This window comes from Halomonas cerina (assembly GCF_014192215.1).
In the GTDB taxonomy this organism is placed as follows: domain Bacteria; phylum Pseudomonadota; class Gammaproteobacteria; order Pseudomonadales; family Halomonadaceae; genus Halomonas; species Halomonas cerina.
Map to the genome: position 1 here is coordinate 57,672 of NZ_JACHXP010000004.1, position 55,495 is coordinate 113,166.

Consider the following 55,495-nt stretch of genomic DNA (forward strand, 5'->3'; position numbering starts at 1 on the left):
AGATCGCCGAGCGCGTGGCCCGCATCAAGGCCGGCGACCCGCTGGACCCGGCGGTCAACTTCGGTCCGCTGGTCAGCTTCGAGCACCAGGAGAAGGTGCTGTCCTACATCGCCATCGGCAAGCAGGAAGGCGCACGGGTGCTGGCCGGCGGCGAGGCCTGGGATCAGGACGACGATTCAGGGATTGACTGGGCCCGCGGCGCCTGGGCTGCCCCCACGGTATTCACCGACTGCGTTGATTCGATGCGCATCGTGCGCGAGGAGATCTTCGGCCCGGTGATGGCGATACTGGCCTTCGACGACGAGGAGGAGGTGATCCGCCGCGCCAACGACACCGTCTACGGCCTCGCCGCCGGCGTCTTCACCGAGGGGCTCAACCGCGCCCACCGGGTCATCCAGCGTTTGGAAGCCGGCATCTGCTGGGTCAACACCTGGGGCGAGTCCCCCGCCGAGATGCCGGTGGGCGGGTACAAGCAGTCCGGGGTGGGCCGCGAGAACGGCCTCGAGACCCTGGCCCACTACACCCAGACCAAGTCGGTGCAGGTCGAGATGGGCCCCTTCGAGTCGGTGTTTTAAGGAGATCCCATGTCCCAGATCCGTGAATTCGATTACGTCATCATCGGCGCGGGGTCGGCCGGCAATGTCCTGGCCACTCGCCTCACCGAGGACCCGGACGTCAGCGTGCTGCTGCTCGAGGCCGGCGGTCCGGACCACCGCTTCGACTTTCGCACCCAGATGCCCGCCGCCCTGGCCTATCCGCTGCAGGGCAAGCGCTACAACTGGGCCTTCGAGACCGATCCCGAGCCGCACATGAACAACCGGCGCATGGAGTGCGGCCGCGGTAAGGGCTTGGGCGGCTCCTCGCTGATCAACGGCATGTGTTACATCCGCGGCAATGCCCTCGACTACGACGGCTGGGCCAAGCGAGCCGGTCTCGAGGACTGGACCTACGCCGACTGCCTGCCCTACTTCAAGAAGGCCGAGACCCGTGATATCGGCCCCGACGCCTATCACGGCGGCGATGGGCCGGTTAGCGTGACCACGCCGAAAGAGGGGAACAATCCTCTTTATCACGCCTTTATCGAGGCGGGACAGCAGGCCGGCTATCCGGCTACCGAGGACGTCAATGGCTACCAGCAGGAAGGCTTCGGCCCCATGGACCGCTTCGTCACCCCGAACGGGCGGCGTGCCTCCACGGCGCGGGGCTACCTGGACCAGGCCAAGGGGCGATCGAACCTGACCATCGAGACCCGGGCGACGACCGATGTCATCACCTTCGCAGGCAAGCGGGCTACCGGCGTGCGCTATGCGCGTCGCGGCCAGCCCCGGCAGGTCCACGCCCGCCGCGAGGTGCTGCTGTGTGCCGGCGCCATCGCCTCGCCGCAGATCCTGCAACGCTCCGGCGTGGGCCCGAAGGACGTGCTCGAGGAACTGGGCATCACCCCGGTGCAGGTCAACGAGAACGTCGGCGCCCACCTCCAGGATCACCTGGAGATGTACATCCAGTACGAATGCACCCAGCCGATATCGCTCTATCCGGCGCTGAAATGGTACAACCAGCCGAAGATCGGCGCCGAGTGGCTCTTCCTCGGCACCGGCGTGGGGGCCAGCAACCAGTTCGAGGCGGCGGGCTTCATCCGCTCTCGCGACGAGGAAGAATGGCCCAATCTCCAGTACCATTTTTTGCCCATCGCCATCAGCTACAACGGCAAGAGCGCGGTGCAAGCCCACGGCTTCCAGGCCCATGTCGGCTCCATGCGCTCCGAGAGCCGCGGCCGGGTGCGCCTGACGTCCCGGGATCCCGAGGCCGCGCCCTCGATCCTGTTCAATTACATGTCCACCGACAAGGACTGGCAGGAGTTTCGCGACGCCATCCGCCTGACCCGGGAGATCATCAATCAGCCGGCCTTCGATGCCTATCGCGGCCGGGAGATCTCGCCGGGAGCGGATGTGCAGAGCGATGAGCAACTGGACGCCTTCGTCCGCGAACATGCCGAGACCGCCTATCATCCCTGCGGCAGCTGCCGCATGGGCGAGGGCGAGGATGCCGTGGTCGACGGTGCCGGCCAGGCGCATGGCCTGGAGGGCCTGAGGGTGGTCGATGCCTCGCTGTTCCCGGTGATCCCCACCGGCAATCTCAACGCCCCGACGATCATGTTAGCGGAAAAGATCGCCGACAAGATCCGCGGCCGCGAGCCCCTGCCGAGAAGCGACGCCCCCTACTACGTGGCCGGCGACGCCCCAGCGCGCCAGATACCGCGACGTCCCGCCGCCTGAGTTGTATCACCACTTGACCGCAGTCCCCCGTCCTGGGCAACCAGGGCGGGGCGTTGTGCATCGGGCCCTCCCGGATATGGCCGATCGGCGAGAAATGGACTAGCCTGCAGGCATTAAAACAACTGTTCGAATGCTGCCACCATCCTCCGAGGGACGACCCCATGCTGACCCTGATCCTCTTCGTGCTGGCCGTGGCCGGGCTGCTCATCGTGATGCGTCGGGAGGCAGGTGCCCGGCCCGCGCTGGCCGTGACCGCGGGGCTCGGCCTCGTCGGTCTGGTCGCCGGCGCGGCAATCATCGGCACACTGCTGCTGATCGCCGCCGCGGCCATCGCCGCCTGTGGCCTACCCGTCCTGCGGCGCCGCTGGCTGAGTCCACGCCTTTTCCAACGCTTCAAGCGCGTTGCCCCCAAGGTCTCGGCCACCGAGCGTACCGCGCTGGAGGCCGGCAGCGTGGCCTGGGAAGGCGAACTCTTCAGCGGTCGCCCCGACTGGCAACGCCTGCTGGCCTTTCGCGACGAGGGCCTGAGCGAGCAGGAGCGGGCCTTTCTCGACCACCAGTGCCGTGTGGCCGCCGGCATGTGCAACACCTGGGACATCGCCCGGGAACGGGCCGACCTGCCCCAAGAGCTCTGGGACTACCTCAAGCACGAGCGCTTCTTCGGCATGATTATCCCCCGGGAATACGGCGGCCTGGGGTTTTCGGCCAAGGCCCAGTCGCGGGTACTGCAGAAACTCTCCATCAACGAGATGCTGATGGTCACCGTGGGCGTGCCCAACTCGCTGGGACCCGGCGAACTGCTGCTCAAGTACGGCACCCAGGCCCAGCAGGAGCACTACCTGCCGCGCCTGGCCGATGGTCGCGAGATCCCCTGCTTCGGTCTCACCGGTCCCCGGGCGGGGTCCGACGCCACGGCCCTGCCCGACACCGGCGTGGTGTGCAAGCGAGTGATCGATGGCGAGGAGGTCCTGGGGCTTACGCTCAATTTCGAGAAGCGCTGGATCACCCTGGCCCCCATCGCCACCGTCGTCGGTCTGGCCTTCCGCCTGTTCGACCCGGACCACCTGCTCGGCGACGAGGCCGACCGCGGCATCACCCTGGCGCTGCTTCCCCGCGATACCGAAGGCATGGAGCTCGGCCGCCGCCATCACCCCATCGGCAGTCCCTTCCTCAACGGCCCGATCCGGGGCAAGGACGTCTTCGTGCCGCTGTCCACCATCATCGGCGGCGAGGAGATGATCGGTCAGGGCTGGCGGATGCTGGTGGAGTGCCTATCGGTGGGCCGCTGCGTCACCCTGCCCTCCGGCGCCGCCGGTACCGCCGCCTACGCCCTGGGCTGGAGCGGCGGCTTCGCCCGGATCCGCCGACAGTTCAACGTGCCGGTGGCCGAGATGGAGGGCATCCAGGAACCCCTGGCCCGCATGACGGCCCTGACCTACATCGCCCAGGCCGCGGTCTACCAGACCGCCAACACCATCGACCATGGCGAGAAGCCGGCGATCCCCTCGGCGATCCTCAAGAGCCAGCTCACCGAGTTCCAGCGGTGGGTACTGGCCGACGCCATGGACATCCATGGCGGCAAGGCGGTGACCCTCGGACCGCGCAACTACCTCGGCATCGCCTACAGCGCCAACCCGGTGGCCATTACCGTCGAGGGCGCCAACATCATGACCCGCAACCTGATGATCTTCGGGCAGGGGGCGATCCGCTGCCACCCCTATGTGCTCGAGGAGCTGGCCGCCAAGGAGGCCGATGATCTCGAGGCCTTCGACGCCTCCGTCTTCCACCATGTCGCCCTGGTGCTGGGCAATGCCACCCGGGCACTGACCCAGGGACTCGGCCTCGGCCGACCCGATGTGCCCTTCGACGAGGTCGCGACCCCCTACGCCCGCGAGGTGGCCCGGCTGTCCGCCGGGTTCGGCCTCGCCACCGATGCCGCCATGGCGAGCCTCGGCTCGCGGCTCAAGCAGCGCGAGATGCTCTCGGCGCGCCTGGGTGACGTCCTCGCCAACCTCTACCTGGTCAGCATGGTGCTCAAGAGCTGGCATGAGGGCGACAAGGTCGAGGGCGAGGCGCCCCTGCTTCACTATGCCTGCCGCCTGCTGCTGGGTCGCGCCGAGCAGGCCTTCGACGAGCTGTTCGACAACCTGCCGCAGCGTCGCCTGGGACGGCTGCTGCGGGGGATCGTGATGCCCGCCGGCCGGCGCTGGAAACGTCCCCACGACGACCTGACCCGCGAGATCGCCCAGGCCGTGTCCCGGCAGACCCCGCTGCGTCGCAAGCTCATGGCCAACATCTGGACCACCGACGATGGTCCCCAGGACAACCCGCTGGCCCGCTATGAGGCCCTGCTGACCACCCAGGAACGCGCCGAGGCGCTCTATCGCACCATCGACAAGGCGCATGCCAAGGGCGAGTTGCCCGCCGAGGCACTGCATCCCGAGCAGCGAATAGAGGCCGCGCGCAAGGCCGGCATCCTCTCGGAAGACGATGCCACCTTCATGCGTGAACGGGAGGCCGAGGTGCTCGACATGCTGAGCGTCGACGACTTCGCCTACGACGCCTTCGTGCCCGACAAGAGCAAGGTGCTGCGCCACCATCCGGCCTGACCGGTGTCACCCACGCCAGCGCCCCGGCTTGGCCGGGGCGCTGCGGCGTGCCACGCCGTGGCAGCTACAACGGCCACACCAGCAGCACCATGGGAATCGCCACCACCATCACCACCAGCGAGAGCGGCAGCCCGAGCCTCCAGTAGTCGGCGAAGCGATAGCCACCGGGCCCCATCACCAGGGTATTGGACTGGTGGCCGATGGGCGTGAGAAAGGCACTGGAGGCGCTGATCGCCACCACCATCAGGAAGGGGTCGAGCGAGGCGTCGAAGCCCTCGGCGAGACTCGCCGCGATGGGCGCCATCAGCAGCGCCGCCGCGGCATTGTTGACCACATTGGAGAGCAGCAGACAGATCAAGAACAACCCCACCAGGGTAATCACCACCGGCCAGGCGTGGCCCAGCGTCAGCAGCCCCTCCGCAATCACCCCTGCCCCGCCGCTGGTTTCCAGGGCCTCACCCACCGGGATCATCGCCCCGAGCAGCACGATCACCGGTCCATCGATCGCCTGGTAGGCCTCTCGTAGCGGCAACACCCCGACCAGCAGCGAGACCAAGGCTGCACTGCTGAGGGCCACCGCCGCGGAGGCCAGGTCCATGACCATGGCCAGGATCGCCACGGCGAAGATCGCCACGGAGAGCAGCATCCGCCTCGGTTGGCCCAGGGTCAGGTTGCGGCTGGCCAGCGGCAGGCAACCCAAGGTGGTCAGGCTATCGCCGATTTCCCCCTCACCGCCCTGAAGCAGCAAGATGTCGCCGGCGCGAAAGCGGATGTCGCGTAGCCGCTGGTTAAGGCGTCCCCCGTCCCGGGCTACCGCCACCAGGTGCAGACCGAACTGGTTGTGCAGGCGCAATTGGGTCACGGTGCGGTTGATCATCATGGAATCGTTGCGCACCACCGCCTCCACCAGATGGAGGCCTTCGGTGTCCACCGAGGGACGCTTACTCTTGTCCTTGCCCTTGCCCTTGTCCCTGCTCTGCTCATCGTCGACGCCCGGTGCCTCGGCCGACTCGTCGCCCTCGAGGTCCTCCTCAGGCGGTGGTTCGGGGCCCACCACCAGCCCGGCCTTGTCCTCGAGCAGCTTCATCTCCTCGGGACCGGCTTCCACCATGAGGACGTCATCCTCCTGCAGGGTGCCATGGAAGGCGTGACCGGCATGGCGCGTCTCGCCGCGGATCACGGCCAGCACCGGAATGGTCTCCTCGACGGCCTTGTGCAGATCGCGCAGCGACCAGCCCGTCGCCTTGCCATCCTCGGGGACGCGCAGCTCCACCAGGTAGTGGGCGGTGTCGAACATCTCCTCGGTGGAGGCATTGCCCACGCGCTGGGGCACGAGATGCCGCCCCAGCAGGATGATGAACACCAGGCCGGCCACCGCCACGGAGGCGCCGACCGGGAAGAACGAGAACATGCCGAAGCTCTCGCCGGTCACCGAGCCGCGGTAGCTGGAGATGATGATGTTGGGCGGAGTACCGATCAGGGTCGTCAGGCCGCCGAGCAGCGAGCCGAAGGCCAGGGGCATGAGCAGCAGCGATGGCGGGCTATCGTGCTCCCGGGCCATGCGGATGGCCACCGGCAGCATCAAGGCCAGGGCCCCGACGTTGTTCATCACCCCGGAGAGGATCAGCACCGTCCCGGTGAGCACCAGCATCTGCAGGATCAGTCGATCGCCGACCCTGAGGGCCTGCTCGGCGATTAGGTCGACCAGCCCCGAACGCTCGAACCCCTTGCTCAGCACCAGTACCGCGGCGACGGTGATCACCGCCGGGTGGCCGAAGCCGAGAAAGGCCTCCTCGGCCGGTACCAGATCCAGCAGCACGGAAGCGAGCAGGGCCGCCAAGGCCACCAGGTCGTAGCGAAAACGCCCCCAGGCGAACGCTACCAGCGTCAACCCGAGCACCATGAACACCAGCGTACTGCCATGCATGCCGCGCCATCTCCTTATGTGGTCATCGCTACCTTCGGCACAACAGCCGTGGCAAGGAAGTCCAGTTGCTTCCCGCCGACAGGCATGGCTACACGATGCGCTGCCAGGCCGTCGCCTCGGCCACCGTGTGCTGGAACTTGCGTCGCGTCTCGCGGATCACGAAGGGCATGTCGACCGGCTCCTGGATCAGGGCGAAGTGAGGAGCGAGGATCTCGCGCATCCCGTCGAGCACGGTCACCGGCTCCCCGTTGCGCCGATAGCCACCGATCCAGTTCTCTCGCGGCGTGAAGGCCTCCATGAGGGTATAGGGCGAGCTGATCACCAGCACGCCCTCGTCGTCAAGGTAACGGTGGAGGGAGGCCAGAAAGGCACGGGGATCTTCCAGCCTGTCGATCAGGTTACCGGCGAAGATCAGGTCGTACCCGCGATGTTCTGGCCCCAGACGGCAGGCATCGCCGAGGGTGAACGTCACCCTGTCGACGACATCAACCAGGCCGATATCGCGAAGCGAGGCCAGCACCGATGAACCGAGCTCTCCCTGGTCCCTGAGAAAGTAGCTCACCTCGCCCCTTTGCCGCATCAGCCTGGCGCTCTCGATGAATCGCCGGGAGAGATCCACGCCGGTGACATGATCGAAGTCCTTCGCCAGTTCGAAGGTGCTGCGCCCCACGGCACAACCCAGGTCCAGCGCTGTCCGTTTCGGGCGCTGCCCCATCAGCTCGCGGCACAGGGCGGCACAGCGAGCCGGATAGTTGCCGACGCCGAAATACGTATCACCATAGTGGAAGGCCAGGTACTGATCGAGCAGTTCGTCCGATTCGTAGTCGTTCATGCCTCGGCTCACGGGGCGCAGGTGCGAAAACCGGTATAGACGTCGTTACGCTGAGGCAGATATGCCTGGCGATAGGTACCGCGGATCAGCGCCGCGGACGTGGCACAGCTCCCCCCGCGGGTGACCTTGTGGTCACCGAACTGCAGCGTCGACATGAAGGGGTAGACATCGACGGAAAAACCGTCATAGGGCAGGAACTGGTCCCGAGTCCATTCCCATACCGTGCCTAGCATCTGCCGGCAGCCAAAGGGGCTCTCCCCCTCGGGCATGGCAGTAACCGGCTGCTGCGCCATCCCCGTGGCATTCATGTCGACCTCCAGCGGATCGGCCTCGTCTCCCCAGGGAAAACGACGGAACGTCTCACCAGGACGATTGCCCAGGGCGGCGACCTCCCACTCCCGTTCGCTCGGCAGTCGTCGCCCCGCCCACCGGCAGTAGGCCTCCGCCTCCCAGTAGCTGACATGGGTGACGGGACACTCGGGGGAAAGGGGCCGCCACTGATCGAAGAGACGTTCCTGCCACTGCCCCTGATGGTGGCGCCAGTAGAGGGGATGACGCGGGGTACGCAGCAGAGGCTCGGAATGGCCGTGCACCAGCGCCACATCCACCTCGGTATCGAGCCACTTGCGTCCGCCGAAGGACCACAGTTCGCGACGCTCATACCCCCCATCCTCGATGAAGGCGAGGAACTCGGCATTGGAGACGAGGGTGCGCGAGATGTCGAAGGCCTCCAGTGTGACCGTGTGCCGCGGCTTCTCGTTGTCGAAGGCGAAGTCGCGGCTAGCGAATTCCGGGGAATCGGCGGGCATGCCCACGACGTAGGTGCCGGCCGGCACCCGGGCGTCGCCGAGCGGCCTCTCCGTCGCCCCCCCTTCTTCCAGTTGGCCGCCAGTCGGGCGCAGCGTGGTGCTGGGAGGGGGAGAATAGCCGACACTCTGACGACACCATGTCATGGATTCGATATGCATGTGCTGGTGGAAGATCGCGTAGCGATGCAGATAGCACGCCCAGGCCGTGAGCGGTCGGGTACGCAAACGTTCCCCGACGCGGTCATAGATCAGGTTGAAATAGCGGCGCGTGCCCTCCCGGTCGGGGAAGAGCTCCGCGCGCCAGCGATCGCGATGCGCGACGTAGAAGGAGTCCCAGAGATCATCCATGGCCGGATCGACGTGGGAAGACCGATCGAGCTCCTCGAGCACGAAGACCTCAAAGAAGAAGGCGGCGTGCCCCATTTCCCACAAGGGCGGATTGATGCCCGGGTGATAGGGTACGCTCAGTTGCTCCTCCGGCAGGCTATCGACCAGCACCAGTGTCCGCTCGCGCGCCGCTTCAAGTGCCTGCAGCAAGCTCTCTCTGGCGTCCATGGGCCTCCTTTGTCACATCGCATGCGTCCCTGCAGTACAACAGGAAAGTCAATAATTTCCAAGACAGCCCGGCCTGTCCCGATGCCCGGGCGAGGCGACTCCCGGTGCTTGGCACCGACCGAGCGCTAAGGCTCGGCAAACGGCAGGGGTGCCGTGCCGCGGCGTACCTCGAAGACATTGAGGGTCATCGCCACCAGGGCATAGTAGCCCAGCACCCCGACCAGCTCGACCACAGCGGGCTCGCCGAAGGCCGCCACGGCCTCGGCGTAGAGTGGTGCATCGACCCGCCGGGTGGTGTAGAGCGCCTGGCCCAGGCGATAGACAAGCGCCTCGTCGTCGCGCGCGAAGGCCGGTTCTTGCCCCGCCCGCAACGCCTCGATCACCGCCTCGGTGACCCCGGCCTCCCGGGCGATGGGTTCGTGAATCTGCCACTCTGCCTGGGACTGCCACCAGCTCGCGGTGAACAGGATCGCCAATTCCGTCAGGCGCGTCTCCAGACGGGTGCCGTAGCGACAGAAGGCGCCCAGCCGCTGGGCGTGATCGGCCAGCGCCGGGCTATGGATCCAGGCCAGGAAGGGGCCATCCAGGTTGCCACGGGGCCCACTCAGGATGGCCTCCAGCACGCGGCGCTGCTCGGGGGCCATACGAGACTCGTCCAGCGGGGTGAGACGTGATTCGATCGCCATGGGTCCCCCTTTAGTGATCGCCCATCACACGGGCCAGGGCGGTGTCCAGCTTGTCGACGAGCTCATCCAGGTGCGACTCCTCGAGGATGAACGGCGGTGCCAGCAGGATATGATCGCCTCGCTGCCCGTCGATGGTGCCGCCCATCGGATAGCACATCAGCCCCGCCTCCATGGCCGCACGCTTGATCGCCGCGTTCAGCTTTCGTGATGGCGCAAACGGTGTCTTGTCGGCCCGGTCCGCCACCAACTCGAGGCCCTGGAAGAGGCCGCGGCCCCGGATATCGCCCACATGAGGGTGGTCGCCAAAGCGGTCGAGCAGGCGTTCGCGCAGTCCCTCGCCCAGCCACCGGACCCGTGACAGCAGATCGCGCTCCTCGATGGCCCGCTGAACCGCCAGGGCGGCGGCACAGGCCGTGGCATGGCCGATATAGGTATGGCCGTGCTGGAAGAAGCCCGAGCCCTCGGCGATGGCCCGGCGGATGCGCTCACTGACCAGGGTCGCCCCGATGGGCTGATAGCCGCCGCCCAGGCCCTTGGCGATGGTGATCAGGTCGGCGCTGACCCCTTCCTGCTCGGCGGCGAACAGGCTGCCGGTGCGCCCCATGCCGCACATTACCTCGTCGAGGATCAGCAGTACGCCATGGCGATCGCAGACCTCGCGGACCCGCCGGAAGTAGCCCGGTACCGCCGGCACCGCGCCCAGGGTCGCCCCCACTACCGGCTCGGCGACGAAGGCCATCACCGACTCCGGCCCCAGCCGCAGGATCTCGTTCTCGAGTTCATGGGCCAGGCGCTCGCCGTAGGCCTCCGGCGTCTCGCCTGCCGCCTGCCCGCGGTAGGCATAACACGGGCTGACATGGCTCACCTCGACCAGCAGCGGCTCGAACTGCTGGCGCCGCCAGGCGTTACCGCCGGTCGCCAGCGCCCCCAGGGTATTGCCGTGATAGCTCTGGCGGCGCGCGATCAGGTGACGACGCTGGGGCTGGCCGATCTCGATGAAGTACTGCCGCGCCAGCTTCAGCGCCGCCTCCACCGCCTCGGAGCCTCCCGACACGAAATAGACCGACGATAGCCCCTCGGGGGCGCGCTCGACCAGGAAGTCGGCCAGCGTTTCCATGGGCTCATTGGTGAAGAAGGAGGTATGGGCATAGGCGAGCCGGCCGACCTGGTCGCGGATCGCCTCGATCACCTCGCCGTCGCTGTGGCCCAGGCAGGACACCGCGGCGCCCCCGCTGGCGTCCAGATAACGTCGCCCCTCGGCATCGACCAGGTAGGGGCCGTCGCCCTTCACGGCCGTGGGGTAGCGCTGCTTGAGGTGACGATGGAAGACGTGGCTCATGGGTGGCCTCCGGGGCACAAAGCGGGCATAGCACAGTACGCCCCTCGCAATTTGCCGTAAAACAGTTCATTCGTGGATAAGCGCAAGCGCATCCACCATGACATCACCGGCGAAGCCTATGGAATCAGAATAGTGGAACCGGTGGTACGGCGATTGGCCAGGGCCTCCTGGGCCGCGGCGGCGTCCTTGAGCGGATAACGCTGGGCGATGTCGACTTGGACCTTGCCGCTTTCCAGCATGGCGAAGAGATCATCGGCCATGGCCTCGAAGCGCTCACGGGTGTCGGCGTAACCGGCGAGGCTCGGGCGGGTGACGTAGAGCGAGCCCTTCTGGTTGAGGATGCCCAGATTGACCCCCTCCACCGGCCCGGAGGCGTTGCCGAAGCTGACCATCAGGCCGCGCTTCTTCAGGCAGTCCAGGGACGTCTCCCAGGTATCCTTGCCCACCGAGTCATAGACCACATCGCACATCGCACCATTGGTCAGCTCGCGGACCCGTTCGGCCACGTCCTCCTGCGTATAGTCGATGGTCGCCCAGGCGCCATTCTTCTCAGCAAGCGCCGCCTTCTCGGGTGAGCTCACCGTGCCGATCAGTTTCACGCCCAGCGCCTTGGCCCACTGGCAGGCGATGGAGCCCACGCCCCCGGCGGCGGCATGCCACAGGATGGTCTCGCCGCCCTGAAGCGCGTAGGTCTGGCGCAGCAGGTACTGCACGGTAAGTCCCTTGAGCATCGCCGCCGCGGCGGTCTCGCAGTCGATGCCCTCGGGCAGGCGGACCACCTTCTCCGCCGACAGGGTGTGCAGTTCGGCGTAGGCGCCCAGCGGCCCCTGGGCATAGGCGACCCGGTCACCCACGGCAAGGGACGAGACGCTCTCGCCCACGGCGTCCACCACCCCGGCGCCCTCGGTCCCCAGCCCCGAGGGCAAGGAGGCCACGGGATAGAGCCCGGTACGGAAGTAGATATCGATGAAGTTGAGGCCCACCGCCTCATTGCGGACCCGCACCTCGCCGGGGCCCGGCGCGGCGGGAGTGACATCGACGTATTCGAGGACCTCAGGCCCACCGGTACGGGCGAACTGGATACGCTTGGCCATGGCCATCTTCCCTCTGCGGCTTATGGAATGGAGGCCTAGTCAAGCGCTCCGCTCCGCAAGGGTCAAGTCGCGTGGCTCACAGCGTCGCCGGGAAGGCTTCCAGGCCACGGACGAAGCGTGCCTTGTAGTCGTCGAACAGGGCCCGATCCTGCTTGAACGACTGGACCACCGACGCCTCGTCGAAGGTCAGCGCCCGGGGCAGGTCATCAAGACCGGTGGCGGGATGCCGGGGCCCCAGCCCGATACGCACGTTTCCATGTCCCGCGAACCAGCGGGTGATGCCCGCCTCGCGGAAGCGCTGCTCCTGCTCGGCGTTCACGGCATCGATACGCAGCGGCGCCTTCTGCGCCAGCTCACGAATCAGCCGCTCGGCCGGACGCACGACACTGTCGGTTTCCAGTGCGGCCAGCAGCAGCACGGTCATGCTGCTAGCGGCCTCGTCCAGGACCAACAGGGCCAGCGCCACCGGCCGCGCGTCGTCATCGACCAGCGCCAGCACCCGGGCGGCCTCCTGCTTGACCAGCACCCCCAGCACCCCGGCGAAGGTCACCAAGGGGGCGATGCCCGCCTGGTGCCCATAGGTCTCGGCGCACAAGCGGGCCAGACAGGCCTCGCGCTGTGCCTCGTTCTTGATGTTCACGACTCGCATCGACGGATCCCCTTTGTCGCCTGGCGCCCGGCCCACGGCCGGGAACGAAACCGCGCAGCCTAGCATATTCGCCGCCGCGTCTCCCGATCACTGCCCGGTGTTCGCCGGCGCACCGGGGCGCTAGGCTAGAGACGCTCTCGCCTGCCCGACGACAAGGACGCCCCATGCCCCATCCCGAGATCGCCCTGCCCCGCCTGATCGCCCACCGTGGCCTGTCCGCCCGAGCCCCGGAAAACACCCTGACGGCAGTGCGGGCCGCCCATGAGGCCGGCTGTCGCTGGGTCGAACTCGACGTCCAGTTGCTTGGCGACGGCACGCCGGTGATCTGGCACGACCGGGACGTGAAGCGCTGCTCGAACGGGCGCGGCAGGCTGGCGACCCTGTCGCTGGCCGGGGCGAAGCGGCTGGATGCAGGCGGCTGGTTCGCCTCGGCCTTCGCCGGCGAGCCGATGGCCACCCTGGAGGAGATGCTGGCGCTGCTGGTGGAGCGAGGCATGGGGGTCAATCTCGAGCTCAAGGTCAATCGCGGCCATGATCCGACCACCCTGGCCGAGGTGGTGGTGCCGACGGTGCTGGCCGCCCTGCCCCCCGAGCAACGCCTGCTCTCCTCCTTCGATGCCCAGGCCCTGGCCCGCAGCCGGGCCCTGGCCGGGCCGGAGCAGCTGGCGCTTGGCGTGCTGTTCAAGCGGATCCCCGATGACTGGGCCGAGCGCTGTCGGGCCGTCGCGGCCTATAGCGTGCATGCCGACTGGCGCTACCTGCGCGAGACGCGCGCCCGGTCCATGAAGGCCGCCGGTGTCGCGATGCTGTGCTATACGGTCAATGACATCGAAGTCTTTGAACGGCTCGGGCGCTGGGGCATCGACGGCGTCTTCAGCGACGACCCCGGCAGGCTCGTCGACCAGGGGGCATGAGCCGTCCCCTCAGCGCCGCTCGCCCGACCGCGCCTTGCCGTGCTCGGTGTCCAGGAGCTGCTTCAACTCGGCGAAGTCGGCGCTCTCCAGGGTCTCCCCGGCGATCTGCCGCTGCTCCTCGATGAGCTCCCGCAGTACCTGGTCGGTGGTCAGGGGATTGGCCAGCACGACCCGGAAGACCGTGATGGCCTGACCGCCATAGTGCGCCGGGGTCAGTCGGGTTCGCGACACGAAGGCATTGCCCCGCTCGCGTTGTGTCTTCTGAATGGACTGCGTCATGCGGTTCAGGGCATCGTTGATCCGCTGGCGCAGCGCGTTGTCGGCTTCGCCCAGCAACGCCTGAAGGCCGGTGGGCGCCCAGCGATAGGTGAGGATGTTGAGTTCCGGTTCGGTAATCAGCTCGAAGTCATCGAGCACCGCGATCCGGTCGGCGAAGCGTCGCGCCAGCTGAATGCCATTGTCGATCAGCATCGCATAGCCCTGACGACCAATGATCTTCAGCGCCGACTGCACCAGCATCGCCATGCCGGGACGAGAGCCTTCCAGGGTGGTGCTGCCCAGATCCTTGGATCCCTGCCGAATGATGTACTGGGCATGATGCTCGATGCTGCCGAGCGCGGACGGCTCGCGGAACAGCACCATGCCCGCCCCCATCGGTACATAGAGCTGCTTGTGTGCGTCGATGGTGACGGAGTCGGCCCGCTCGATGCCGGCGAGGCGCGGGCGATAGCGGTCGGAGAACAGCGTCGGGCCGCCCCAGGCGGCATCCACGTGGAAGTGAATCCCCTGCTCCGCGGCGATGTCGGCCAGGCTGTCCAGCGGATCGATGTTGCCGGTCTCGGTCGTGCCGGCGATACCGACCAGCGCGAAGGGGCGTATCCGCTGTCGTTTGAGCCGCTTCAGCGTGGCGATCAGGGCGTCGGGCCGGACTCGGTTGTAAGCGTCCGTCTCGACGGCGATCATCTGATCGCGTCCGATCCCCAGCACATCGGCCGCCTTGGCAAGCGAGTAGTGGCCGCGCTCCGAGACCAATACCGCGGCGCCGTCACAATCATAGTGACGCATGGCGCCGAAAACGCCGCTGCGGCCGATGCCCGGAAATTCGCCGTCGGGACCGAAGGTCCGGTTTCGGGCGGCCCAGAGCGCGGTAATGTTGGCGACGGTCCCCCCGGAGCAGAAGGCACCGAGGCGATTCTCGCTGTGATGCAGCCAATGGTCGTAAAAATCATCGGACTGCCCGTAGATCAGGCGATGCAGCATGCCCAGCACCTGACGCTCCAGCGGCGTGAAGGCCTTGGAGGTTTCGGTCTTCACCAGGTTCTGGTTCAGCGCGATCATGATCTTCGACAGCGGGATCATGAAGTAGGGCAGCGCCGACGTCATGTGGCCGACGAAGTTGGGCGAGGCGGTATGCACGGATTGCGCGACCACCTTGTCGAGCAGGAACCGGGTCTGTTCGGAAACGAATACGGGAGCTTCAGGGATCTCGGTATCGTGGAAGTCTCGCTCGATGATGGCCAGGTCGGTCTCTTCCGCGACGATGTGCTCCTGCAGGAAGCCAGCAAGATTCGCCGAAATATCCCGGTCCAGACGGTTCAGCGTCGACCCGGGTGCTTCCGGAACGGTGAAGATCCTCATCAGATTTTCCCAACTGCTTTCGGCGACCTTTGATTGCTTACCCATGGAACCCTGTTGCCTCTGGAGGACGAAAGCGCGGTGGACTATCGGCTCCATCGGCCACTACACCGCCGCGCCATGGAGGTGATCATGCATGAGGAGGAAGGACGCCACAATCCCATCGGCCTCTCCTCGCCCCCGCAACCTTCATGTCGCTCGACACATGATGCCATCAAGGCCCCAGCAGGCGTTGGATGGCGGCCATGTCGAGATGGGCCTCGATGGCGTCGGCCAGGCACTCCAGCTCGCGCTCGCGGTGGGCCGCGTAGTCCACGGCGGCGTCCTCGCCCTCCAGGCCGAGGCGCCGCAGCAGCGCCGCACAGGCCGGCGCCATGTCGAACAGGCCGTGCAGGTAGGTGCCCATCACCTGGCCATCCTCGCTGACCGCCCCGTCGGGTCGACCGTCGAGGTCCATCAACGGCCGGGCCAGGGCGGGGCCCTCGGTGACGCCATTATGGATCTCGTAACCGCTGACGGGGCTGCTCCCCGGCTGCAGGGTCCCGCGGACGTTGCGCAGCTGCTTGCCCGGCACCAGACGGGTGCGCATGGGCAGCAGGCCCAGCCCCGGCACGCTGCCGGCCGATCCCTCCAGGCCGTCCGGGTCGTCGATGGCCTCGCCGAGCATCTGAAAGCCGCCGCAGACGCCGAGCACCTTGCCGCCATAGCGCAGATGGCGGTGGATCGCCGCCTCCCAGCCCTGGTAGCGCAGCCACGCCAGGTCGCTGGCCGTCGCTTTGCTGCCGGGCAGCAGGATGATGTCGGCGGGCGGGATCGGTCGATCCGGCCCAACGATGGTGAGCGAGACGCCAGGATGCAGGCGCAGCGGGTCCAGGTCGGTGTGATTGCTGATCCTCGGCAGGGCCGGCACCACGATGCGCAATGTCGGCTCGCCGGTCTCGTGACCGACCAGTCCCACCCCGTCCTCGGCGTCGAGCAACAGGCCCTGCAGGTAGGGCAGCACCCCCAGCACCGGCTTGCCGGCATGGTCGGCGAGCCAGTCGAGCCCCGGCTCGAGCAGAGCGAGATCGCCGCGGAAGCGGTTGATGATAAAGCCCGGGATGCGCGCCCGCTCGCTGTCGGCGAGCAGCGCCAGGGTGCCCATCAGCTGAGCGAAAACGCCGCCGCGGTCGATGTCACCGACCAGCAGCACGGGGCAGTCGATGGCCTCGGCGAAGCCCATATTGGCAATGTCATTGTCGCGCAGGTTGATCTCGGCGGGGCTCCCCGCCCCCTCGGCGAGGATGACGTCGTAGCGCCGTGACAGCCGCTCCCAGGCCGCCAGCACGGCCTCGCGGGCCTGACGCTTGAAGGCGTGGTAGTCGATCGCTCCCATGTGCCCATGGACCCGGCCGTCGAGGATCACCTGGGCGCCCTGGTCGCTCTCGGGCTTGAGCAGCACCGGGTTCATGTCGGCATGGGGGGCGAGGCCACTGGCCGCCGCCTGAAGCGCCGTGGAGCGACCGATCTCGCCACCGTCGGCGGTCACGGCGCTGTTGAGCGCCATGTTCTGGGGCTTGAAGGGGGCCACCGAGACGCCGCGCCGGGCCAGCGCGCGACACAGGCCGGCCACCAGGGTGCTCTTGCCGGCATCCGAGGTGGTGCCCTGGATCATCAGTGTCGCCATGATAGTCGTCGTCCCATCACCGTCGTTGCATTGCCCTTGCCCCAATAGTGTCACTATAGTATCACTTACCACTTCCCAGACGGAGGCACCCATGAAAGTCGAGCTGGTGACCAATCTCAAACGCCAGGCCACCAAGATCCTGGCAGAACTGCACGACTCCAAGGAGCCGGTGCTGATCACCGAACACGGCAAGCCCTCCGCCTACCTCGTCGATGTGGAAGACTACGAGTTCATGCAGCGCCACCTGGCATTGCTGGAAGGCCTGTCTCGAGGGGAACGGGCGGCCCTGGAAGGACGGACCTACTCCCAGTCGGAGGCGAAAGAGAAGCTGGGCAAATGGCTGACGTGATCTGGACGGATCCCGCCCTCTCCGACCTGGAGGCCATTGCCGACTATATCGCCCTGGACAACCCCAACGCCGCCCGCAAGCTGGTGACAGCGGTATTTGCCGCCACCGAACGCCTCGAGACCCTCCCTGGATCAGGCCGCACGCCCCCGGAACTTCCCGATTCCGTTTACCGGGAAGTTGTCGTGCCACCTTGCCGGGTCTTCTACCGCCAGGACGCCGATAGCGTGCTGATACTTCATGTCATGCGCGAGGAAAGACAGCTCAGGACCTATCTCTTGGGCAGCTGAACTACCCGCTTTACAGCAGGCTACAATTCGATGCCCTTCTGGGCCTTCACCCCCTGTTCCTTGAAGGCGTGCTTGACCACCTTCATCTCGGTCACGGTGTCGGCCAGCTCGATCAGCGCCTCGGGGGCATGACGGCCGGTGACCACCACGTGCTGCATGGGCGGGCGCGCCTGGAGGTCGTCGAGCACCCGGTCCAGGTCCAGATAACCGTGGCGCAGGGCGATGTTGAGTTCGTCGAGCAGCACCAGCGCGTAGTTTGGATCGGCGAGCATGCGCCGGGCCTCTGCCCAGGCGGCCTCGGCAGCGCGGATGTCGCGCTCGCGGTCCTGGGTGTCCCAGGTATAGCCCTCGCCCATGACGCGGTAGTCCACCCCGGGCAACTGGCGGAAGAAGGCGTCCTCGCCGGTGCTGAAGGCGCCCTTGATGAACTGCACCACGCCCACTTTCATGCCGTGGCCCAGGGCCCGGGCCAGCATGCCGAAACCGGAGCTGCTCTTGCCCTTGCCGGGGCCGGTCAGCACCAGCAGCAGGCCCTGCTCCCTGTCGGCGGCCTCGATGCGCTGGCGCATGATCGTCTGCTTGTGCGCCATGCGACGGGCGTGTCGTTCGGGATCGATGTCGTGTCGGCTCATTGGGATCTCCTTGGTAGCCGGGAGCGTCAGCGCCGCGGGACGAAGACGGGTGCGCCGTCCACCTCGACACAGGTCAGGGGCTGGTCGTAGAGCCGCTCCAGGGCGGCGGGGGCCAGCATGGCCTCGGCGGGCCCCCAGCAGGCCTCGCCATCGGGATAGAGCAGCAGCACGTGGCTGCACCAGCGGGCCGCGAGATTCAGGTCGTGCAGGCACATGACCAGACCCCGTCCCTGGCTGGCCTGCTCGGCGAGCAGGTCCATGACCGCCACTTGGTGGTGCAGGTCGAGGTGGTTGGTGGGCTCGTCGGCGAGCCAAAAGCGCGGCGACTGGGTCAGTACCGTGGCCAGGCTGACCCGCTGGCGCTCGCCGCCGGAGAGGGTCGCCAGTTCACGCGCGGCGAGATGCGAGAGCTCCAGACGCGCCAGCGCCGCCTCGGCCCGGGCGAGATCCTCGGGTCCCTCCTGCTGCCAGGGCGCGAGGAAGGGGTGACGGCCGATCAGCGCCGTCTCGCGCACCGTGGCCGGGAAGTCGTCGTGGCGCTCCTGGAAGACCACCCCCAGACGCCGGGCCAGCTCGCGGCGGCGCAGGCGGGCCAGCGGCCGGCCGTCGAGGTGGATCTCCCCCGCCCGCGGCGGGCGCAGCCCGGCCAGGGTGTGCAGCAGGGTGGTCTTGCCCGCACCGTTGGGGCCCAGCACCCCCCAGCGCTGGCCGGGGGTGATGCCGAGATCCAGCGGCCGCCCGGCCGACCGGCCCGGCACGTCGATCACGAGCCCACGGGTTTCCAGCCCGGTCACCGGCGACTCCGGTGCAGCAGATAGAGGAAGGTCGGCACCCCGAGCAGCGCGGTAATCACTCCCACCGGCAACTGCTGGGGGGCGATCAGGGTGCGCGCCAGGGTATCGGCCAGCGTCAGCAGGGTCCCGCCGGCCAGCAGGCTGGCCGGCAGGATCAGTCGCTGGTCGTTGCCCAGGCGCAGCCGCAGCATGTGCGGCACCATCAGGCCGACGAAGCCGACGCTGCCGGCGGTGGTCACCGCCACGGCGGTGAGCAGGCTGGCCAGCAGGTAGAGGGTCCATTCCAGGGGCCGCACCGCCACGCCCAGGGCGGCGGCCTGGAGCCCGCCGCGCGCCAGGACGTTGAGCGTCCGGCCCAGCGGCAGCATGACCATCAGACTGGCCGCGGCCACCGCCAGCACCGGCCAGGGCGTGCTCGCATAGGCCAGATCGCCCATCAGCCAGTAGAGCATGCCGGGCAGCCGCTCCACCGGGCTCACCGCCAGCAGGAAGGTGATCAGCGCCCCCCAGCCGGCCGCCATCACCACCCCGGTCAGCAGCAGGCGCGTCGGCGTCCAACTGCCGCCGCCATGGGCCAGGCCGAAGACGATCAGCGTCGAGGCCAGCGCCCCGACGAAGGCCGCCCCCGAGACCAGGGCGGCGCCGAGGCCGGCGAGCATGGCGGCCAGCGCGGCCACCGAGGCCCCCCCGGAGAGTCCCAGGACGTAGGGGTCGGCCAGGGGGTTGCGCAGCAGGATCTGCATCAGGGCCCCGGCCAGGGCCAGCAGGGCCCCGGTGCCGAAGGCCGCCAGCGCCCGGGGCAGGCGCAACTCGAGCACCAGGGTACGATGCAGGGGTTCGCCGTCACCGGACAGCACCGCCAGCAGCTCGCCAGGCGCCAGGGACACGCTGCCGAGTGCCAGCGCCAGCCCCTGGGCCAGCAGCGCGGCCAGGGCCAGCCCGGCGAGCGGCCGCAGGCGTGGCGCCAGGACGATACGAGACGCCCTAGCGCCGGCCACGGGCCGTCTCCAGATGAGCGCAGAGCGCCCGGGTACCCTCCACCAGGCGCGGGGTGGCCCGCTGGACCAGGTCGGGGTCGACGAAGAAGAGGTTGTCGCGACGCACCGCGGTCATCTCCGGGAAGTCCCGCCAGGCCTCGAGCCAGGTGGAATCCGCCTTGCCCATGCCGCCGGTGATGATGACCTCCGGGTCCCGGGCCAGCACCGCCTCGACGGCGATACGCGGCACCAGCGGCGCCTCCTCGGCGAACAGGTTCTCGCCGCCGCACAGCGACAACGCCTGGCTGATCCAGTGCTCGCCGTTGACGGTCATCAGCGGCTGCTCCCAGACCTGGTAGAAGACCGGCACCGGGTCGGCCTCGGCATAGCGGCCACGCAGCGTGGCCACCTCGCTGCGCAGTTCCGCGGCCGCCGTCCCGGCGGCCTTGTCGGTACCGGCCAAGGCGCCGAAACGTTCCAGGCTCGTGGCGATGGCGGCGACATCGCCGACATCGGAGAAGAACACCGGCAAGCCGAGCCCCGGCAGGCGCTCGATCTGCTCGCGGGGATTGCCGCCGGCCCAGACCACCACCAGGTCGGGCTCCAGCGCCAGCAGGGCCTCCAGGTCGAGCCGATCGTAGCTGCCCACCCGGGGCAGTTCGGCGGCCGCGGGGGGATAGTCACTGAAGCTTACCGCCCCGACCACCCGGTCGCCGGCCCCGGCGGCGAAGAGCAACTCGGTGACCCCCGGCGAGAGCGCCACGATGCGCCGGGCCGACGCGGCCAGGCAGACCTCGCGGTCGGCGTCGTCGGTGACGCAGACCTCGGCGGTGGCCGTGGCCGGGACGAGGCCGGTCATCCCCAGCCATAGGGCCAGGGCCGCCAGCGGGGACAGCAGGCGTCGACCGGTGATCATTCGCCGAACCGCACGCTCAGGAAGGCCGCGCGGCCAGCGCCCTCGAAATCACGGCCACTGAAGTCGCGTGCCGTGACCACGTCGCGATCGAAGACGTTCTCGAGGGACAGCCGCGCCGCCCACCGGGGAGCGAACCGCCAGCCGGCGCGCAGGTTGACGATGCCGAAGCCCGGGAGACGCTCCTCGTTGGCCGTGTCGTTGTAGCGATGGTTCTGGGCGATCCACGAGCCGCCGAGGGTCCAGTCGCCCAGTTCGCGGTCGGCGTCGAGGCGCAGGCTCTGGCTGGCGCGGCGCACCAGGCGCTTGCCGGTCTCGTGATTCTCCGGGTCCGTGTAGGTCAGGGCCGCACGCAGCGTCCAGTCGTCGAGCTCGGCACCGGTCGCGACCTCCACGCCGCGGATGCGTGCCTCCTCGACGTTGAAGGGGGCGAACCGGCCTTCCTCGAGGGTGAAGGCGATCATGTCGTCGATCTCGGTCTGGTACACCGCCAGGTCCCAGAAGCCACGCTCGACCTGGCCGCGCAGGCCCAGCTCGAGGGTCTCGGAGCGCTCCGCCTCGAGGTCGGGGTTGCCGAAGCCGGGGAAGTAGAGCTCGTTGAAGGTCGGCGCGCGGAAGGCCGTGCCATAGCTGGCGCGCAGGGTATGGCGGTCATCGAAGGCATAACCCAGCGCCAGGCTACCGGTGACTTCCTCGCCGAAGGCCTCGTTGTCGTCGTGGCGCAGGCCGGCCTGAACGTCGAGTGGCGAGAAGTCCATCAAGGCCTGGGCGAAGACGGCGACGTTGCTGCGGCGGTCCTCGTCATAGTCGACCGTGCCGTCGACCTCGTCGCGGCTCGCCTCGGCACCGGCGATCAGCTCGTGGTCGCCCAGCGCGACGGTGTTCTGCCAGCGGGCGGTATGGGTCAGGGTGTCGATGACCGAGTCACCGAAGCTGTCCTCGTTGTCGCTCTCGTCCCGGGCCTCACTCAGCGTCAGGCGGCTGGTCCAGGTGTCGGTGATGGGCAGCTCGCCGTAGACACCGGCGACCTGCTGGACGTAATCGGTATCGCCGCCGACGAATTCGGTGTTGCCCCGGGCCCGCAGCCCCAGCACGCCCAGCTCGGCCCCGCTGTCGAAGGCATGAGACACGCGGACGAGGCCGGTGGTGTTGTCGTAGCCCTTGTCGCCCTCGCCCTCGACGACCTCGGTGCCGTCGGTGTCCAGGCGACTGGCGGCAACATGGTAGCGAGTGCCGCCCTCGCGCCCGGACAGCGAGGCACTGGCCCGCTGGGTATCGAAGGAGCCACCGCCCAGCGAAATACGTGGACTGGGACCACCTTCCCCCTCGGGGGTGAACAACTGGATGACGCCGCCCACGGCATCGGCGCCATAGAGGCTGCCGCGGGGTCCCCGCACGATCTCGATGCGCTGGAACATCCGCGGGTCGAGAAACTGCCAGGCGGGGCCGCCGGTGGTGGCGGAACGCAGGCGAATGCCGTCGATCATCAACAGGGTCGATTCACTGCCGGTACCGCGCATAAAGACGCTGGTGTTCTTGCCGAAGCTGCCGCTGGAGGATAGGTCGACGCCGGGCTGGGCGCGCAGGATATCGGCGAGGTCCTTGGGATCCTGACGGCGCAGGTCACCCTCGTCGATGACGGTGACCGAGGCGAGGCTCTCGTCGGCGGTGCGCGGCGCCAACGTCGCGGTCACCACCAGGGGGTTGAGGCGCAGTTCGGCCTCGTCGGCGCCGTCCTCGGTGTCGGGGTCGGCGGCGGTGGCCAGCGGGGCCACGCCCAGGCAGAGGGCGGCCAGCGCCCAGCGGCGGGAGAGAGGTGCTGTCATGATCGTTTTCCCAGGGCCGCACACACCCGTGCGGCAATGAACCCTTGAAAGGCCAAGCGCGGGAAGCGGGAGGGAACATCGGCGTGGCGCCCTGCCCTCGGATCGCCCGCCGCGTCCTGGCATGTGCTCACAGGCCGGTCTCCGGGCTGACGAGCGAGGCCAGTGCCTCGGGACCGCCGCCTTCCCGTGCCGTTTCGACACAGTGGCGTTGGGCGGTCCCTGACTCGATCACCGTTGCGGGGGCAGCGTCGGACTGGCCTGGCGGCGTCACCGACTTCCCGTTTCAACCGTCCTGTCTGCACAGGACTGGAGCCTGCCGGGTCCGACAGGCTCCTTGGTCACCTGAGAGTGCGCGTAAGCTAGCAACCGGTTGAGGGGGCGTCAACGCGAATGCTACGCCGAGTTGACCTGGTGCAGGCAGCGGGCCAGGCCGTGACGGACGTACCAGGTCTCCCGGGCGCGGGCCGCGGCGTCCTGGGCGAGCCAGCCGGCCAGGTCGCGCAGACGGCGATCTCGCGCCTCCAGGGGCACGATGCCCCGCCCCATCTCCGGCAGGATCAGCACCGCCTCGACGCCCTGGTCGCGCTCGGCCCGACACAGGGCGTCGAGCTCCTCGGTCAGCCGTCGTCGCAAACGGTCGTCGTCGGGCTCTTCGATCAGGGCCGTGGCCAGCCAGTCGGCCCAGCCGGTGATCACCGGGGTCGTGCTCCGGGCGAGGCACTTCCGCCAGCCACCCAGGCCCGCCTCGTCCACCGCGACCCAGGCCGCCTCGGGATAACGGCCGGCTACGAGGTCGCGCTTGCCGGCGCAGGCACCGCCGATGAACAGCTGCACCGCCAACCCTCCTCGCCATGGATGAAGATGAAGCGCCGCCCCTGGGCCTGACCGACGCTGCCCTCCCAGAAATCGATGGTCTCGAAGCGTCGACGCAGTTCACGGATCACGCCGCCGTGGGTGACCGTCAGCACTCGACGATGGCCTTCGGCCTCGGCGCACGCGAACATCGCCGCCAGCCACGCGTCGAGGCGAGCCCGCAGCGCCCCGGCGGACTCGCCACCGGGGGGCGCCTGCTCGCCGCGGCTGTCGATCCAGGCCCGATAGGCCGGCAGGTCCTTGAGCTCGTCATAGTAACGCCCCTCGTAGTCGCCGAAGTCCAGCTCCCGTAGGCGAGCATCCAGCCGCGCCTCGGGGGTTGCCAGGCCCTCGCGATCTTTTCCTTCCAGAACATGGGCCAGGGTCTGGCGGCAGCGGATCAGGTCGCTGCAGTGGATGGCGTCGAAGGTCTCCGCGGCCAGATGGTCACGCAGCCGCGCGAGGCCCGGACCGGCCTCGGGCATCCGCAGCGGGATATCGCGATGGCCCTGGTAGCGGCGCTCCTGGTTCCAGGCCGTCAGGCCATGGCGCACAATCACCAGCTCCAGCTGTGCCGGCTCCGTCATCGGCGTTCCTCCTTTCCATCGACCCAGGCCGTCAGGCCATGGCGAACGACCACCAGCTCCAGGCGATCAGCAGCAGCCATAGTTCTCCTCCTTCGATGGCGGCGCCGACGATGTCGCCGTTGATGCCGCCGAAGGCCCGGCGCACCGCCAGGCCGTAGACGATGATGAACGCGGCCAGGCCCAGCGCCAGCCAGGCCCCGCCGGGCACCCAGGCCGAGAGCGCCAGCGGGATCACGGCGGCCAGGACCAGGTCACGTCGGGTCAGGCTCTGCTGCCAGGCATGGGCCAGCCCTTCGCCACGGGCGGCGGGCACCGCCACCAACAGCCCCACCGCCCCGAGCCGGCCCAGGACGATCACCGGCACCAGCCACCAGGGACTCGCCCCCGCCGCCAGCAGGGCCCACAGCAAAGCACCCTTCCAGGCGAGGTGGAAGACGAGTGCCAGCACCGCGAAGCTGCCCACCTGGGCATCCTTCATGATCGCCCAGCGCCGCTCCAGCGGGGTGTTGCTGCCCAGGGCGTCGGCCAGGTCCATCAGGCCATCGAGGTGCAGGCCGCCGGTCAGCGCCACCCAGAGGCTGAGCAGAGCCAGCGCCAGCAGCGGTGGCGGCAGCAGGCCCTGGAGCAGGCTCCCCGCGATCGCCACCAGCGTCCCCACCAGCAACCCCACCAGCGGGTAGGCCCGGGCCGCCCAGCGGCGGGTGGCAGGCGTCCAGGGACAGGCCAGCGGTACCGGCAGACGGGTCAGGAACTGGATGGCCAGCAGGGCGCCGAACGCCGCGTCCTTCATGGGGTCGCTCCTTTCCAGTCGATGGCCAGGCCGGCCACCACCTCGATGACCCGGTCCGCCTCGGCGGCCAGGTCGCGGTGCAGACGCTGCAGGAAGGCCAGGTAGCGCCACACCAGGGGATCCCGGGGCGGCAAATCCTCGTTGATGTCGTTGGAGACCACCACCAGGGCGATATCGCGTCGGCGGGCCGTCTCGATGAGCCGCGCCAGCATCGCCCGCCCTACCGCCTCGTCCAGGCCCGCCTCGAACAGCGCCTGGCTGGCCCAGAGGGTCAGGCAATCCAGCAGCACTACATCGCCGTCCTCGACGTCCACCAGGGCACCCGGCAGGTCCAGGGGCGCCTCCAGGGTCGTCCAGTCGGCCCCCCGCTCGCGGCGATGACGGACGATCCGATGGGCCATCTCGTCATCGCTCTCCCGGGCGGTGGCGAGGTAGACGAGCCGTCCGGCGCGCGCCGCGCGGTACTCCCGCGCCAGGGCCTCGGCCACGCCACTCTTGCCCGAGCGCGCCCCGCCGGCGACGAAGGCGATCACGGACGCCTCCACTCGGCCAGGGCCTCGAGCAGGCGGGCATTGTCGTGGCCCTCGCGCAGGGCCAGGCGCAGCCAGGCGCCGTCGAGGCCCGGGAAGCCGTGGGTATGCCGGGCCAGCAGGCCGCGGTGCAGCAGGAAGGCGAACAGTGTCTCGGCCTCGGCAACGTTTCGACCGCCGCGCAGCAGGAAGAAGTTGGCCTGGGTCGCCGGCACCGTGAACCCCAGCGACCGGGCCGCCTCGGGGACGGCTGGGCGCACGGTCGCCAGCCAGGCGCGGGTGCGGGCCAGGTAGTCGTGGTCGGCGAGCAGCGGCGCGACCAGGGCCTGGGCGAGGGCATTGACGCTCCAGGGCATCTGCCGGACAGCAAGGCGGCGCACCGTCGCCGGTGCGCCGAGCAGATAGCCGAGGCGCAGGCCCGGCACGTCGAACCACTTGGTCAGAGAGCGCAACAAGAGCAGGTTCGGCGCCTCGGCAAGCAGGGCATTGAGTCGTTCGTCGCCTTCGGTGAAGTCGACGAAGGCCTCGTCCACCACCAGGGTGGTGCCCGTCTCGCGCGACCGGGCCAGCAGGCGCGCGATGTCCACGCGGGCCACCAGGGTGCCGGTGGGGTTGTTGGGCCGGCACAGGAAGGCGACATCGACCCGGGCGAGGGCCCGCTCGGCAGCCTCGACCTCCAGCGCGAAGGCCTCGCCGCGCAGTGCCAGGGTCGCGACGTCCAGGCCATGGTGCCGACAGGCCAGCGCGTACTCGCTGAAGGTGGGCTCGATCACCAGGGCCTGGCCGCCGGCATGCAGGGCCGCGGCCAGGTAGATCGCCTCGATGCCGCCGTTGGTGAGCAGCACTTGCTCCGGGGCCAAGCCCTCATGGTCGGCGATGGCCCGTCGGGCCCGGTCGTCGTCCGGGTCGGGATAGCGAGTCAGGCGTTCGCCGGCGCCGGCCAGCCAGTCCGTCAGCCAGGTCGGCGGCCCCAGCGGGTTGAGGTTGGCGCTGAAGTCCGTCACCGGATGGTCGGCCGACAGGTCGAAACGGGCCAGCAGCGGGGCCACTCGCCCGCCATGAGGCGGCCAGTAGATTCGGCTCATGTCAGCCACTCTCGTACCAGGATCAAGGGCGTCATCAATACCAGGAAAGCCAGCCAGCCGCCGTGCATATGGCGAATGGCCCGATCGATATGGCCGACACCCAGGGGTGCCAAGGGCCGGCCCAGGGTGGCTCGGTGCGACGGCCGGCCGCCATAGTGGTTGAGCCCGCCGAGCCGCACCCCCAACAGGTGGCCCACCATGGCCTCGGGCCAGCCGGCGTTGGGACTCGGGTGGCGTGGGGCCTCGCGCCGGGTGGCGGCCAGGGCCCCGGCGACCTGGCTGCCGGGGATCGCCCGGGCGGCCAGCCACATCGCCAGGGCGGTGAGGCGCGCCGGCAGCCAGTTGGCGGCGTCGTCGAGCCGCGCCGAAGCCCGGCCGAAGTCCTCGAAGCGGGGGCTGCGGTAGCCGACCATGGAGTCCAGGGTGTTCACCGCCTTGTAGGCCAGCGCCAGGGGCGCGCCGCCGAGCAGCGCCCAGAACAGCGGGGCGGTGATGCCGTCCACGGTATTCTCGGCCACGGTCTCCACCGTTCCCCGAGTCACCTCGGCCTCGTCGAGGCGCTCGGTATCGCGACCGACGATCATGGCCAGTGCGCGTCGCGCCTCGGGCAACTCGCCCCGCACCAGGGGCTCGGCCACCGCCCGGGCGGCCCGGGCGAGTCCCTTGGTGGCCAGCGCCGTGCCCAGCAGTGCCAGCTCCACGATGCCGGCCAGCCAGGGGCTCCGCGCGGCCAGCCCCGTCAGCAGTCCCCAGGCGAGCCCGCCGGTGCCGACCACCACCAGGACGGCCAGGCACAGGCCCCGACGGCGGCGGGTCGCCGGCGAGCCATGGTTCCAGGCTTGCTCGAGCCGGGCGATCACCCGGCCGATCCCGACCACCGGATGGGGCAACCAGGGCGGGTCGCCGAGCAGCAGGTCGAGCAACAGGGCGGCAACGACCAGCCCTAGTAGCTCCAGAGACAGCGGGGCGAAGGTCATGGGCCTCAGCCCTCCGGGCGATCATCGATGCCGGCCTCGGCGAAGGTGGCCATCTCCGCCAGCATGGCGGTGGCGGCTTCCAGCAGCGGGAAGGCCAGGGCCGCACCAGTGCCCTCGCCCAGGCGCAGGTCCAGGTCCAGCAGCGGTTCGGCGTCCAGCACCGCCAGGGCCCGACCATGGCCGGGCTCATGGGAGCGATGGCCGAAGATCAGGTAGGGCCGCAGGGCCGGGTCGAGCCGACAGGCGGTGAGCGCGGCCACCGTGGCGATGAAACCGTCCACGAGAATCGGCATCCGCCGCGCCGCCGCCTCCAGGTAAGCCCCGGCCATGGCGGCGATCTCCAGCCCGCCCAGCCTGGCGAGCACGTCCAAGGGCTCGGCGGGGTCGGGCGCGCGTTCGGCTAGCGCCGCCTCGATCACCGTCCGCTTGTGGGCCAGGGCCTCGCCCACCACGCCGGTTCCAGGCCCCACCAGTTCGGCCACCGACGCGCCGGTGAAGGCGGCCAGCATGGCACTGCTGGCGGTGGTGTTGGCGATGCCCATCTCGCCGACGATCAGGCAGCGGCAGCCCGCCTCGGCGGCGCGTCCGGCGGCCCGCCGGCCGACGGCCAGGGCCGTCCGGGCCTCGTCACGGGACATGGCATCCTGCCGGGCCAGGTTGGCGGTGCCGGGACGCACCTTGTCATGCACGATCCCCTGTGCCGGCAGATCACCGGCCACGCCTACGTCGACCACCTCGAGGCGCGCACCGATGCGCCGGGCAAAGACGTTGATGGCCGCCCCGCCGGCGACGAAGTTGGCCACCATCTGGGCGGTGACCGCCTGAGGGAAGGCCGAGACGCCCTCCTCGGCCACGCCGTGATCGGCGGCGAAGACCACCACCCCGGGTGGGGTGACCCGCGGGAAGTCTTCGCCGGTGAGGCCGGCCAGGCTCACCGCCAGGGCCTCGAGACGCCCCAGGCTGCCGGGGGGCTTGGTCAGGGTAGCGAGATGGCGGCCGACCCGTTCGGCACAGGCGGTGTCGGGGGCGGGAATGAACGGCGAGTCGTTCACGGGGCGTCTCCGGGCATCCTTGTCGAGCCGCACATCCTACCAGAGGGGGACTGGTCGGGCCTGCCTCCGGAACTTCCATCGAGTGCTAAGCTGATTCAGGCCACAACAATCACAACGATGGCCCGGCCGGTGACGCCGCTTCCCCCCTGCCGGGCGCCCTAGGAGTCAGCGCCATGACCAAGAGACCTCCGCGCACCCGCGGTCTCCACGAACTCTATGCCGAGGACCCGGAGAGGGCCGACAAGCTGCTGTGGGACCGCGAGGTCGATCCCGTGACTCGCCGCGGCTTCCTCAAGCGCTCCAGCCTGCTGGCCATGGCCGCGGCGGTGGGCGCCCAGATCCCCTTCGCCGACCGGATGCCGGGCGGCCTGATCCCCGCCGCCCTGGCCCAGAGCGAGGAGCCCTTCACGCTGCAAGGCAAGGAAGGGCTGACGGTGCTCAACGACCGGCCCATCAACGCCGAGACCCCGGCCCATCTGCTCGACGACGACATCACGCCGGCCAAGCACATGTTCGTGCGCAACAACGGCATCCCGCCGGCACTGGAGAGCATCGACGTCGATGCCTGGCGGCTCGAGATCGCCGGCGAATCCTGCCTGACGCCCACGACCTTCTCCATCGCCGAGCTCAAGGAGCAGTTCCCCCACCACACCTACCAGCTGCAAGTGGAATGTGGCGGCAACGGGCGCAGTGAGTTCGTGCCCTCGGCGAGTGGCAACCAGTGGACCACCGGGGCCGTGGCCTGCCCCTCCTTCACCGGGGCGCGGCTGCGCGACGTGCTTCAGGCCTGTGGCATCGCCGACGACGCCGTCTATATCGGCTACTACGGCGCCGACGACCATGTCAGCGGCGATCCGAACAAGGCGCCCATCTCGCGTGGCGTGCCCATGGAGAAGGCGCTGGAGGACGAGTCGCTGATCGCCTGGGCGATGAACGGCGAGGACATCCCCTACCTGAACGGCCACCCACTACGACTGGTCTGTGGCGGCTGGCCGGGGTCGGTCTCGGGCAAGTGGCTCAACCGCATCCTGATCCGCGACCAGAAGCATGACGGCACCAAGATGGCCCCACCCTCCTACAGCGTGCCCAAGCACCCGGTCGCCCCAGGCAGTAACGTGCCCGATGAGGACTTCGTGACCATCCACTCGATGCCGGTGAAATCCCTGGTGACCTTCCCGAAGTCGGGCATCACCCATGCCCTCGGCGAGCCGCTGACCGTGCGAGGCCATGCCTGGGCCGGGGACCTGGCCGTGAAGGCGCTGCAGGTCTCCATCGACTTCGGCGCCACCTGGCAGCCCGCCGAATTGAAGGCGCCCCCCAACCGGCTGGCTTGGCAGCGCTGGACGACGTTGGTGGAGTTCCCGGAGCCCGGCTATTACGAGGTGTGGGCCAAGGCCACCGACGAGGAAGGTCGCGCCCAGCCAATGGTCGTCCCGGGCTGGAACCCCAAGGGCTATCTCAACAACGCCTGCCACCGTATCGCGGTCCAGGTGGCCCGGGAGGACGCATGACGCTTGCACACGCCATCGGCGCTTCCCTGCTGGGGCTGGGACTGCTGGGGCTGCCGCTTTCGGCCCTGGCCCAGCAAACCGACCCCGATACCGGCCTGGTCATGGCCGAAGGATGGCAGACGGTACGCAACAACTGCACCGCCTGTCATTCGGCCAATCTGGTGACCCAGAATAGCGGCTCACGCAACCACTGGGAGAAGCTCATCCGCTGGATGCAGGACACCCAAGGCCTGTGGCAATTCCAGCCGGAGACCGAAGCCACCATCCTCGACTACCTGGCCAAGCACTACGGCCCCAAGGAGGGCGCCCGGCGCCCGCCCCTACCCCGCCACCTGATGCCGGACAACCCCTACTCGACGATCGCCGAGTCAGGTTGACCGAGTGCCCGGCCCCCGGAGCCGCGTCAGGGCCGGAAGGTAATGGCCTGATAGGGGTGCCAGTCGAGTGCTCACACGCCGCCGGCAGATTTAGGGCATCAGCACCGCGGCGCCGGAGAGCCGTCCCTCGCGCAGGTCGTCCAGGGCTCGGTTGGCGTCCTCCAGCGGGTAGGCGGTGGTCTCGGTATGGATGGGCACCTTGGGGGCCAGCGCGAGGAACTCCTCGCCGTCACGGCGCGTGAGGTTAGCCACCGACTTCAGGCTGCGCTCCTCCCACAGCAGCCGGTAAGGAAAGGACGGGATGTCGGACATGTGGATGCCGCCTGAGACCACCACGCCGCCGGGGCGCACCTGGGACAGGGCGATGGGCACCAGCTCGCCCACCGGCGCGAACAGCAGGGCGGCATCCAGCGGTTCGGGGGGCGCCTCGTCGCTGCCCCCCGCCCAAGTGGCCCCGAGCCGCCGGGCAAAGGCCTGGGCCTCTTGGTCGCCGGGGCGGGTAAAGGCATAAAGGGTTTGCCCCTTGGCGATCGCCAGTTGGGCCAGGATATGGGCCGCGGCGCCAAAGCCATAGATGCCCAGCCGACAGGGCGCGTCGCCGCCGGCGAGGCGCCAGGTGCGGTAGCCGATCAACCCGGCGCACAGCAGGGGCGCGGCGGCCTGGGCGTCCTCGGCGGGCAGCGGGAAGCAGTAGCGGGCATCGGCCACGCAGTATTCGGCATAGCCGCCGTCTCGCGTGTAGCCGGTGAACTCGGCCCGCTCGCAGAGGTTCTCGCGCCCGGCCAGGCACTGGGGGCATTCGCCGCAGGTCCAGCCCAGCCAAGGCACGCCCACCCGCTGCCCCACTTCCCGGTTCGACACGCCCTCGCCCAAGGCATCGACCTCGCCGACGATCTCGTGGCCGGGCACCAGGGGCAGCTTAGGACGCTCGAGCTCCCCATCCACCACGTGCAGGTCGGTGCGGCAGACCCCGCAGGCCAGTACCCGGACCCGCACCTCGCCGGGGCCGGGTTCGGGTAACGGCAGACATTCGAGCTGCAACGGCTGGTTCGGGGCATGCAGCCGCATGGCACGCATCTCGCTCATCGGGCACTCCTCGAGAGGGGATCACGCCCCGAGCATAGCGCAGGTCTCAGGCGGTGACCGCGACCTCGTAGCCGGTGAACTTGCGCAGGTTGATCACGCCACTGTCGAGGATCAGGTACTGGCCCTTGATGCCCAGCAGGGTGCCCGCCACCTGGCGGGCCTTGTCGAGGTTGTGAGAGACCACCTTGCGGGGGTACTCCAGCACCGGATAATCGAAAGCTCGCGGCACTTCATCGAGCTCGCGGATGGCCTCAATGCCGAAGCGCTCGCGCAGGTTGGCAAGTCCGGCGCTCAGACGGTCGAGCAGGCGGTCGCGCGCGGCGACCAGAGCGATGTCTTGGGTCTCGCCCTTGAGCATGCTACGCCAGTTGGTGCGGTCGGAGACCTCCTCCTTGAACAGCACCTCGACGAAGCCGGACTGCTGGCGGGAGTCCACCTCGAGGATCGGCAGCGCCTGTACCGCCCCCTGGTCGAGCCAACGGGTCGGCACCTGGGTGCCCCGGGTGATGCCCACCTTGAGGCCCGAGGCGTTAGCCAAGTAGACCACATGGGGCTGGAAGCAGTGACGTTCGCCCCAGTCGGGTTCGCGGCAGGTACCCTGGAAGAAGTGGCAGAGCTCGGGTTTCATGATGCAGGTATCGCACTGGGCCAGCTTCTTGAAGCAGGGGTAGCAGTGTCCCTGGCCGAAGCTCTTCTTCGTCGCCCGGCCACAGTGGGTGCAGGCGATGGCCCCGGTCCAGGTCAGGCGCAGCGGTCGGCCGAGCCGGGCATTGAGGTCCAGGCGGTGCTCGCCGACGCGCAGGGTATAGCGCGCCGGGTGACCCGGCACCACGGCCATCTTGGTTAGGCAGCCCGTGAGGATCACCGCCTCAGTCATGGCTGGCGTCCCGGGCCAAGCCGGCCCTCTCCGGGGGCACGTCCGCCCCGCTGCTGGCGCCGCCACAGGTGCGCTGCTCGAGGTAGCCGACCCGCGCCTGCTCGGGCACGCCATTCTCCATCTCGTAGCGCATCACCGCCTCGAGGCACAGTTCGGTCTGCTCGGGCGTCAGGAAACGGCCATCGGGCCACTTGCGCAGCGACACCGCTTGCTTGAGGCTCTCGTAGATGGCGGGGGTCATCTGCTGGATCATGCGCTCGAAGGTCATGTCGCTCATGGCAAGGCTCTCTTGAAAAACGTATCGAGGGGGCCTCAGCGCCGCGCGCGACCCCGGCGGGAATGATACCAGCCCAGCACCAGCCCCACGACCAGCCCGCCCACATGGGCCTCGTTGGCCACATTGCCGAACCCCACCAGTTCGGCCATATCGGTCATGGTGAAGACCATCCAGCCGAGCATGAACACCACCAGCATCTGCGGCACGAAGAAGCCACTGTCGGGCGCGCGCCGCGACAACAGCCAGACATACCCCAGCAGGGCGAAATCGACGCCCGACATGCCACCGAACAACACCGTGCCGGTGGCATACTGGGCAAGGTTGCCGCCGATACCGGCGGTGAGCAGCAGCAGCAGCATGCGCCCGCTGCCATGCAGCGTCTCCACCTGACGACCGAAGTACCACAGCCACAACAGGTTGAAGATGAGATGCATCCAGCCGAAATGCAGGAAGGCCGGGGACAGTAGTCGCCAGACCTGCCCCTCGGCCAGGGTCGTCAGCAGACGGCCGACCATCAGCTCGCCGCCGGCCACCCACACCGGCACGATGGTCAGCGCCACCACCACCAGATCGCCGAGCACCTGCATGGCGGCGAAGACCAGCAGACAGAGCGTCATGGCGCCGGCCGTCACCGGGGCCAGGCGAAATGGCATCAGCAGACCGTCGGCACCGGAACGGGACGGGGACGGCCGGCGCCGAGGCGCCATCGGCTCGCCGCGGCGCCAGCGTTCCACCAGGTGCAGCATCGCCTCGTGCTGCTGCGGATCCACCAGCCATAGGACCTGGCCCTCGGTCTCTTCGGTGACACGATGGCCGATGCGGTGGGCCCAGAGCGCCTGGCGCAACTCGCGGGTATCGACATCAGAGGGGAGCAGGATCATCCGGTACATGGTCGCCCTCGTGGCAGGTCGGGAGGCGGCGCGTGAAGGGCCCGCAAAGAAAAAGTCCGGCGGAGGGGGCCGCCGGACAAGAGCAAGGGATCATTCAAGGGAACACCTACTCTGACGGGCCAGGGGAGACGAAGTTCACACCGCCGGGACGAAAATTGCGTAAAGAATTGTATCAATCGAAATCGATCTCCCAGGGCTCCGGACGCGCCTCTTCCTCGCGGGGCACCCGCACCCAGACGAAATGGTCGGCATTCAGCCGCGCCTCGCCGCTCCAGCGATAGGCGACCAGGCGGCCGAACTTCACCGCACTGTAGTCCAGGCAGGCGATGTTGGACGTCGGCAGTGCCGGGATCCCCTCGCACCAGTAGTGGCCGATGAACAACGGCCGCTCCTCGGGCGCGTAGTAGCTCAGCCGGGCATGCTCGGTCTCGGTCAACGGGCGCTGCTCCAGGTCTCCCGGCAGGTTGTCGGGCTGGAAGACCACATCGCCCCAGGTGCGCGGCGCCCGTGCCCAGAAGTGGGCACGGAAACTGCGCCGCGTGAAGCCGTCACCAGAGTGTATTTCGAGGCCCTCGGGCAGGGGCACATGACAGCCCCGCGTCAGCCGGTCGAGAATGCGGAACTCCCGCGTGCCCGGCTGTACCGCCGCCTCGAGGAAATCCATGTCGATACGGGCATCGGGACGCTCACGACGCAACCCCTCGATCAAGGCGTGGTCCCAGCAGGCATGCACGACTCGCAGCCCCTCGAACTCCAGGCACAGCGGAATGTCGAGGCACCAGGCCAGGACCTCCTCCCACTCCTGGGGGTGATCGCGGTACTGGTCGAGGGTTTCCTTGATGATGCGATTGTGGCGCGGCGTATGTTCGCGCAACCACTCGCGTCCCGTCCCACCGCGGGCACGGTGGCAATAGGTCAGGGCATTGATCTCATGGTTGCCCATGACGATGTAAGCCTCGCCCTCCTCTACCATGCGCCGGGCGATGGACACCGCCAAGCGGATGCGCGGGCCGCGGTCGATGAGGTCGCCAAGGAAGATCACCTTGCGCCGCGGATGACGGTAGACGCCCGCGCGGCAATGATAGCCCAGACGCTCGAGCAGGGTCGCCAGCGTGGCGCCACAGCCGTGCACATCACCGATCAGGTCGTACCCCTCGAGGGCGTGATTGCGGCTCACCTCAGTCTCCCAGGCGGTTGCTCCAGCCCAGCTTGCTGCGCAGGACCTCGTAGAAGTTGTGTCCCAGCGGATGCACCAGTTGCACCCGCTGCGGCTTGCGGCGAATCACCAGCACATCGTCGGGCTTGGCGACGGCCCGTGTCTGACCGTCGCAGCTGATATGGGGATAGGTCTGGTTGGTCTCGCCGATGTGGATACGGATCTCGCTGGCGGCATCGATGGCGATGGGGCGACTCGACAGGGTATGGGGAAACATCGGCACCAGGGTCACGACATCGAGCCGAGGGTGCATGATCGGGCCACCACCGGACAGCGCGTAGGCCGTGGAACCGGTGGGGGTAGCCACGATCAGGCCATCGCTGCGCTGGCTGTAGACGAACTGGCCGTCGATGAACAGCTCGAACTCGATCATGCGTACCGCCTTGCCGGGGTGCACGACCACCTCGTTAAGGGCGTCACCGCTACCCACCAGGGTCTCTTCCCGGTAGAGCTCGGCATCTAGCAGGAAACGTTCCTCGATCTCGAAGTCCCCCTGGAGCACCTCGCCGACCCGCGCCTCGAGCTCATCGGGTGAGATGTCGGTGAGAAAGCCGAGTCGGCCGCGATTCACCCCCAGCACCAGGGTGCCGCTGTAGCAGAGGGTCCGAGCCGCCCCCAGCAGGCTGCCGTCGCCCCCCACCACGATCACCAGATCACACAGCTCGCCGATCAGCCGCCGGCTGGCCTCGGGATGGCCATGATCGAGGAGCACCGTGGCGGTGCGATCCTCGATGATGATGTGATACCCCCCCGCTTCGAGGAAGCGGATCAACCGCTTGAGGGTCTCGACCACCTTGGCACTGCCCAGGCGACCGATCAGGCCGATGTTCTTGAAGGCTTGCATGCGCGGGTCCCTCGCTTCGCCGGCCGCTCATTATGACGGCGGGTTCCGAGGGGGGCAAACCGACCTCAGGCGACCTGTAGCGCCCGACGGCGCAGCCACCACTCGTTGAGCGCCAGCGAGCCGACGATGATCGCCCCGCCGAGCGCCAGCCGGGGCAGGTCGGCATCGCGGTTCCAGATCACCAGGTTGACCAGCAGCCCGGCGGGAATCAGGGCGTTGTTCATGATCGCCAGCGCTCCGGCATCGACCCGGGTGGCCCCCAGGTTCCAGAGGAAGTAGCCCACCCCCGAGGCTACCAGCCCGAGCCAGGCCAGCACGCCCCACTGCACGCCGGTGGTCGGCAGCGCCGCCGTACTGCCCAGCAACACGAAAGCCGGCAGCGCTACCGCCAAGGCGCCGAGGTAGAACCAGCCGAAGACACTGTGGCGGGGCAGCGACGCCGGTAGACTCGCCGAGAGCCGGCGATATCCCACCTGACCCAGGGCGAAGCAGAGGTTCGCCCCCTGCACCACCAGAAAGCCCAGCCAGAACCCGCTGTCGAGTTCCTGATAGCGGATCACCGCCGCCCCCAGCACGGCCAGGCCGGCGGTGACCAGGTGGAAGGGGGTGAAGCGCCGGAACAGGGCATCGTCCAGCAGGGCGATATAGAGTGGCGTGAAGATGGTGAACAGCAGCACCTCCGGCACCGAGAGCAGCAGGAAGGACTGATAGAAGAAGATGTACATCACGCCGAGCTGGATGGCGCCGAGTCCCATCAGCGTCAGCCGCTGGCGCCCCTGCAGCAAGCGTGGCCGCAGAAACGGCAGAAAGACCAGCGCCGCCAGGGCGATCCGCGTCAGCACCGCGAAGTAGCTGTCCACCTGACCGGCAAGGTAGACGCCGATCAGCGAGAACGAGAAAGCCCAGAGAATGGTGATGCCGACGAGATAGCCCAAGGCTCGACTCCGGTGTGACAGTGGGGACGAGGAGGATTATACCGGCGAGAGGCGCACTGCCAAGGCTCAGGCGCGGCGCAGCCAGGCCAGGACATAGACGACCCCCGGCACCCAGCCGAGCAAGGTCAGCCCCAGAGAGAGAGCCACCCGACGGCTGCCGCCGCCCGCCAATCCCATGGACAGCGGCGGCAGCAGCACGGCCAGTGCCACCAAGGCGGCGAAGGGCTCGGGGCGAGCCGGGGCCCCGGCCTCCGTGTCGCGCGCCCGGGACGCCAGGGCATCCTGGGATGACCGCGCTTCTTCCCTGGCCTGGGGCGTGAAATGCTGCACGGCCCGTTCATGCTCCAGGGCCTGGCGATGGGCCTCGTGGTCGATCTTCTGCTCGAGCGCCTCGGCGCCCTCCGCCAGGGTGTCATGCAAGCGCTCCCAATCCTCCCAGTCATGGGGCGTGCCGGCCCTAGGGCGGTGATCGCCGGCCTCCCGGGCCCGGGACCAGGCCTTTTCCTCCAGGGTATTGGGACGCTCCCGGTCGCGCTCTCCGTCCAGCCCCTTGCGGGCCAGGTATTCACGGGCATCCATGATCGGCTCCCCCATGGTCTGGCAAGTGACTTCCCCAAGGCGTCCCGCTGGCCGGTGATCCCTCTGCAGGATGAGGTTTCCGTGCTGCGGGACGGACAGGAACAGTGTGCCATACTTGGAGTGATGCGCTGCGCCCCGGTTCCAGAAAGCCCTGGTATGCCCGCATAGCGTTGGCAACCGGGCCCATCGGCGTGCACATGACAATGGCAAGGCTCGTCTATGCTGACATCGAGAAACGCTACGGGCCCATCGGCATCCCGCGGCACGTCCTCCTGAATGCCCCTGGGAGACGGTCGGGCGCCTGCCCCGTAGCGACAGGCCACCACCGCCGGCACGAGGAGAACCGCCATGCCCAACAAGGCCCCCACCATCGTCCGTGACATCATGTCCCGCGACTGCTACCGGGTTACCGGCAAGACCTCGGTGGCCACCCTGGCCGAAGGCCTGGCACTGCACCGGCTGCCGGGAGTGCCGGTGGTCGACGACCATGACCACCTCATCGGCTTCATCTCGGAACAGGACGTGCTGGGCAAGGTGCTGGAGAGTTCCTATCTCGATGAGGAGCCGCCCCTAGTCCGTGAACTGATGCGTCACGAGGTGCTCTCCATCCCTCCCACCAAGAGCATTAGCGACCTCGCCCAGGAGATGCTGGGTGCCAAGCCCAAGGTTTATCCGGTGGTGGAACAGGAACGCCTGGTGGGTATCGTCACCCGCCGCGATGTCCTGAGCGCCCTGCTGCGCATGCGCCATTCGTGACCACCGCCTCCGGCATGCCACCGCTGGCCGGCCAGGTGCCGGAGGCCACCATACGACAGGCGCCTCCCCGAGCCGACAGACGGCCATGCCCGGACAGCCGGCCAGTCAGACAGGGCGACAAGAAAAAGCCGCCTTGCGGAACACAAGACGGCCAAGGATCGAAACTGCAAGCCGGACCAACAGTGTTAGCGACTGCCATCGCGCTGCTGTCCGTGCTTGTTCTGACAGCCTAGCCAACAAAAGTTCGCCGAGAAGGCAATTTTTTTCACGCCACCTCCACGCAGTTCCCTGCTTGCCGGGTACAGGTGCCAGGCGCCGCCCAGACGGCAGGGCACGCGTGGTAAGCGAACAGGGACGGCACGAGCGACGAGCACTTGCAATAAGTAAGCGATTGGATTTACTATCCAATCGCTTCGCGGGTGTAGCTCAATGGTAGAGCAGAAGCTTCCCAAGCTTAAGACGAGGGTTCGATTCCCTTCACCCGCTCCAATCGGCTGTAAAGCAGCGTCATCAAGCGACACCCTCCCTCACCAAGCCGCTGAATCTCCTCGAAATCCTGTCCATCAGCGTCATTGGGCGTAAACGTATAGCTCCGCCATTTTGTATGGTGTCGTGTATGGTGAAGCCATACATGCCATTCACCATACAAAAATGAAGCGTACAGACATCAAGCGTCGCCCCCGCATCGACACGCCGGTGGTCATCAGCACCTAAGACGCCGGGCAAGCGGCCGATGGGCTTCCGTGCCATTCCGTGGAAGGTCCCGCACGCATCATCTACATCTACGCCATTAGGTGTAGGAGAATGGCGATGCCGGAGACCGGCAAGACGCTTCGAGACATGGCGCCTCAACTTTTCACCCCCTTGACTTGGTTGATCTATCGTATGGGGCGCCTCGCCGTGTCCGGGGACACCCTTTCCCTTGGATCACCGTCTTCCTGACGCCTCGTCGGCACGGCGCCCCTACTCACCTGTTATAAAAGTACTCTTTAGCTACCACCATCGTGCATCACCCTGATGTCGGCACCTACCATAACGCCAAGGGTATCCCCCCCGACCCGATCGGCATGGAAGCCCTGCCTACCTGCGGTGGCCGTAGTAGCCGGCCCCTCCGTGGCCTTATACTTACATTGCACACGCCCGCCCAGCGATCCGATACATCACAAGAGCAGGCCCGAACCTGCCATTCCGGTCGCTCGGCGAACCGGCACCATGACTCAACGCGTCAAGGACAGCTTCAATGAACAATCCCTGTATCATCTGTGTGGCCATTACCGGCAGCCTGCCACGCAAGGAAAACAATCCGGCGGTTCCGATCACCATCGAAGAGCAGATCGAGAGCACCCAGGCGGCCTTCGAGGCCGGGGCGAGCATTGCCCACTGCCATGTCCGCAACGAGGATCAGACCCCGACCTCGGATCCCGAGAAGTTCGCCCGCCTGCTCGAGGGCCTGCGCAAACACTGCCCGGGGATGATCGTCCAGCTGTCTACCGGGGGACGCTCGGGGGCCGACCGTGAGCGCGGCGGCATGCTGCCGCTGAAGCCCGACATGGCCAGCCTGTCGGTCGGTTCCAACAACTTCCCCACGCGTGTCTACGAGAACGCGCCGGACCTGGTGGATTGGCTCGCCTCCGAGATGCTGACCTACGACATCAAGCCCGAGATCGAGGCCTTCGACCTGTCGCATATCCATCAGGCGGTGAACCTGATGAAGCAGGGCAAGATCAAGGCGCCGCTGTACGTCCAGTTCGTGATGGGCGTGAAGAACGCCATGCCGGTCGACAAGCCGACCTTCGACTTCTATATCGAGACCCTCGAGCGACTGGCGCCGGGCTCCCAGTGGTGCGGGGCCGGCATCGGGGCCAACCAGCTGGTCCTCAACGAGTGGTCGATCGCCGCCGGTGGCCACACCCGCACCGGTCTCGAGGACAATGTGCGCTGGGACAAGGAGAGCCTGGCCCCCTCCAATGCCGCCCTGGTCGAGCGGGTGGCAAAGCTATGCGAGCAGTATGAGCGTCCCGTGGCCTCCTGGCAGCAGGCCCGGGAGATCCTCGAGTTGCCAATGCCCTGACAGCGCGACCACCCCGGGGCCCGGCCATCGCCGGGCCCTTTTGCATGGGAGAACACCGATGGCCCTGTACCTGCTGGTCTTCGCGGTCTGCCTGCTGTTCTTCGGCACCCTCGTCGCCGTGCTGATGTTCTCGCGCACGCCCCGCTATCGTACCGAACCGGAACATCTCCTCGAGCTGTTCGACAAGGCCCTGGAAAGCCGTGTCAGCGAGACCGAATGGACCGCCATCGCCGGCTACCCGATTCGCCATGATGACTACCTGGACGGCGTACGCCGTCGCGCCCAGCGTCTTATGGACGAGCATGGCCGACACGATCGCGTCAGCCGGGGCAAGCCCTTGCTGGACGCCACGGGCCAGGAGGAGCTGGCGGCGCTGCGCGACCACCTGGCGGCCCATACCCGGCTGCGGCGTCAGCAAGACTGATCCCGCCCCGTCGGCGTCTCTGGTAGCATGGTCTGTCATGTCGATGACCTGCCCAGCCGGGGGACGACCATGTCCAGCGCCATTCGCCAGATCCCGCTCGACACCATCACCCACCATCATGCCCACGACTTCCATCAGATCGTGATCGGCCTGAGTGGGCAGGCCGATTTCGAGATCGAGGGGCTGGGCGGCGCCACCTCCGCTTTCTCCGGCTGCATCGTGCCGGCCAATCACGTGCACTACTATGCCGGCCACGGGGACAACCATCAGCTGATCCTCGACCTCCCCGGCGACGCCCTGTCACTGACCGGCTACCATCATGACCTCTCGCGCCTCTTCGATGCGCCGCGTTTCTTTACTCTGGACGACCCGCTCAAGCGCTACCGGGACTTCCTGCTCCAGGAGTTGCGCCTGCTCTCCAGCCGGGGCCCCATCGACCCGGTGCACCACGAGCGTCTCGCCTGCACCCTGCTGGGCTCGCTGCATGCCCGTCTGGCCCACGCGACGCCGCCCCGGGGGCGGCGTCTCGACCTGGCGGCGCTGGATCGTTACATCGACCGCCATCTCGGCAGCCCGCTGCGGGTCGCCGACCTGGCGTCTGCGGCCTGCCTGAGCGAGGCCCACTTCACCGAGCGCTTCCGTGCCCAGACCGGCCTGTCCCCTTGGCAGTACGTGATCCGCCGCCGCCTAGAAAGCGCCCATCGCCTACTCCTGCAGAGCCATCTGCCGCTCTCGGAAATCGCCGCACTGACCGGCTTCACCAACCAGAGCGCCCTGTCGCGGGCCTTTCGTCGTGCCTTCGGCCATTCCCCGAGCCAGCTGAGGCAGGCCGGCGGCCCGCAGCTAAAGACCATTGCCCCCGGCCGTTAGACCTGGGTCGCCACTTCAACCCCGTACCCGGCAATATCCGTGGAAAGGTAAAAACCTCCCGGGGATTCGACAAGCAGGCTCTCGCCTGCCCCCCTACCCTCTAAGGATGCCCCGAAACCGCCGGCAACAGTCACGTCTCGCCGGCGCCGGGCCCTGCCCTCTGACGACACAACGGCTTACCACCGGGGGACCCTAGCTTGATGCTCAATGCCAACCATATGCTGGCCCGTGACAGCTGGCGCCAGGATCTCGATACCCTCTTCGCGCGCATCAGCGAGCACTATATCGTCGACGAGAATGCCTTCGTCGACGAGTTGGTCAAGGTGCTCGACGCCAGCCAGGAAGATTTCCGGCGCATCGCCGACAAGACCGCCGACCTGGTGCGCGAGATCCGCGAGATGGATACCGCGGTGGACACCATCGACGAGCTGCTCCAGCAATACAGCCTCGATACCCACGAGGGCCTGATGCTGATGTGCCTGGCCGAGGCCATGTTGCGCATTCCCGACAAGGCCACCGCCGACGCTCTGATCGAGGACAAGCTCGGCCCGGCCGACTGGCAGGCCCACGTCGGCAAGAGTGAGTCGTGGATGGTCAATGCCTCCACCTGGGGCCTGTTGATGACCGGCCGGGTGGTGACCCTCGACAAGCCCCGCGAGGGCAAGCCCTCGGGCTTCATCAACAGGATGGTCAATCGCCTGGGCGAGCCGGTGATCCGCCGCGCCATGGTCGAAGCCATGAAGGTCATGGGCAAGCAGTTCGTGCTCGGCCGCGATATCGACGAGGCGCTCAAGCGCTCCAGGCCGCTGTTCGACAAGGGCTACACCTACTCCTACGACATGCTCGGCGAGGCCGCCCGCACCCGGGCCGACGCCAGGCGCTACTTCGAGGACTACGCCCAGGCCATCCGCCAGGTCGGCCAGACCAGCCAGTCGCTGTCGGCGAAGACGCCGGCCCCCTCGATCTCCATCAAGCTCTCGGCCCTGCACCCGCGCTACGAGTTCGGCCGTCGCGAACAGGTCCTGCGCGAGCTGGTAGGTACCGTCAAGGAGCTCGCCACCCTGGCCCGTGAGTGTAACGTGGCCATGACCATCGACGCCGAGGAGGTCGATCGTCTAGAGATTTCCCTCGAGGTGTTCCGTGCCGTCTACGAAAGCGAGGCCTGCCGTGGCTGGGGTCACTTCGGGCTGGTGGTGCAGGCCTATGCCAAGCGTGCCCTGTCGGTGCTGCACTACCTCAACCGCCTGGCCGACGACCAGGGTGACGAGATTCCCCTGCGTCTGGTCAAGGGCGCCTACTGGGACACCGAGATCAAGGAATCCCAGCAGCTCGGCGTGGACGGCTATCCGGTCTTCACCCGCAAGGCCTCCACCGACGTGGCCTACCTGGTCTGCGCGCGCTTCCTGCTCTCCGAGGAGACCCGCGGACGCCTCTTCCCGCAGTTTGCCACCCACAATGCCCATACCATCTCGACCATCCTGGAACAGGCCAACCAGGCGATCCGGCCCTTCGAGTTCCAGCGCCTGCATGGCATGGGCGAGGCCCTCTACGACGGGGCCCTGGCGCATGCGCCCCAAGGTACCTACTGCCGGATCTACGCGCCGGTGGGGGCCCATAAGGACCTGCTGCCCTACCTGGTGCGCCGCCTACTGGAGAACGGTGCCAACTCCTCCTTCGTGCATCAGTTGGTCGACCCCAAGGTGCCGGTGGCGTCCCTGTGCGTGCACCCGGTGGACACCCTGCGCCAGTATGGCAGCTACGCCAACCCGCGCATCCCGCTGCCGGCTGATATCTACGGCGAGAAGCGGCGCAACGCCCGCGGTGTGAACCTCAATATCCGCAGCCAGTACCAACCGCTGATGGACGCCATGGGCCGTCATATGGAGACGACCTACCGGGCGCGCCCGCTGCTGGCCTTCGAGGTCACCGACGCGCCGTCCCGGTCCCATGAGGTCCCAAGCCCCTACGACCGCCGCCAGCCGGTCGGCACGGTGCAGTGGACCACCAAGCCTCAGGCTGAGCAGGCCCTGGACGCCGCCTGGGACGCCTTCCCACGTTGGGAGGCCACCCCGGTGGCCGAGCGCGCCGCCATCCTGCGCCGCTTCGCCGACCTGATGGAGACCCACCTCGCCGAGCTGATGGCATTGTGCTCCCGCGAGGGCGGCAAGCTGCTGACCGACGGCATCGACGAGATTCGCGAGGCGGTGGACTTCTGCCGCTACTACGCCATGCGCGCCGAGGAGCTGTTCGCCGAGCCGACCCGCCTGCCCGGGCCCACCGGCGAGTCCAATGAGCTGGTGATGGGCGGCAAGGGGGTGTTCGCGGCGATCAGTCCCTGGAACTTCCCGGTGGCGATCTTCTGCGGCCAGGTGGTCGCCACGGCGGTGGCCGGCAATACCGTACTGGCCAAGCCTGCCGAGCAGACCTCGATCGTCGCCCATCGCGTCGTCGAGCTGCTCCATGAGGCCGGCATGCCTCGCGATGTCGTCCAGCTGCTGCCCGGCGACGGCCCCACCGTGGGCAGCGTGCTGACCCGCGACCCGCGCCTCACCGGCGTGGTGTTCACCGGCGGCACCGACACCGCCCAGATCATCAACCGCGCCCTCGCCGGCCGCGATCATGCCCCGCTGCCCACCCTGGTCGCCGAGACCGGGGGCATGAACGCCATGATCGTCGACTCCACCGCCCTGCCCGAGCAGGTGGTCGCCGACGTCATCCAGTCGGCCTTCCAGAGCGCCGGTCAGCGCTGCTCGGCGCTGCGCGTGCTCTATCTGCAGGAGGACGTGGCCGACCGGGTCATCGAGATCCTCGACGGCGCCATGGCCGAGTTGCACGTGGGCGACCCCCGCGACCTGGGCACCGACGTCGGCCCGGTGATCGACGAGGATGCGCGCCAGGGGCTCGCCGCCCACATCGACAGGCTCAAGGGCGAGGGTCGGCTGCTGGCCGAGACCCGGCTCGACTCGGCGCATACCGGGAATGGCACCTTCATCGCCCCGGTGGCCTTCGAGATCGACGGCATCGAAGCCCTGGAACGGGAGCAGTTTGGCCCGGTGCTGCACATCGTGCGCTACCAGGCCGGCGAGATCGACAGGGTAATCGAGTCGATCAACGCCCGCGGCTACGGCCTAACCTTCGGCGTGCATAGCCGCAACGAATCCTTCGCCGATGAAATAGCGAAGAAAGTTCGCGTTGGTAACGTCTACGTGAACCGCAATATCATCGGGGCCGTGGTGGGCGTGCAGCCGTTCGGCGGGCAGGGCCTGTCCGGCACCGGTCCCAAGGCCGGCGGTCCGCACTACCTGCTGCGCTTCGCCACCGAGAAGACGGTGACCGTCAATACCGCCGCCCTGGGGGGCAACGCGTCACTGCTGGCACTGGGAGACGAGTGAACGCCACTCATCAACACAACAACACAACAACACGGAAGGCCCCTATGGTTGATAACAATGCCACTATCAGCTCCAAGTTCGCGCTCGACCCGATCGTGATGCTCGCCATCAGCATTCTGGTCTGCATGCGTACCAACAACCTGTCGGCGCTACATCCGGCCTAATAAACTGGAGACGTTTTTATGGCTATTGGTATCTGGATCAGTCTTATTGGTTACTTTGTGCTCATGATCGCCATCGGCTTTTATGCTATGCGCAAAGCCACGTCTTCGTCCGAAGATTACATGCTGGGTGGCCGATCCCTGAGTCCAAAAGTGGCGGCTCTATCGGCCGGTGCTTCGGACATGAGTGGCTGGCTGCTGCTAGGTTTGCCCGGGGCACTGTTTGCATCCGGCCTGGGTTCGGCCTGGATCGGTATCGGCCTGCTCGTGGGTGCGTTCTTCAACTGGACACTGGTCGCACCACGCCTTCGTGAACAGACGGTTCACTATGGTAATGCGATCACCATTCCGGAGTTCCTGGCGAACCGGTTTCCAACTCAGGCGATGTCGCTGAGAACGGTATCCGCTGTCGTCATCGTGGTCTTTTTCGCGGTTTACACGGCGTCAGGCCTGGTGGCAGGCGGCAAGCTGTTCGAAAGCGCGTTTTCCGGCGTTATCAACATTGGTGGCCTGAGCGACTACGCCGCAGGTGTCGTCATCACACTGGGCGTGGTACTTGCCTATACCGTCGTCGGCGGCTTCCTGGCCGTGAGCATGACGGACTTCGTGCAAGGCTGCATCATGATGCTGGCACTGGTGATCATGCCGGCGGTTGTGCTCTTTGGTGAAGGTGGCGGCGGTTTCGCCCAGGCGTCACAGACCCTGAATGAAGTCGATCCCACGCTACTATCATGGACGGAGGGACTGACCTTTATCGGCTGGCTGTCTGCGGTGACCTGGGGGCTGGGTTATTTCGGGCAGCCGCACATCATCGTGCGCTTCATGGCCATCCGGACGCTGAAGGAAGTGCCTACTGCCCGTAACATCGGTATGAGCTGGATGCTCATCTCCCTGATCGGCGCGATCTCTCTGGGTGTGTTCGGCCGGGCCTATGCGATCCGCAATGGTATGGATGTCGAGGATCCGGAAACCATCTTCATCATCCTGGCGAACCTGCTGTTCCATCCGCTGGTCACCGGCTTCCTCTATGCTGCACTGCTTGCTGCGATCATGAGCACCATTTCCAGCCAGCTTCTTGTGTCGTCATCATCACTGACCGAGGACTTCTACCGCCTGTTCCTGCGTAAAGAGGCGACGGACAAGGAGACCGTCGGCGTAGGCCGGGTTTGTGTCGTACTGGTGGGTCTGGTGGCAGCCGTCATTGCGTCTGATCCGGACTCTCAGGTTCTGGGGCTGGTCAGTAACGCCTGGGCAGGCTTCGGTGCGGCGTTTGGCCCGCTGATTATCCTGTCGCTGATGTGGTCGCGTACCAACGGCGCTGGCGCCATCGCGGGCATGGTGGTAGGTGCCGCCACCGTCATGGTCTGGATTTCATTGGGCTGGAACGCAGAGTTCATGGGGGGTCCCGGTGTGTACGAGATCATTCCTGGCTTCATCGCTTCCTTCATTGCCATCCTGGCAGTGAGCAGCGCGACTGCCGACGCCGGTGAGTATCAGCACATCACTCGCTAAAGGAACGCGCATAACGCACTCAAACTGGAAAAGCCGCCTTCGGGCGGCTTTTCGCGTTTCCGGGTTCAAGCCCGGACTTCGAGCACCACGATCACCAGCGCGAATCCCCACAGGGTCAGTCGACTCCAGGACGCTCTCGCCTGGCGCCATAGCCACCCCCTGCCGACACCCAGCGTGAGAGGGCGCGCGAAGGCCATTCCCAGGGCCCAGACCCCGAACCCGATCAACGGCACGCGCCAGGCCAGCGGCAATGCCTGGAGGGTCTCGGGCCGCAGCAGCAACCAGATGGCGATCCCCGCCGCCAGCAGCAGCATGGTCAGTGGTCGTTCCAGCAGGCCGGGACGAGACCCGGCGAAAAGCGTCCTGTCGACCATATCGGTGGCTCCATGCACAACGTTTCCCTTCAGTGAAGCCGAAACCCGGCCAGCCGGCGAGGCACCGTGTATGAAATATGAAAAATTGTACAAACCTTACAAAACAGGGCTAGACTATCTTCGTTCCCACCATATAAAACGCGTATCTTTTCCTATTAGTGTCATAGGAAAATTCTACAAGACCTTTAGAAACGCTGTTCGCTATGATCATGATCAGCGATGCGCCGGCGCCGAATCTCGCTGCCGGCACCTTGGATGACACAGGGAGGACTCCCATGAAAACGATGCGCCTTATGACCGCTGCCGCCCTCGCCACTGCCGGCGTTGTCGCCACCCAGACCGCCATGGCCTACCAAGCCGGGGATATCTATGGTCGGGGTGGCGTGGCCAAGACCGAGGTCACCGATGACAACGGCCGCGTAGCCGGCGCGGATCTGGACATCTCCGACGAGCGCGGCTACTCCTATGGGCTGGGCTACCAGTTCCACGACAAGCTGGGCATCGAGCTCAACGGCACCGAGCCCGTCGAGCATGATCTGGCCCTCGGCGGCGCCGGCATCGGCAGTGTGGAGCGCATGCCGCTCAACCTGATGCTCAACTATTATCCGCTCGGGGGCACCCCGTCTCGTGTCCAGCCCTATGTGGGTGCGGGGCTCAACTACACGCACTTCTCCGAGGAGGAGCTGGCTGGCCTGGACGTCGATGAGTCCTACGGTGCCGCCGGCCAGGTCGGCGTGGACTTGGCGGTGACCGACTACCTGCTCGTCGGTGCCTTCGCGAGATACGCCGATGTAGACGCCGATGTGTCGGTCGGCGGCACCGACATCGGTGAGGCGGAAGTGGATCCGACGACGATCGGTGGAGTCCTGACCTTGCGCTTCTGAGTCGTCTCCCCCACGTCAGACGCCGGGTCTCGGCCCGGCGTCGTTTTTCTTGATCCCCATCAAGACGACCGCCACGGCCCATTGCGCTAGATCAAGAGTCGCCTGCAAGCTCCTGCGTAGACTCGTCTCCACACTTACGGCGGCTCGCCGCCCGATCCACGAGGAGACCCGTCATGCGCAAGCCCAAGCTGTCTATCCTGCTGATCGCCGGACTCGGCGCCATCGCGAGTGTCGCCAGCACCCAAGCCCTGGCCTATGGAGTGGGAGATCTCTACACCCGGGTCGGGGTGGCCAAGGTCGAGCCCAAGAGCGACAACGGTGACATCCTGGGCGGGGTCGATGTCGACGTGGATGACGACAGTGCCTTTGCCTTCACCCTGGGTTACCGCTTCACCGACAAGCTGGGCGTGGAACTGCTGGCTGCCGAGCCCTTCGACCATAACTTCCAGGTCGAAGGCGTCACCGGGGGGTCTGTCGAGCACCTGCCGCCGACCCTGACCGTTCAGTACTATCCGCTCGGCAGCACCGAGGCGCGTGTTCAGCCCTATGCCGGTATCGGCGTCAACTACACCCGCTTCGATGACGAATCGCTGGATGCGCCACTGTCCGTCGAGTTCGATGATTCCTGGGGCGCCGCCGGCCAGCTCGGCGTCGACCTGCTGATCGACGAGCACTGGGCGCTGAACGCCGCCGCCTGGTACCTGGATATCGACTCCGATATCACCATCGGTGACAACGAAGCCGGCGAGGTCGAAATCGACCCGGTGGTGGTGATGGCCGGCCTCAGCTTCCGCTTCTGAGACGTTGCCTGCCCCTCATGACACTTAGCGCGGCGTGTGGCGAGACAGCCCCAGCGCAGCCAGGGTGGCGTCATCCAGGCCGTGCACCGCCTCGACCTCGCTCAGGCGGGCATGATAGGCCGGGCTCAGGAAGACCTCGCCGGCCAGCAGGTGGGCAAGATATTCCCGGGCCGGTCGCAGTGCCGCCGCGGTGGTGCCGGGCGTGGCGATATAGACCCAGGCCTCGATGGGTCCATGGCCAGTGTGGATCGGCAGGCGATGGCGATCGTAGTCGTGGGGGTAGCCCTCGAAGGGGTCCATCCGGTGGATCTGCTGCGCTTCCTGCAACTCGAAGAGCGCCCCCTCGACACGTTTCCCCGGGGACGGTACCACGTTGGCATGGCTGATGCCGGCCACCCGGGAGGCCTTGTCGAAGCGCAGTTCGTGATCGGCCAACACCCCGGGCAGCGCGCGGCGGGTGCTGCCGATGCGGGCCTCGACCCGGGCCGGGTTCATATTACTGCCATAGGCGAAATAGTACAGCATCGGCACCTCAGTTCTCGGTGACCAGGCGATCGATGTGCTCGACCACCTTGCACATCAGCAGACGGTCGCTGGCCCGGGCACCTTCCTGGGTCAGGTAGGCCTCCACCGCAGGCGCCACGTCGCAGGTCGCGGGCATCGGTGCGCGGGCCTCCACCAGCGCCTCCAGCCGGGCGATAAACACGAAACGCAGCCACTGGGGCAACGCCATGGTGTCGATGCAGAATGGCTGGGGACTGTCGAAGGCCTCGGGCTCGGGACGCTCCATGCGCCACATGTCGGCCGCCTTCATGGTGGATTCGAGTTCGCGCAGGGCCTGATCGAGTTCCTCGTGTACGCTCATGGAATGTCACTCCGGTCGGTCTGTGGCTTCATTATCCCGCCTGGACGTGCCGAGGGCCAACCCCGGCTCAGGAGGACGGGATGGCAGGCGCAGCGGCCAGCACCTTGCGCAGGAAGTCACGGGTCCGGGGATCGCGGGGCGCCCCGAAGAGCCGGGACGGGGGCCCCTGCTCGACGATACGCCCGCCCTCCATGAAAATCACCCGATCGGCCACGTCCCGGGCGAAGCCCATCTCGTGGGTGACCACCAGCATGGTCTGGCGCTCGGCAGCGAGCTGCTTCATCAGCGCCAGGACCTCCTCGACCCATTCGGGGTCCAGCGAGGACGTCGGCTCGTCGAACAGGATCACCTCGGCCTGAGCCGCCATGGCCCGTCCGATGCCGACCCGCTGCTGCTGGCCGCCGGACAACGACGCCGGGTAGGCATCGGCCTTGTCGGCCAGGCCGATGCGCTCGAGGATCTCTCTCGCCCGGGCATGGGCCTTGGCCTTGGGCCAGCGGTTGACCACGATCAGCCCCTCGGCGATGTTCTGAAGCGCCGTCTTGTTGGCGAACAGCGCATAGTTCTGGAACACGAAAGCCGTGCGCCGCCGCGCCGCCAGGATCTCGGCACGGGTCGCGCGGGTGACATCGACGTCCAGGTCGCCGAGGGTCAGATGACCCGCGTCGGGGCGCTCCAGGAAGTTCAGGCAGCGCAACAGGGTCGACTTGCCGGTCCCCGAGGGCCCGATCACCACAATGATCTCGCCCTGCTCGATCGACAGGTCGATGCCATCGAGCACGGTGGTGTCGCCGAAACGCTTGACGAGATTGGTGACCTTGATCATCGGCGATACGCCTCATTGAGCCGAACCTCCAGGCGACGCTGCCCCCAGGCCAGCAGCTCGACGATCAGCCAGTAGATCACCGCTACCGTGATGAAGGCCTCGAAATACAGGAAACTGCCGGCAGCCTCCTTCTGGGTGGCACCCATCAGCTCGGTGACCCCCAGGGTGAAGGCCAGAGAGGTGGCCTTGATCATGTCGATGAAGTAGTTCATCAGGGTCGGCACCGCCACTCGCGTGGCCTGGGGCAACACGATGCGGCGCATCAGCTGACCGTTGGTCATGCCGATCGACAGCGCCGCCTCGGTCTGGCTGCGATCCACCCCGACGATGGCGGCACGGATCGACTCCGCCATGTAGGCGGCGAAGTGCAGCGTCAGCCCCATGATGGTGGCGGTGATGCCGTCGATCTGGGTGAGGAAGGCCACTACCTGGGGCAGCCCGTAGTAGAACAGGAACAGCTGGACCAGCAGCGGGGTGCCGCGAAAGAAGGAGATGAACAGCAGGGTCACGCCGTTCAGCCCCGGAATCCCCAGCACCCGGATCACCGCCAGGCCGCAGGCCAGTACCAGGGCCAGCACCATGCCCGCCATCGCCATGCCCAGCGTCAGGGGCAGGTAACCGAGCAGGATGGGCACCAGCCCCAGCATGTAGTCGAAATCGAGCACGCTCATGTCGGGCGCCTGGGCTCCTCAGGGACGGGTAATGTCGGTGCCGAACCAGCGCTCGGAGATCTCGGCCAGGGTGCCGTCCTCGCGCAGCGCGGAGAGCGCCTCGTCGACCCGGTCTCGCAGGGTCCGGCCGGCTTCGGTGTCGCGGAACGGCAGGGCGTTGCGGATCTCGGAGAACGGCTGGCCGGCAAGCTGCAGGGGCAAGGGCTTTTCCTGGATCACCTGGCTGGCGCTGACCCGGTCCATGACGAAGGCATCGACGCGACCCAGGGCGGTGTCCTGCTCGATATTGCTCTCGTAGGTGCGGATATCGATCTCATCGGCGTAGGGCAACTCGCGCAGCAGCTGTTCGTAGTTGGACCCCAGGTTCACCGCCACGGTCTTGCCACGCAAGTCCTCGATGCCGTCGATGGTCTCGTTGCCGGCCTTGACCACCACCTGGGCGCCGTCATACACGTAGGGCTGGGTGAAGACGTACTTCGCCTGGCGCTCCTCGGTGATGGTGATCTGGTTGGCGATGGTGTCGATGCGGCCGGACTCGAGCATGCCGAACAGGCCAGAGAAGTTGGCGGTCACGAATTCCACCTCGGTGTCCATCTCCTCGGCCACCGCTTCCATGACGTCGACCTCGAAGCCCTTGAGGGTATCCTGCTCAACGAAGGTAAAAGGAAAATAGCCGCCGGACATGCCAACCTTGAGGGGCTCTTCCTGAGCCGGGGCGTTGCCGGCGAAGGCGATGGCGCTGGCAGACAGCATCGTCAGAGCAAGGGAACGTAACATAGCGGGTGCCTCCACTGAGGATAAAGAGTCATATGGAATAAAAAATGGATTTTATATTCCGTTTTTTCCACGCAAGATAGAGGAAATCCCGGTTCACGGCCAATAGGCATCGATTATGCCTACGATAGCCGGAGCCCGCAGGGGGTTCATTCACAGATATCCTGAACGTCCCTGTGGATAAGCCTTGGAAAGATACTCCATCCGCCGTCGCCATGGGCCCCGGCGGCAACTGGTCAGGAATTGACCACCCCCCACCGAGCACCGCTCATCTGGCGGGCTGACAGGACGTGAGTGCCGCGGTAGAGTGCACGGTCCGAGAGTGGGGAGACAGCATGCAGCCGATCGACAGCCTTCACGACTTCTTCGTTCGCAGCGGAGCCGAGGTTAGGCTCTACCATCTGGGCCGTCGCGTCACGCCCTGCGAGCTCGCCACCCTGGCGGCCCTGGAAAGCGGCGAGCAACCTTGGCCACAGCCCTGGCAGGGTAAGGCCCGCCTGGCCATGGTGTTTCGCGTCGGTGAACTCGAGGATCCGCTGATCTGGTTTCTGGCCTTGCCGCTAGACGAACAGGGCCGGCTCGACCCGGCCCCGCGGGACGCCTTCCTGCAGCGGTTGCTCGAGACGCTGGGCCGCAACGTCCGGGGCCTGGGCCGCGAGGACGGCGAGCAAATCGACAACCTGATGAAGGACAACCCCCTGGTCTTCACACCCTCGATGCCCTTCCAGGCCGTGCTGCACGCCCGGGCGAGCCTCGACCTGGGCCATCCGGCGAGCCAGCACCTGGAGCCGGCGGAGGCCTACCTGGAGGGGCAGCAGGCGCTGGACTGGCGCGCCCTGGGGCTGCAGGGCCTGGCCGATTTCGCGGTGCGCATGGAGGCCGACCAGGCCAGCCGCCTGGCGGCACGCCTGCCGGCCCTGCCTGGCGAGGTCCTCACCTCGCTGTGCTACTGTCTGGAACATGTGGCGATCCCCGAGGGCCTGGCCAAGGCCCTGCGCGCCCGGGGTGAGGCGGCCGCCGAGACCGGCGATATCGAGGCCTTCTGTGCCTGCGTGCGGGCCGTCGCCGGCGCCGACACCCACATGGCCGGTCCCTGGTTCGACACCCTGCTCGACGACCCCGAGACCTGTGGTCCGGACCTGCTGGCCGCCATCGCTGCCCGCGGCTGGCAGCACCTTGAAGATGCCGAACGCCTGCCGCGCTTCCTGGCCCGGCTGGCCGAAGAGCCCCGGGCGGACTTCATGAACCTGGTCCGCGATCTGGCCCTGATTCCGCGGCTGCGTCTGCCGGTGCTGATGACGCTTCGCGAGGCCCCTGCGGATACCGCCATCGCTCGTCGTCTGAGCGAGCTGGGGCGCTGAGTCACGCTGCGCAAGGGAGGAGACCCATGAAGGAGCTGCCCTACCAGGCCAAGGCGGTGATCGGCCGCCGCGAGATGGTGACGCTTCCGGAGCTGCACTTGACGCTCTGCGCCAAGGCCGACACCGGCGCGCGCACTTCGTCGCTGCATGCCGAGGACATCGAGTCCTTTGAAGAGGATGGCCACCTCTGGGTTAGCTTCACCACCCGCAGTGGCGGTCCTGCCAGCCCGGCCCATGTCTTCCGTCTGCATCTACACGACCGCCGCCGGGTGACCAGTTCCAACGGCCAGGCCGAGTGGCGCTATGTCATCCGCACGCCCTTGCAGCTGGGCAAGCTGGAGTTTCCCGTCGAGCTGACTCTCGCCGATCGTCGCAACATGCGCCACCCCATGCTGCTGGGCCGGCGTGCCCTGCGCCGCCTGCTGGTGGCCCCCGGTGCCGCCTTCCTGCACGGCGAGCCCTGACCCCTTCGCCCATTTCCATCCGCCCGGCCTGGAGTCCCGACATGCATATCGCGCTGCTGTCCCGTAACCGCAACCTCTACTCCACTCGCCGTCTGATCGAGGCCGCCGAGGCCCGGGGCCACACCGCCCGGGTGGTGGATACGCTGCGCTGCTACATGAGCATCGCTTCCCATCATCCCTCGATGCATTACAAGGGCCAGGAGCTCGAGCCCTTCGACGCGGTGGTCCCGCGGATCGGGGCCTCGATCACCTTCTACGGCTGTGCGGTGCTGCGCCAGTTCGAGATGATGGGCACCTATGTGCTCAACGACAATGTGTCCATCACCCGCTCCCGGGACAAGCTGCGCTCACTGCAGTTGCTCTCTCGCAAGGGGCTGGGCCTGCCGATCACCGGCTTCGCCCACTCCCCGGACGACATTCCCGACCTGATCACCATGGTCCGCGGCGCCCCCCTGGTCATCAAGCTGCTGGAGGGCACCCAAGGCATCGGCGTGGTGCTGGCCGAGACCAACCAGGCCGCGGAGTCGGTGATCCAGGCCTTCATGGGCATGAAGGCCAACATCATGGTCCAAGAGTACATCAAGGAGGCCCGGGGCGCCGACATCCGCTGCCTGGTGATCGGCGACAAGGTGGTAGCGTCAATGAAGCGCCAGGCGGCCGATGGCGAGTTCCGCTCCAACCTGCATCGCGGCGGCAGTGCCAGCGTGATCCGCATTACCCCCGAGGAACGCTCCACGGCCATCCGTGCCGCCAAGGCCATGGGCCTACGGGTCGCAGGGGTCGACCTGCTGCGCTCCAACCACGGGCCGGTGATCATGGAGGTGAACTCCTCACCCGGCCTACAGGGCATCGAGACCGCCACCGGCAGGGACATCGCCGGACTGATCATCGAGCACCTCGAGAAGAACGCCGCCCCTCGGCGCAAGACGCCCCCCAAGCCCAAAGGCTAAGAGGAATCCGGCAAATATTTGCCCGCCAGGACTGGCAAAAGCCAGGCGACACCCCCACAATCGGCGTCACCGCAGGAGGTGACCACCCATGTTTCTCGACAATCGCCAGGTGGCGATGGACAACGTGCTGGAAGCCCTGGCCGACAGCCTCGATTACTTCCAGGACAACCTCGAGCGCCTGAATCCGTCGCTGCGCGACACCCTGAAGCCCCACTACGAGGCCCGGGCCACGTCGCTGCGCCAGCTTCAGGAACTGGCGCGAACCCATCTTGACCTCCTCCCCCGTGATGCCGATGTCGAGCGCGACGACTATATGTGGCTATGGAGCCGCCTGAAGAGCTTCGTCGGCAACGATAGCCTGGTGCTGATCAACGAGTTGCTCGAACAGGAGCGCGTGCTGATGCAGGCGCTCTCGACCCTGTTCACCCACCCCCTGCCCGACCCCATCGAGCCAGTCACCGAGGAGTGCTGGAAGGGGTGCCGGTCGTTGATCCGCGAGCTGTATCGCCTGCAGAAGCAGCACCAGAAGCGCTGACATCCACGTTGGGCAGCCCCGACGGCATGATCTCCAGCGGCTCCTGCGGCCCCAGGAAGTGTGGCTCACGCTGCCACAGGTAGAGATCTCCCAGGGTCCCCACTCGCGCCACCCACTCTCTCGCCTTTAGCCGCCACAGGCTGGTCACCGGCCGCTCGGGGGCGACGCAGCCCGAGGCCTCGAGCCCCAGCGCCTCGGCGATGAACAGCGCTCGAGGCAGGTGCCACGCCTGGGTGACCAGTAGCGCCCGTTCGACCCCGAAGACGTCACGGGCCCGGGCCAGGGTATCGAAGGTACTGAACCCCGCGTAGTCCAGGGTCATGTCCTCGTCGCGCACCTGGCGACCACGCAGGTCCCGCCACATGGCCACCGGCTCGTTGTAGTAGCGTGTACGGTTGTCCCCCGAGAGCAGCAGGTGGTCGACGCGTCCCAGGCGAAGCAGCTCGTGGGCCGCGATCATGCGGCCCTCGAAATGGGGATTGCGATGGCCGCTGCGAGTCCAGCGGGAGGTGCCGAAGACAATGCCCACCCGTTCGGGCCGGCAGGACGCCAGGTCATGCTCGATCCGCTC

The 55,495-nt window shown here is 67.3% G+C and carries 56 protein-coding genes, 1 tRNA gene and 1 riboswitch (2 of these 58 only partly in view); of the genes, 21 read left to right on the forward strand and 36 right to left on the reverse strand.

The genetic code is table 11. The annotated features are described in order from the left end of the window. The 3 genes from betB to FHR94_RS04955 all read left to right on the forward strand — a co-directional run. Window positions 1–575: the 3' end of a betaine-aldehyde dehydrogenase gene (gene betB, locus FHR94_RS04945; RefSeq protein ID WP_183324520.1), read on the forward strand. It extends 910 nt beyond the left edge of the window; the window shows 575 of its 1,485 coding nt (coding positions 911–1,485); the start codon falls outside the window, past its left edge; its stop codon occupies window positions 573–575. Between the two features lie 9 nt (window positions 576–584). Beyond that, window positions 585–2,276, forward strand: coding sequence for a choline dehydrogenase (gene betA, locus FHR94_RS04950; RefSeq protein WP_183324521.1), 1,692 nt, complete (start codon window positions 585–587; stop codon window positions 2,274–2,276). Between the two features lie 161 nt (window positions 2,277–2,437). Beyond that, a complete protein-coding gene (locus tag FHR94_RS04955) occupies window positions 2,438–4,885 on the forward strand; it encodes an acyl-CoA dehydrogenase (protein ID WP_183324522.1) in 2,448 nt (815 codons plus the stop codon). A gap of 64 nt (window positions 4,886–4,949) precedes the next feature. On the opposite strand, the gene FHR94_RS04960 is transcribed toward FHR94_RS04955, so the two are convergent. The 7 genes from FHR94_RS04960 to FHR94_RS04990 form a co-directional block, all read right to left on the reverse strand. After that, a complete protein-coding gene (locus tag FHR94_RS04960; protein ID WP_183324523.1) occupies window positions 4,950–6,812 on the reverse strand; it encodes an SLC13 family permease in 1,863 nt (620 codons plus the stop codon). Window positions 6,813–6,900: 88 nt separating this feature from the next. Continuing rightward, window positions 6,901–7,644, reverse strand: coding sequence for a putative 4-mercaptohistidine N1-methyltransferase (locus FHR94_RS04965; protein ID WP_183324524.1), 744 nt, complete (start codon window positions 7,642–7,644; stop codon window positions 6,901–6,903). A gap of 8 nt (window positions 7,645–7,652) precedes the next feature. Next, window positions 7,653–9,008 carry a selenoneine synthase SenA gene (gene senA, locus FHR94_RS04970; RefSeq protein WP_183324525.1) on the reverse strand — a complete coding sequence of 452 codons (1,356 nt, stop codon included), beginning with the start codon at window positions 9,006–9,008 and terminating at the stop codon, window positions 7,653–7,655. A 125-nt stretch (window positions 9,009–9,133) separates the two neighbouring features. Continuing rightward, window positions 9,134–9,694: a carboxymuconolactone decarboxylase family protein gene (locus FHR94_RS04975; RefSeq protein ID WP_183324526.1), complete on the reverse strand. Its 561-nt coding sequence runs from the start codon at window positions 9,692–9,694 to the stop codon at window positions 9,134–9,136. A gap of 10 nt (window positions 9,695–9,704) precedes the next feature. Next, window positions 9,705–11,033 (reverse strand): aspartate aminotransferase family protein, encoded by a 1,329-nt coding sequence (locus tag FHR94_RS04980; RefSeq protein ID WP_183324527.1) that lies wholly within the window; start codon window positions 11,031–11,033, stop codon window positions 9,705–9,707. Between the two features lie 116 nt (window positions 11,034–11,149). Further along, on the reverse strand, window positions 11,150–12,127 hold the full coding sequence (locus FHR94_RS04985) for an NADPH:quinone reductase (protein WP_183324528.1): 978 nt from the start codon (window positions 12,125–12,127) through the stop codon (window positions 11,150–11,152). 76 nt (window positions 12,128–12,203) lie between these two features. Beyond that, the gene (locus tag FHR94_RS04990; protein ID WP_183324529.1) at window positions 12,204–12,776 is read right to left on the reverse strand and encodes a hypothetical protein; all 573 of its coding nucleotides are present in this window, start codon (window positions 12,774–12,776) and stop codon (window positions 12,204–12,206) included. 164 nt (window positions 12,777–12,940) lie between these two features. Between FHR94_RS04990 and FHR94_RS04995 the strand changes: the two genes are divergently transcribed. Beyond that, entirely contained in the window at window positions 12,941–13,690 is a 750-nt protein-coding gene (locus tag FHR94_RS04995; RefSeq protein ID WP_183324530.1) for a glycerophosphoryl diester phosphodiesterase, read from the forward strand. Window positions 13,691–13,699: 9 nt separating this feature from the next. On the opposite strand, the gene panP is transcribed toward FHR94_RS04995, so the two are convergent. Next, the gene (gene panP / locus FHR94_RS05000; protein ID WP_343064634.1) at window positions 13,700–15,424 is read right to left on the reverse strand and encodes a pyridoxal-dependent aspartate 1-decarboxylase PanP; all 1,725 of its coding nucleotides are present in this window, start codon (window positions 15,422–15,424) and stop codon (window positions 13,700–13,702) included. Between the two features lie 115 nt (window positions 15,425–15,539). Next, window positions 15,540–16,991, reverse strand: coding sequence for a cobyric acid synthase (locus FHR94_RS05005; RefSeq protein ID WP_183324532.1), 1,452 nt, complete (start codon window positions 16,989–16,991; stop codon window positions 15,540–15,542). A 91-nt stretch (window positions 16,992–17,082) separates the two neighbouring features. Here FHR94_RS05005 and FHR94_RS05010 point away from each other — a divergent pair, with 91 nt between their 5' ends. Continuing rightward, entirely contained in the window at window positions 17,083–17,340 is a 258-nt protein-coding gene (locus tag FHR94_RS05010) for a type II toxin-antitoxin system Phd/YefM family antitoxin (protein ID WP_183324533.1), read from the forward strand. Beyond that, complete coding sequence (locus tag FHR94_RS05015) at window positions 17,328–17,627, forward strand: type II toxin-antitoxin system RelE/ParE family toxin (RefSeq protein ID WP_183324534.1); 300 nt, start codon at window positions 17,328–17,330, stop codon at window positions 17,625–17,627. The genes FHR94_RS05010 and FHR94_RS05015 overlap by 13 nt, the downstream gene beginning before the upstream one ends. Window positions 17,628–17,647: 20 nt before the next feature. Here FHR94_RS05015 and cobO read toward each other — a convergent pair whose 3' ends face one another. The 12 genes from cobO to cobT all read right to left on the reverse strand — a co-directional run bounded on the left by cobO (window position 17,648) and on the right by cobT (window position 28,642). Next, window positions 17,648–18,259, reverse strand: a complete 612-nt coding sequence (cobO, locus tag FHR94_RS05020) for a cob(I)yrinic acid a,c-diamide adenosyltransferase (RefSeq protein WP_183324535.1) — start codon at window positions 18,257–18,259, stop codon at window positions 17,648–17,650. Between the two features lie 26 nt (window positions 18,260–18,285). Further along, the gene (locus FHR94_RS05025) at window positions 18,286–19,053 is read right to left on the reverse strand and encodes an ATP-binding cassette domain-containing protein (protein ID WP_183324536.1); all 768 of its coding nucleotides are present in this window, start codon (window positions 19,051–19,053) and stop codon (window positions 18,286–18,288) included. Then, on the reverse strand, window positions 19,050–20,051 hold the full coding sequence (locus FHR94_RS05030) for an iron chelate uptake ABC transporter family permease subunit (RefSeq protein ID WP_183324537.1): 1,002 nt from the start codon (window positions 20,049–20,051) through the stop codon (window positions 19,050–19,052). Before FHR94_RS05030 ends, FHR94_RS05025 begins: the two co-directional genes overlap by 4 nt. Continuing rightward, window positions 20,038–20,946 carry a cobalamin-binding protein gene (locus tag FHR94_RS05035; RefSeq protein ID WP_183324538.1) on the reverse strand — a complete coding sequence of 303 codons (909 nt, stop codon included), beginning with the start codon at window positions 20,944–20,946 and terminating at the stop codon, window positions 20,038–20,040. Before FHR94_RS05035 ends, FHR94_RS05030 begins: the two co-directional genes overlap by 14 nt. After that, window positions 20,943–22,769 (reverse strand): TonB-dependent receptor domain-containing protein, encoded by a 1,827-nt coding sequence (locus FHR94_RS05040; protein ID WP_183324539.1) that lies wholly within the window; start codon window positions 22,767–22,769, stop codon window positions 20,943–20,945. The genes FHR94_RS05035 and FHR94_RS05040 overlap by 4 nt, the downstream gene beginning before the upstream one ends. A 115-nt stretch (window positions 22,770–22,884) precedes the next feature. Continuing rightward, window positions 22,885–23,080, reverse strand: a riboswitch (cobalamin riboswitch). Window positions 23,081–23,162: 82 nt separating this feature from the next. Next, window positions 23,163–23,603, reverse strand: a complete 441-nt coding sequence (locus tag FHR94_RS05045) for a bifunctional adenosylcobinamide kinase/adenosylcobinamide-phosphate guanylyltransferase (RefSeq protein WP_183324540.1) — start codon at window positions 23,601–23,603, stop codon at window positions 23,163–23,165. After that, window positions 23,555–24,208, reverse strand: coding sequence for a histidine phosphatase family protein (locus tag FHR94_RS05050; protein ID WP_183324541.1), 654 nt, complete (start codon window positions 24,206–24,208; stop codon window positions 23,555–23,557). The genes FHR94_RS05045 and FHR94_RS05050 overlap by 49 nt, the downstream gene beginning before the upstream one ends. Window positions 24,209–24,239: 31 nt before the next feature. Continuing rightward, window positions 24,240–24,998 (reverse strand): adenosylcobinamide-GDP ribazoletransferase, encoded by a 759-nt coding sequence (cobS, locus tag FHR94_RS05055; protein ID WP_183324542.1) that lies wholly within the window; start codon window positions 24,996–24,998, stop codon window positions 24,240–24,242. Further along, on the reverse strand, window positions 24,995–25,531 hold the full coding sequence (locus FHR94_RS05060; RefSeq protein ID WP_183324543.1) for a bifunctional adenosylcobinamide kinase/adenosylcobinamide-phosphate guanylyltransferase: 537 nt from the start codon (window positions 25,529–25,531) through the stop codon (window positions 24,995–24,997). The genes cobS and FHR94_RS05060 overlap by 4 nt, the downstream gene beginning before the upstream one ends. Beyond that, window positions 25,528–26,613: a threonine-phosphate decarboxylase CobD gene (gene cobD / locus FHR94_RS05065; protein WP_183324544.1), complete on the reverse strand. Its 1,086-nt coding sequence runs from the start codon at window positions 26,611–26,613 to the stop codon at window positions 25,528–25,530. Before cobD ends, FHR94_RS05060 begins: the two co-directional genes overlap by 4 nt. Continuing rightward, complete coding sequence (cbiB, locus tag FHR94_RS05070) at window positions 26,610–27,590, reverse strand: adenosylcobinamide-phosphate synthase CbiB (protein ID WP_183324545.1); 981 nt, start codon at window positions 27,588–27,590, stop codon at window positions 26,610–26,612. Before cbiB ends, cobD begins: the two co-directional genes overlap by 4 nt. Window positions 27,591–27,595: 5 nt before the next feature. After that, on the reverse strand, window positions 27,596–28,642 hold the full coding sequence (cobT, locus tag FHR94_RS05075) for a nicotinate-nucleotide--dimethylbenzimidazole phosphoribosyltransferase (RefSeq protein ID WP_183324546.1): 1,047 nt from the start codon (window positions 28,640–28,642) through the stop codon (window positions 27,596–27,598). Between the two features lie 173 nt (window positions 28,643–28,815). Between cobT and FHR94_RS05080 the strand changes: the two genes are divergently transcribed. Next, window positions 28,816–30,153, forward strand: a complete 1,338-nt coding sequence (locus FHR94_RS05080) for a sulfite oxidase (RefSeq protein WP_183324547.1) — start codon at window positions 28,816–28,818, stop codon at window positions 30,151–30,153. Then, window positions 30,150–30,530 (forward strand): hypothetical protein, encoded by a 381-nt coding sequence (locus FHR94_RS05085; RefSeq protein ID WP_183324548.1) that lies wholly within the window; start codon window positions 30,150–30,152, stop codon window positions 30,528–30,530. Before FHR94_RS05080 ends, FHR94_RS05085 begins: the two co-directional genes overlap by 4 nt. Window positions 30,531–30,620: 90 nt before the next feature. Here the strand turns inward: FHR94_RS05085 and FHR94_RS05090 are convergent, their stop codons facing one another. From FHR94_RS05090 to FHR94_RS05125, 8 genes are all read right to left on the reverse strand, one after another. Next, a complete protein-coding gene (locus FHR94_RS05090; protein WP_183324549.1) occupies window positions 30,621–31,616 on the reverse strand; it encodes a zinc-dependent alcohol dehydrogenase family protein in 996 nt (331 codons plus the stop codon). 46 nt (window positions 31,617–31,662) lie between these two features. Beyond that, window positions 31,663–32,493, reverse strand: coding sequence for a DUF2797 domain-containing protein (locus FHR94_RS05095; RefSeq protein ID WP_183324550.1), 831 nt, complete (start codon window positions 32,491–32,493; stop codon window positions 31,663–31,665). After that, entirely contained in the window at window positions 32,486–32,770 is a 285-nt protein-coding gene (locus FHR94_RS05100; RefSeq protein WP_183324551.1) for a YeaC family protein, read from the reverse strand. The genes FHR94_RS05095 and FHR94_RS05100 overlap by 8 nt, the downstream gene beginning before the upstream one ends. Window positions 32,771–32,805: 35 nt before the next feature. Further along, window positions 32,806–33,660, reverse strand: coding sequence for a rhomboid family intramembrane serine protease (locus FHR94_RS05105; RefSeq protein WP_183324552.1), 855 nt, complete (start codon window positions 33,658–33,660; stop codon window positions 32,806–32,808). A gap of 172 nt (window positions 33,661–33,832) precedes the next feature. Beyond that, complete coding sequence (locus tag FHR94_RS05110) at window positions 33,833–34,837, reverse strand: metallophosphoesterase (protein WP_183324553.1); 1,005 nt, start codon at window positions 34,835–34,837, stop codon at window positions 33,833–33,835. Between the two features lies 1 nt (window position 34,838). Continuing rightward, window positions 34,839–35,720 carry an NAD(+) kinase gene (locus FHR94_RS05115; RefSeq protein WP_183324554.1) on the reverse strand — a complete coding sequence of 294 codons (882 nt, stop codon included), beginning with the start codon at window positions 35,718–35,720 and terminating at the stop codon, window positions 34,839–34,841. 65 nt (window positions 35,721–35,785) lie between these two features. After that, the gene (locus FHR94_RS05120; RefSeq protein ID WP_183324555.1) at window positions 35,786–36,655 is read right to left on the reverse strand and encodes a carboxylate/amino acid/amine transporter; all 870 of its coding nucleotides are present in this window, start codon (window positions 36,653–36,655) and stop codon (window positions 35,786–35,788) included. A 66-nt stretch (window positions 36,656–36,721) separates the two neighbouring features. After that, complete coding sequence (locus FHR94_RS05125) at window positions 36,722–37,234, reverse strand: YqaE/Pmp3 family membrane protein (protein ID WP_183324556.1); 513 nt, start codon at window positions 37,232–37,234, stop codon at window positions 36,722–36,724. Window positions 37,235–37,582: 348 nt separating this feature from the next. On the opposite strand from FHR94_RS05125, the gene FHR94_RS05130 reads away from it, so the two are divergent. The 7 genes from FHR94_RS05130 (at window position 37,583) to putP (ending at window position 46,420) form a co-directional block, all read left to right on the forward strand. Continuing rightward, entirely contained in the window at window positions 37,583–37,990 is a 408-nt protein-coding gene (locus FHR94_RS05130; RefSeq protein WP_183324557.1) for a CBS domain-containing protein, read from the forward strand. Window positions 37,991–38,405: 415 nt separating this feature from the next. Further along, window positions 38,406–38,479 (forward strand) — tRNA-Gly (locus tag FHR94_RS05135). A gap of 751 nt (window positions 38,480–39,230) precedes the next feature. After that, window positions 39,231–40,061 (forward strand): 3-oxoadipate:acetyl-CoA acetyltransferase, encoded by an 831-nt coding sequence (locus FHR94_RS05140; RefSeq protein WP_183324558.1) that lies wholly within the window; start codon window positions 39,231–39,233, stop codon window positions 40,059–40,061. Between the two features lie 58 nt (window positions 40,062–40,119). Next, on the forward strand, window positions 40,120–40,485 hold the full coding sequence (locus FHR94_RS05145; protein ID WP_183324559.1) for a hypothetical protein: 366 nt from the start codon (window positions 40,120–40,122) through the stop codon (window positions 40,483–40,485). Between the two features lie 69 nt (window positions 40,486–40,554). Beyond that, window positions 40,555–41,355: an AraC family transcriptional regulator gene (locus FHR94_RS05150; RefSeq protein WP_183324560.1), complete on the forward strand. Its 801-nt coding sequence runs from the start codon at window positions 40,555–40,557 to the stop codon at window positions 41,353–41,355. A 200-nt stretch (window positions 41,356–41,555) separates the two neighbouring features. Further along, on the forward strand, window positions 41,556–44,747 hold the full coding sequence (putA, locus tag FHR94_RS05155; protein ID WP_183324561.1) for a bifunctional proline dehydrogenase/L-glutamate gamma-semialdehyde dehydrogenase PutA: 3,192 nt from the start codon (window positions 41,556–41,558) through the stop codon (window positions 44,745–44,747). Between the two features lie 182 nt (window positions 44,748–44,929). Then, window positions 44,930–46,420, forward strand: coding sequence for a sodium/proline symporter PutP (putP, locus tag FHR94_RS05160; protein ID WP_183324562.1), 1,491 nt, complete (start codon window positions 44,930–44,932; stop codon window positions 46,418–46,420). Between the two features lie 65 nt (window positions 46,421–46,485). Here putP and FHR94_RS05165 read toward each other — a convergent pair whose 3' ends face one another. Then, window positions 46,486–46,794 (reverse strand): hypothetical protein, encoded by a 309-nt coding sequence (locus tag FHR94_RS05165; protein ID WP_183324563.1) that lies wholly within the window; start codon window positions 46,792–46,794, stop codon window positions 46,486–46,488. A gap of 275 nt (window positions 46,795–47,069) precedes the next feature. Here FHR94_RS05165 and FHR94_RS05170 point away from each other — a divergent pair, with 275 nt between their 5' ends. Continuing rightward, window positions 47,070–47,678 carry an OmpW/AlkL family protein gene (locus tag FHR94_RS05170; protein ID WP_183324564.1) on the forward strand — a complete coding sequence of 203 codons (609 nt, stop codon included), beginning with the start codon at window positions 47,070–47,072 and terminating at the stop codon, window positions 47,676–47,678. 173 nt (window positions 47,679–47,851) lie between these two features. Next, the gene (locus tag FHR94_RS05175; protein ID WP_183324565.1) at window positions 47,852–48,478 is read left to right on the forward strand and encodes an OmpW/AlkL family protein; all 627 of its coding nucleotides are present in this window, start codon (window positions 47,852–47,854) and stop codon (window positions 48,476–48,478) included. 24 nt (window positions 48,479–48,502) lie between these two features. Here FHR94_RS05175 and FHR94_RS05180 read toward each other — a convergent pair whose 3' ends face one another. The 5 genes from FHR94_RS05180 to FHR94_RS05200 all read right to left on the reverse strand — a co-directional run bounded on the left by FHR94_RS05180 (window position 48,503) and on the right by FHR94_RS05200 (window position 51,617). Next, on the reverse strand, window positions 48,503–49,003 hold the full coding sequence (locus tag FHR94_RS05180) for a gamma-glutamylcyclotransferase family protein (RefSeq protein ID WP_183324566.1): 501 nt from the start codon (window positions 49,001–49,003) through the stop codon (window positions 48,503–48,505). A 7-nt stretch (window positions 49,004–49,010) separates the two neighbouring features. Continuing rightward, on the reverse strand, window positions 49,011–49,343 hold the full coding sequence (locus FHR94_RS05185) for a YqcC family protein (RefSeq protein ID WP_183324567.1): 333 nt from the start codon (window positions 49,341–49,343) through the stop codon (window positions 49,011–49,013). A gap of 67 nt (window positions 49,344–49,410) precedes the next feature. Continuing rightward, on the reverse strand, window positions 49,411–50,169 hold the full coding sequence (locus FHR94_RS05190) for an amino acid ABC transporter ATP-binding protein (RefSeq protein WP_183324568.1): 759 nt from the start codon (window positions 50,167–50,169) through the stop codon (window positions 49,411–49,413). Further along, entirely contained in the window at window positions 50,166–50,840 is a 675-nt protein-coding gene (locus FHR94_RS05195; protein WP_183324569.1) for an amino acid ABC transporter permease, read from the reverse strand. The genes FHR94_RS05190 and FHR94_RS05195 overlap by 4 nt, the downstream gene beginning before the upstream one ends. An 18-nt stretch (window positions 50,841–50,858) precedes the next feature. Next, a complete protein-coding gene (locus FHR94_RS05200; RefSeq protein ID WP_183324570.1) occupies window positions 50,859–51,617 on the reverse strand; it encodes an amino acid ABC transporter substrate-binding protein in 759 nt (252 codons plus the stop codon). A 332-nt stretch (window positions 51,618–51,949) separates the two neighbouring features. On the opposite strand from FHR94_RS05200, the gene FHR94_RS05205 reads away from it, so the two are divergent. The 4 genes from FHR94_RS05205 to FHR94_RS05220 all read left to right on the forward strand — a co-directional run bounded on the left by FHR94_RS05205 (window position 51,950) and on the right by FHR94_RS05220 (window position 54,924). Then, window positions 51,950–52,975 (forward strand): DUF3549 family protein, encoded by a 1,026-nt coding sequence (locus FHR94_RS05205; protein WP_183324571.1) that lies wholly within the window; start codon window positions 51,950–51,952, stop codon window positions 52,973–52,975. 26 nt (window positions 52,976–53,001) lie between these two features. After that, window positions 53,002–53,439 (forward strand): ATP-dependent zinc protease family protein, encoded by a 438-nt coding sequence (locus FHR94_RS05210; protein WP_183324572.1) that lies wholly within the window; start codon window positions 53,002–53,004, stop codon window positions 53,437–53,439. 41 nt (window positions 53,440–53,480) lie between these two features. Continuing rightward, on the forward strand, window positions 53,481–54,389 hold the full coding sequence (rimK, locus tag FHR94_RS05215) for a 30S ribosomal protein S6--L-glutamate ligase (protein ID WP_183324573.1): 909 nt from the start codon (window positions 53,481–53,483) through the stop codon (window positions 54,387–54,389). 88 nt (window positions 54,390–54,477) lie between these two features. Next, window positions 54,478–54,924, forward strand: coding sequence for a hypothetical protein (locus tag FHR94_RS05220; RefSeq protein ID WP_183324574.1), 447 nt, complete (start codon window positions 54,478–54,480; stop codon window positions 54,922–54,924). On the opposite strand, the gene FHR94_RS05225 is transcribed toward FHR94_RS05220, so the two are convergent. Continuing rightward, window positions 54,845–55,495: the 3' portion of a SanA/YdcF family protein gene (locus FHR94_RS05225; protein WP_246389835.1), read on the reverse strand. 117 nt of this gene lie beyond the right edge of the window; 651 of the gene's 768 nt are visible here — the last part of the coding sequence; its start codon lies beyond the right edge, outside the window — the gene reads right to left on this strand; its stop codon occupies window positions 54,845–54,847. The two genes, FHR94_RS05220 and FHR94_RS05225, sit on opposite strands and share 80 nt — an antisense overlap.

Coding starts and splice junctions, on each gene's coding strand:
- FHR94_RS04960 (WP_183324523.1), bottom strand. CDS start 6,812: ATGCATGGCAGTACGCTGGTGTTCATGGTGCTCGGGTTGACGCTGGTA.
- FHR94_RS05185 (WP_183324567.1), bottom strand. CDS start 49,343: ATGAGCGTACACGAGGAACTCGATCAGGCCCTGCGCGAACTCGAATCC.
- FHR94_RS04985 (WP_183324528.1), bottom strand. CDS start 12,127: ATGGCCAAGCGTATCCAGTTCGCCCGTACCGGTGGGCCTGAGGTCCTC.
- FHR94_RS05035 (WP_183324538.1), bottom strand. CDS start 20,946: ATGATCACCGGTCGACGCCTGCTGTCCCCGCTGGCGGCCCTGGCCCTA.
- FHR94_RS05090 (WP_183324549.1), bottom strand. CDS start 31,616: ATGAGCGAGATGCGTGCCATGCGGCTGCATGCCCCGAACCAGCCGTTG.
- FHR94_RS04995 (WP_183324530.1), top strand. CDS start 12,941: ATGCCCCATCCCGAGATCGCCCTGCCCCGCCTGATCGCCCACCGTGGC.
- putP (WP_183324562.1), top strand. CDS start 44,930: ATGGCTATTGGTATCTGGATCAGTCTTATTGGTTACTTTGTGCTCATG.
- FHR94_RS05115 (WP_183324554.1), bottom strand. CDS start 35,720: ATGCAAGCCTTCAAGAACATCGGCCTGATCGGTCGCCTGGGCAGTGCC.
- FHR94_RS05180 (WP_183324566.1), bottom strand. CDS start 49,003: ATGCTGTACTATTTCGCCTATGGCAGTAATATGAACCCGGCCCGGGTC.
- FHR94_RS05040 (WP_183324539.1), bottom strand. CDS start 22,769: ATGACAGCACCTCTCTCCCGCCGCTGGGCGCTGGCCGCCCTCTGCCTG.
- FHR94_RS05200 (WP_183324570.1), bottom strand. CDS start 51,617: ATGTTACGTTCCCTTGCTCTGACGATGCTGTCTGCCAGCGCCATCGCC.
- panP (WP_343064634.1), bottom strand. CDS start 15,424: ATGGAGCCGATAGTCCACCGCGCTTTCGTCCTCCAGAGGCAACAGGGT.
- FHR94_RS04975 (WP_183324526.1), bottom strand. CDS start 9,694: ATGGCGATCGAATCACGTCTCACCCCGCTGGACGAGTCTCGTATGGCC.
- FHR94_RS05085 (WP_183324548.1), top strand. CDS start 30,150: ATGACGCTTGCACACGCCATCGGCGCTTCCCTGCTGGGGCTGGGACTG.
- FHR94_RS05220 (WP_183324574.1), top strand. CDS start 54,478: ATGTTTCTCGACAATCGCCAGGTGGCGATGGACAACGTGCTGGAAGCC.
- FHR94_RS05130 (WP_183324557.1), top strand. CDS start 37,583: ATGCCCAACAAGGCCCCCACCATCGTCCGTGACATCATGTCCCGCGAC.
- FHR94_RS04990 (WP_183324529.1), bottom strand. CDS start 12,776: ATGCGAGTCGTGAACATCAAGAACGAGGCACAGCGCGAGGCCTGTCTG.
- FHR94_RS05015 (WP_183324534.1), top strand. CDS start 17,328: ATGGCTGACGTGATCTGGACGGATCCCGCCCTCTCCGACCTGGAGGCC.
- FHR94_RS04955 (WP_183324522.1), top strand. CDS start 2,438: ATGCTGACCCTGATCCTCTTCGTGCTGGCCGTGGCCGGGCTGCTCATC.
- FHR94_RS05170 (WP_183324564.1), top strand. CDS start 47,070: ATGAAAACGATGCGCCTTATGACCGCTGCCGCCCTCGCCACTGCCGGC.
- cobS (WP_183324542.1), bottom strand. CDS start 24,998: ATGAAGGACGCGGCGTTCGGCGCCCTGCTGGCCATCCAGTTCCTGACC.
- FHR94_RS05080 (WP_183324547.1), top strand. CDS start 28,816: ATGACCAAGAGACCTCCGCGCACCCGCGGTCTCCACGAACTCTATGCC.
- cbiB (WP_183324545.1), bottom strand. CDS start 27,590: ATGACCTTCGCCCCGCTGTCTCTGGAGCTACTAGGGCTGGTCGTTGCC.
- FHR94_RS04980 (WP_183324527.1), bottom strand. CDS start 11,033: ATGAGCCACGTCTTCCATCGTCACCTCAAGCAGCGCTACCCCACGGCC.
- betA (WP_183324521.1), top strand. CDS start 585: ATGTCCCAGATCCGTGAATTCGATTACGTCATCATCGGCGCGGGGTCG.
- FHR94_RS05145 (WP_183324559.1), top strand. CDS start 40,120: ATGGCCCTGTACCTGCTGGTCTTCGCGGTCTGCCTGCTGTTCTTCGGC.
- FHR94_RS05195 (WP_183324569.1), bottom strand. CDS start 50,840: ATGAGCGTGCTCGATTTCGACTACATGCTGGGGCTGGTGCCCATCCTG.
- FHR94_RS05010 (WP_183324533.1), top strand. CDS start 17,083: ATGAAAGTCGAGCTGGTGACCAATCTCAAACGCCAGGCCACCAAGATC.
- cobD (WP_183324544.1), bottom strand. CDS start 26,613: ATGAGCCGAATCTACTGGCCGCCTCATGGCGGGCGAGTGGCCCCGCTG.
- FHR94_RS04965 (WP_183324524.1), bottom strand. CDS start 7,644: ATGAACGACTACGAATCGGACGAACTGCTCGATCAGTACCTGGCCTTC.
- FHR94_RS05150 (WP_183324560.1), top strand. CDS start 40,555: ATGTCCAGCGCCATTCGCCAGATCCCGCTCGACACCATCACCCACCAT.
- FHR94_RS05175 (WP_183324565.1), top strand. CDS start 47,852: ATGCGCAAGCCCAAGCTGTCTATCCTGCTGATCGCCGGACTCGGCGCC.
- FHR94_RS05210 (WP_183324572.1), top strand. CDS start 53,002: ATGAAGGAGCTGCCCTACCAGGCCAAGGCGGTGATCGGCCGCCGCGAG.
- FHR94_RS05125 (WP_183324556.1), bottom strand. CDS start 37,234: ATGGATGCCCGTGAATACCTGGCCCGCAAGGGGCTGGACGGAGAGCGC.
- FHR94_RS05190 (WP_183324568.1), bottom strand. CDS start 50,169: ATGATCAAGGTCACCAATCTCGTCAAGCGTTTCGGCGACACCACCGTG.
- FHR94_RS05165 (WP_183324563.1), bottom strand. CDS start 46,794: ATGGTCGACAGGACGCTTTTCGCCGGGTCTCGTCCCGGCCTGCTGGAA.
- senA (WP_183324525.1), bottom strand. CDS start 9,008: ATGGACGCCAGAGAGAGCTTGCTGCAGGCACTTGAAGCGGCGCGCGAG.
- FHR94_RS05140 (WP_183324558.1), top strand. CDS start 39,231: ATGAACAATCCCTGTATCATCTGTGTGGCCATTACCGGCAGCCTGCCA.
- rimK (WP_183324573.1), top strand. CDS start 53,481: ATGCATATCGCGCTGCTGTCCCGTAACCGCAACCTCTACTCCACTCGC.
- FHR94_RS05095 (WP_183324550.1), bottom strand. CDS start 32,493: ATGACTGAGGCGGTGATCCTCACGGGCTGCCTAACCAAGATGGCCGTG.
- FHR94_RS05005 (WP_183324532.1), bottom strand. CDS start 16,991: ATGGCGACACTGATGATCCAGGGCACCACCTCGGATGCCGGCAAGAGC.
- FHR94_RS05050 (WP_183324541.1), bottom strand. CDS start 24,208: ATGACGGAGCCGGCACAGCTGGAGCTGGTGATTGTGCGCCATGGCCTG.
- FHR94_RS05205 (WP_183324571.1), top strand. CDS start 51,950: ATGCAGCCGATCGACAGCCTTCACGACTTCTTCGTTCGCAGCGGAGCC.
- cobO (WP_183324535.1), bottom strand. CDS start 18,259: ATGAGCCGACACGACATCGATCCCGAACGACACGCCCGTCGCATGGCG.
- FHR94_RS05105 (WP_183324552.1), bottom strand. CDS start 33,660: ATGTACCGGATGATCCTGCTCCCCTCTGATGTCGATACCCGCGAGTTG.
- putA (WP_183324561.1), top strand. CDS start 41,556: ATGCTCAATGCCAACCATATGCTGGCCCGTGACAGCTGGCGCCAGGAT.
- FHR94_RS05100 (WP_183324551.1), bottom strand. CDS start 32,770: ATGAGCGACATGACCTTCGAGCGCATGATCCAGCAGATGACCCCCGCC.